The organism is Blautia glucerasea, from assembly GCF_013304385.1.
Classification (GTDB): Bacteria; Bacillota; Clostridia; order Lachnospirales; family Lachnospiraceae; genus Blautia_A; species Blautia_A ammoniilytica.
Genome location: NZ_JAAITU010000018.1, coordinates 1 through 57671 on the forward strand (window position 1 = coordinate 1; position 57671 = coordinate 57671).

Below are 57671 nucleotides of genomic sequence, written 5' to 3' on the forward strand. Positions count from 1 at the left end.
CTTGGTATGAGTCACACCCTCCCTCTCTTAGAACTGTCTATTTCCCGACAACCCCTTAGAATAAATAAAAAAGAATATATGTTTGTAAAAAACTCATTGTTTCGTGAGAAATTCTTGATAAGAACTAATAATAATGATATACTGAAATGAACTCATAGAAATAAATACTATTGGGAGATTGGAAATGTCAGTATGTTACGATAAACTTTGGAAAATGTTGATAGATAAACGAATGAATAAAACAGATTTAAAAGATAAGGCGGGAATTAGCTTTAATGTACTTGCTAAAATGGGTAAGGGAGAGTCTGTTTCTTTAGAAAGCCTTCATAAAATCTGTAAAGCATTAAAATGTGACATTGGAGATATTATAGAATTTTCTGATGAAAAAATTGATATTATGTAAGAATAGAGGAGGATATGTTTGTGCAAAAACCATTAACTTGTGTTGAAATATGTGCAGGAGCTGGTGGTCAGGCTTTAGGACTTGCTATGGCAGGTTTTGTTCATGTAGCACTTGTTGAGTATGAAGCTGATTATTGTAATACGTTAAAACAGAATCGTCCTGAATGGAATGTAATATGTGCAGACGTAAGAAATTTCGATGGAAAACCATATGAGGGAGTGGATCTATTGGCAGGAGGTGTTCCATGTCCGCCATTTTCAATTGCTGGAAAACAGTTGGGAAAAGATGATGAAAGAGATTTATTTCCTGAAGCACTTAGGTTAATTAAAGAAATAAAACCAAGGGCTGTTATGTTGGAAAATGTGAGAGGTTTTTTGGATAATGGCTTTTCAGAATATAGACAGTACATTTTAAAATCTATAGAAAAATTAGGTTATGATACACAGATTAAGTTATTGAATGCTTCAGACTTTGGAGTTCCACAACTTCGACCAAGAGTTGTTATTGTGGGAATAAGAAGGGAAGAAAATAGGAATTTTACGTATCCACAAGGAGATTCTCAAATAGCTCCAACAGTTGGAAATACCTTATATGATTTAATGGCAGAAAATAAATGGAAAGGCGCAAAAAAGTGGGCTCAAAATGCAAATAAAATTGCACCGACGCTGGTTGGTGGATCAAAGAAACATGGAGGACCGGATCTTGGACCGGTAAGAGCTAGAAATGCATGGGCTGAATTAGGTGTAGATGGTCGTGGTGTGGCTAATATGGCTCCAGAACCAGACTTTGAGGGAATGCCACGATTAACAAGCAGAATGTTGGCAAGAATCCAGGGATTCCCTGATACATGGACGTTTGGCAAAAAGAAAACAGCTGCGTGTCGTATGATTGGAAATGCGTTTCCTCCGCCAGTAGCAAAAGCTGTAGGAGAGAAGATAAAGGAGTGTTTAGAAGATGAATGCATTGATTGCGAAAGAGCGGTATCACTTTCACGAAAGATTGTTTGAGACTAATACATTAACATTGAATAAGGCTGGGGTGGCTTCGAATGCAGACACAAGCAGCCGGGGATCAAAAGCAATAGCAAAAAAAGTTGTAGACATTTTGGTTGAAGAACAGCAACATAAAATTAATATGGTGGAAAAAATCTCAGGGCAAACGATTGGAAAGCAATTTGAGATGCTCACAATGGAGTTTTTACAGGCTACATTTCCAAATTTACAAAATTTATATCCGGGAAAATGGTCAATATTGCAATTAGGCAATAATAACAAACTTAAGACAAGTGATTTTGAACAATATGAGCATTTAGCATATTTAAGTGCATTGACAGCAGAAAATGCACAATTGGCAGCTGCATTGGGAAATGATTATCTTGTAGCACCAGATGTGGTCGTATATCGTGAACTTTTTGAGGATGATGAAATAAATCAAAATCAATGTATTGTAGATAACGATGTGAGCAAAATGGCAGATATAAGAAAAGTCAATGGTGGAAAACCTTTGCTGCATGCTAGTGTATCGGCTAAATATACTATGAGAAGTGATAGAGCACAAAATAGTCGTACAGAGGCATTAAATCTGATTCGTAATAGAAAAGGACATCTGCCACATATAGTAGTTGTTACTGCTGAACCGATGCCAAATCGTTTAGCGTCTTTGGCTCTTGGAACGGGTGATATTGATTGTGTATATCATTTTGCTCTATATGAGCTGATCAGAGCTGTAAAAGAGGTTGGCTCGGAAGATGCAATCGAATTATTGGATACACTTGTAAGCGGGAAAAGACTGAAAGATATTTCGGACTTACCATTGGATTTGGCTGTTTAAACGTAAAATATATTATAGAACTTGGGAATGGGTCAGCCTGTTTGTAAAGTGGTACAACCACGATCATCATCACAGTGGTCTAAACTTTCTTACTCCATATCAGCGTCGCAGCGGATTGCCCGACAAGATACTGTCTAAACGTAAAGAAGTTTACGAAGCTGCTAAAGCAGAGCATCCGGAACGCTGGAATGGACGTGCAACCCGTGACTGGAGTCTTCCGGATACTGTATATCTGAACCCGGATAAGGTACATGAACACTCCGAAGAAACTGATGAACAGATGGCGGTTTCGTAAAAATTTATTCATTCAAAATGATGGTAATCAGACTGGATTCTGTGCCTGACGTGATTGCCAATAAATGTGGATAATTTATTGATACTCACGTCAGGTACAGAACAATATCTGATAACCTGGAAGAACAAAAAATATATATTTTTACTGACAACTGCCTTGACAATCAGCGATATATTGAAGAACAAAAATATAAAACGTCATAAAATCTGATAACATTTGATTGATAACAATTTGATAACACCGTTCAGTACAGCCTATGGATTTAGGACAGTTGAACACATATAAAACCAAATAGAACCATAATGCCAATACTAAAAAGTATAGTAATAAAATTTTATTTGCGACGATGTTTACAAGGAAGTTCTTGAGCAGGCAGAGAATTTTAAAAAGTATGCTGAATGAATAAGTTGTGATGCCGCATAGAAAGGAGCATGAAAAAATGACACAGGAATCACAGACACCGCATAAGAGGCGGGTTCGATATAAAGGAAAATACCCAAGGAAATTTGAGGAGAAATATAAGGAGCTGCAGCCGGAAAAATATCAGGATACGGTTCAGCGTGTGATCCAGAAAGGAAATACACCGGCAGGGATGCATATTTCTATTATGGTAAATGAGATTCTGGACTTTTTGCAGATTCAGCCCGGGCAGACTGGCTTTGATGCTACATTGGGATATGGAGGTCATACCAAGGCTATGCTTAAGTGTCTGAATGGACAAGGCCATATTTATGCTACAGATGTAGATCATGAAGAGGCTGCAAAAACAAAAAAGAGACTGGAAGAGCAGGGATTTGGAGAAGATCTGCTTACGATACGTTTGCAGAATTTCTGTACGATTGATCAGATTGCAAAGGAAGCAGGCGGTTTTGATTTTATTCTGGCTGACCTGGGTGTGTCTTCCATGCAGATCGATAATCCGAAAAGAGGTTTTTCTTTTAAAACAGATGGTCCGCTGGATCTGCGCCTGAACCAGGAAGCGGGGATCAGTGCAGCACAGCGACTGGATACAATTACAAAAGAAGAACTGGCTGGTATGCTTGAAGAAAATGCAGATGAACCATATTGTGAGGAAATCGCAAAGGCTATTACGGATGAGGTGAGAAAGGGAAATCATATAGATACTACTTTTAAGCTTCGACAGGTAATCGAGAAAACCTTGTCTTTTATTCCTGAGAAGGACAGAAAGGAAACAGTGAAGAAAACCTGTCAGAGGACGTTTCAGGCCTTAAGGATCGATGTTAATAATGAATTTGAAGTTTTATATGAGTTTATGGAAAAGCTTCCCGGTGCGTTAAAGCCAGGCGGAAGGGCTGCCATCCTTACATTCCATTCCGGAGAGGATAAGCTGGTGAAGAGGGCTTTGAAGGAGGGATACAAGGCTGGGATTTATGAGGATTATTCCAGGGATGTGGTGCGTCCATCTGCAAAAGAGTGTGCCGGGAATCCAAGAGCACATTCTACTAAAATGCGCTGGGCGGTGAAGCGGTAGTTTTGGCTTTGCCAAGAAAAAATCAGCCTGAGAAGATATCAGCCTGAGAAGATATAAGTCTGAGAAGATATAAGCCTAAGAAGAAATAAGTCAGGAAAGTAATTGGCCTTGTATGGAAGAAATGATTGTTGATTTTCCTGGATTATAGGGTATAATAGACACAGGGTCTTTTTGAAAAGACACAGTAACTGCCAGGAAGTAAGACAGTTACAAGACACCAACATATCCGTGTAAAACGGGCCAAAGGAGGATATTATGAAGAAACGTATTGCTGTACTGTTAGCACTTTCATTAACAGCTGCACTGCCGTGTACAGTTATGGCTGAGGACACAGCTGAGGAGGCAACAGAAGCACCGGAGACTGATGCAGAAGCACAGGATGAGGCTGCAGAGGAGAAATCTGAAGGCGTAATGACTTATCAGGAGTACATGGATGCTGACCTGGATTCAGAGGTTACTGTAGAGACTTATGTTCAGGCAAAGCAGAGCTGGTGGGAAGATAAGGCAACCGTTTATACACAGGACAAAGACGGTGCTTACTTTGTTTACAATATGGCCTGCTCTGAAGAAGATTATGATAAGCTGCTTCCTGGAACAAAGATCAAGGTTACAGGATATAAGGCTGAGTGGTCAGGAGAAGTGGAGATCACAGATGCGACCTTTGAGATCGAGGATGGAGAATATGTGGCAGAAGCTCTTGATGTTACAGATCTTCTTGGAAAAGATGAGCTGATCGACCATCAGAATGAGTATGTATCTTTTAAAGGCATGACAGTAGAGGCTTCTCAGCTTGATGGTGAGGATGTAGCTTTCCTTTACAACTATGATGGATCCGGAAGCCAGGGTGATGACCTGTATTTTAATGTTTCTTACAATGGAGAGACATATACATTTACTGTCGAGTCTTATCTTTGCGACAAGGATTCTGATGTATACAAGGCAGTTGAGGGTCTGAAGATCGGTGACAAGATCGATATGGAAGGCTTCCTGTACTGGTATGAGGGTGTGAATCCACACATCATCTCTGTTACACCTGCAGAATAATTGAGGCGGATGATCTCGCTGATCAGGTGATAGCAGAAGGATAAAAAGATATAGCCTCCGGCAGGATTGCAGAGGTGCGCAGGAGAAGTATGTCATGCAATTGCATGACGCGCACCTCGCAGCAAGAATGCCGAGGCATTCTTGAATTGTAAAAAGAATCTAACAAACAAGAATTAAGATAATAATAAGAATAGAAATCCCGTAGCTGTGGCAGTTATGTCAGGCTGCGGGATTTTTGTCATTCAGAAAAGGTGCAGGCAGGCTGCTAACGCTGCCTGGCATATGAAATCCCTGTAGGGATTACTTGCTTTTGCAAAAATGGCGGAGCAGCAGATATATAAGAATCAGGATCCAGGCGGCTGCCAGGGAACCAAGAAGCAGCATGGCGGTGCCAGGCAGTGGTCCCAGATCTTTTTTACCTCCGGAAGCGCTATCTGCCTGGTCCAGATGATACAGGGAAGAAACGTCACTGTACAGCTTCTTTATGAAATCATCATTGACTTCCTGCTTCCTGCGGACAGATTTGGTAACAGTTTCGATCAGCTGTCCTGCAGCATCTCTAAGAGAAGCAGAGCCGTTAAATACCGGGGTGATAAAGGTGTTAGCCATGTTGTTAAGAAGCAGCCTGGAGGCCTGGATCTTAATTTTATAGTGGGCGTTATTATCCTCACCAGCTCTGGACAGATAATCCTGGTACTGGTCACTGTTCTGGGCTTTGGATGTAACCGGAACATACCCTTCTGTTTCAGAATAGGCAGTCTGCACATCATTGGTTAGAAGATATTGGGTGAACAGCCAGGAAGCCAGTACCTCCTGGGGATCTTTTTTGTTAAAGATACATACCGAAGGCCCCTGGGAGATCATGGAAGGATGATCAGGGTCAAACTGTGGAATGGTCATCACTTCTGTGTCAAAGTCTACCAGTGCACTGTCGCTGATATCACACAATGGAGCATTGGTACCCATCCAGGTAGAGCCTGCAGTGGAATCCACAGCAAAAATACACTGGCCTGCATTCAGGAAATTGGCTGGGTAGCTGGAAATCTTAAATGTGGAGAAAGCACCTGTTTTGGCATGGGCTGCTATAGTATTTAACAGTTCTTTGGTTGTGTCGTTAAACAGATCGATCTCACCATCAGAAGTGGAATATCCTGCCCCTTTTTGCTTCAGCATCTGGATCATCATATTATCCGTAGACTTGTATATGAAAGGAATCATCACATCCTGTCCGTTGATCAGAAACTTTCCGTCTGAATCCTTTTTCATAGCTGCTTCGGACACTTCCCATACAAAATCCCAGGTCAGAGTTTCGGGAAGAGTATAGCCAAGGGCTTCCACATAGGTCTTATTTACATAGCAGGCTTCTGTGGAGCGCATAAAAGGCAGTGCATAATAATGGCCGTCAAAAGAGCATTCATCCAGGAATTTTGGGATGATCTCATCACTGGATGGAGAATCAAAGGCCAGTTTGCTGCCGCCCAGGCCGTAATTTTGATCTGCGATCAGGTCATCCAGAGGGACTACTGTACCTTGTCCGGTGAGATAAGTGGCAATATGGTCAGGGTAAGTGATACATACATCCGGGGTAGTGTCTGTGGCAATATTGGTGATCACATCATTGTAGATTTTGCCGTAATCTGTATACAGACGGATGTTTACAGTAATATTGGGATACAGATCCTGAAAATCAGAGATGGCTTTTTTATAAATATCGGTCTGGGTTTTGTTGGTATCATTTTTGGCCCAGAACGTGATCTCATAATCCTTGGAGGTATCAAAGGCTTCCGGTACAGAGAAGGAAGTTTGTTCTTTGGAGCCGTGGCAACCTGCAAAAAGAGACAGACAGGCTGTCAGTGTAAGAAGAAGCAGGGGCTTTGTATGTAATTTCATCCTTTGATTCCTCCTTTCGATACACCGGACATGATCTTTTTGCGGAATACAAGGAATAAAAGGATCAAGGGCAGGGAAATGACCACAACCGCTGCCATCATGGCAGGGATATTTTCCCGGCCAAAGCCGTTTTCGCGGATTTCCTGGATCCCGTTGGAAACAAGATAGTAATCCGGATTATCTGTGATCAGTCTGGGCCATACATAGGAATTCCAACACTCGATCACTTTCAGTACCCCAATGGTAACCATAGTAGGCTTGCAGATGGGGATCATGACTTTGCAAAGATATTTCAGATCTGATGTACCATCCACCTTGGCTGCTCTGTACAGCTCGTCCGGAACCTGCTGGAAATTTTCTTTCAGCAGATAAATATAGAATACCGATGTGATAGAGGGCAAGATCAGTCCGGCAAAGGTATTACGCATATCCAGGTTTGTGATCGTAACAAAGTTGGTGATGATCACAAGTTCATTGGGAATCATCATCAGGGAAAGAAACAGGGTGAACATCAGGTTTTTGCCTGGAAAGGACAGTCTGGCAAAAGCAAAGGCCGCCAATGTGATCACGATCATCATGATTCCTGTGGTTACAATTGTGAAAAACAGGGTGTTTCCCAGATACCGTGCCAGTGGAACTGAGGTAAATGCATCTTTATAGTTCTGAAGGGTAGGCGACAGAGTAAAGAAAGCGGGAATATGCTCACTGTTATAGGAATTATAATTTTTTACTGAAGTTAGAAGCATCCAGTAAAATGGAAAAAGTACGATCAGTCCCCAGATGCTAAGCAGTGTATACAGGCATATCTGGCTGAATCTACGTCTGCGCCTGGCAGAAGCTTTGATTTTTATGTAGTCAATCTGATTTTTCATGGTTATATCCTCTTTTTGCTGGAACTTACAAGCAGGTTGATGCAGGTGATGGTGAGCACGATCACAAAAAGGATGATGGCTGCGGCTGAAGCATAGGATGGATAACCGCCTCCATTGCCGTATAGCATGTCATAAACATATCCTACAATGGTATTCATACCTGCTGCGTTCAGATCCGTACCAAACAGGGCAACTGCATCGCTATAGGCCTTAAAAGCACCGATAAATCCGGTGATCACCAGATAAAACACCGTAGGTGAGATCATGGGAAGGGTGATCCTTATAAAAGTACGGAATCTGGAAGTGCCGTCTACCCGGGCTGCATTATAGTAGTTTTTGTCTACAGAAGCCAGGGCGCCTGTCAGGATCAGGACCTTAAAAGGCATAACAACCCAGATGGTGTAAAAGCATAGCACAAACATTTTTGCCCAATAAGGGCCGTCAATGAAATCCACAGGCCCTTTGCCAAACCAGGCCAGCATCAGGTTGATCAGGCCGTCTGTGTAGGCTGTTTTTTTGAAAAGGATCATAAATACAAGTCCCACTGCCAGAGTGTTGGTCACATAAGGCAGGAAATAAACGGTTTGGAACAGGTTTTTCAGTGCCTTGATACTGCTTACTGCCATGGAGATCAGCAGTGACAAAAGTGTGGACAAAGGTACGGTGATGATCACAAGGATAAAGGTGTTTTTCACTGCCTGCAAAAAATAGGTGTCGTGAAGCACGTAGGAATAATTATATAAGCCTGTGCCATAATAGGTCTGGGAGGCAGAGTTATAACCCTCTTCAAAGGAGTAAATAAATACATCGATGAGAGGATATACCATAAAAACGCCAAGGAATAATATGGCAGGCAGAAGGTACAGCCAGCCTTTATAATTTCTTTTTTTCATAGCTGCCTCCTGTCATGCCAGATCTGCAGGGATCCGCGCGTCGGTCGCCCGGTCAAACAGAAAGACCTTGCCTGGTTTTAATGCAAAATGAACCACAGAAGAAGAAAGATCCACCTTGTTTTCTGCACTGATAATGGATCGGATGGCCTGATTTTCGCAGGCCGGATGTGTGGATACCACACTGATATCCCTGCCCATCACTTCTATTCCCGAAAGCTGGCAGGAGAGAGGTCCATCCTCCCTGAGGATAAATCCTTCCGGCCGGATCCCTATATATAGCTCCTGATCCGGCAGATTCTTTGCAGAAAGGATTTTCTGATCATTCAGATAAATGCCTCCGTCTTTGCTGAAGCCTTTAAATACATTGATCTGAGGAGTTCCGAGAAATCTGGCAACAAAAAGATTGCAGGGGTCATCGTATACCTGCTGAGGCTTGCCGGTCTGCTGCACAAGGCCATCTTTCATTACTACGATACAGTCAGAAATACTCATGGCTTCTTCCTGATCATGGGTAACGAAAACAGTGGTGATCTTTGTAGCTTTCTGGATCTTGCGGATCTCTTCTCTTGTCTGGAGACGGAGACGGGCATCAAGGTTGGAAAGGGGCTCATCTAGAAGAAGGACATGAGGCATTTTTACAAGTGCCCGGGCAATGGCAACCCTTTGCTGCTGTCCACCGGACAGCTCTCCTGGCTTACGGTCCATCAATTCCTGGATCTGTACCAGACGTGCAGCTTCCTGGGCACGATTTAACATTTCCTGCTTGGACAGCTTGTTTTTTCCTTTCAGATTCTGAAGGGGAAAGAGAATATTCTGCAGTACGGTAAGATGTGGGTAAAGGGCATAGTTCTGAAAGACCATGCCTACACCACGGTTTTCAGGAGGTAGGCTGGTCACATCCTGATCTCCGAAAAAAATCTGTCCTTCTGTAGGTGTTTCCAGTCCGCAGATCATATTCAGGGTAGTGCTTTTGCCGCAGCCGGAAGGTCCTAAAAGTCCGATCAGCTGTCCGTCCGGAATCTCAAAGCTGAAATGATCCACAGCAGTAACCGGAGTATGGACGCGGCGTGATCTGGAAGGAAAGGTTTTGGTAATGTTTTTTAAGATAATTTTCATATGGGAACTCTCCTGTAGAAAAATGTGGGTAACTGTCTGGAAAATATTGTAAATGTACGGAACAGTTATAAATATGAAAAGAAAGGGAAGGTTGTGTGCATACAACATTCCCTTTTTTCAAATACCTGGTATATGGATCTTTGCTGATATGCAGATCACATTATCGGATAAAGTTGGTCATTATCTTCTTTTCTGTTTCCGGGTGGTGGATCCCTGCTTTTTTGCCTGCCTCAATACAATTTAAAAGCCAGGTCATATTCTGACCCAGATTACGCATGATCTGAAGACCTTCTGCATCTTTACGTACTTCATCCGGGGTATTGCCGTGAACCATAGGCCAATAATTGGAAGAAACCACTGGCATTTGGTGATAGGAGAAATATTTCAGCAGTACGTCCAGGGTAGCGGTGGTGCCGGCTCTTCTGGCAGATGCAACAGCTGCAGCAGGCTTGAACAGCAGATCTTTGCCTGCAAGGGAGCAAAGCTTATCCATAAACTGGATGATCTGGCCGCTTGGGGAAGCCCAGTATACCGGGGAGCCAACTACAAGCCCATCGGATTCTTTTAATTTCTGAGCAGCAGCTTTTACGTTTTCCTGGGAAGGATCTCCAGCCTGGAAAATCTCTGTTTCAATGCCATTTGCATTTAAAACGCCGGCTACTTCACAAAGTGCGGTGTAAGTACAGCCTTCTTTTCTTGGACTGCCATTTAAAAGTAAAACTTTCATTTGTGATACATCCTTTCTTATATATAGTAGCAAAATATTTATAGTCTCTGTTCTTAACTGAAAATAGCACCTGCAGCACCAAACAGACCGGCACTGGCAGCACCCATGATCACACTTGCAATCAATACACCCAGCATAACTGCCAGAACACTGGATTTAAAATCCATGTCAAGAAGACTGGCTGCAAGGGTACCGGTCCATGCACCTGTACCAGGAAGTGGGATGCCTACGAAAAGCATAAGCGCAATAAAAAGTCCTCTTCCAGCTTTTTCCTGAAGCTTTTTCCCGCCTTTTTCACCTTTTTCAAGGCAAAAAGTGAAAAACTTACCGATCACTGGTTTATCCTTTCCCCAGATCAGGATCTTACGGGCAAACAGATAAATAAATGGCACAGGAAGCATGTTCCCGATAATTGCAATGATGTAGGATGGCACAAGAGGAAGACCAAATCCAACAGCATAAGGAATGGCACCTCGAAGCTCGATCAGGGGAAGCATGGAAATCAGAAACACAATAAGATAATTTTTCATGGAAATCTCCTTTTCATAATATTTTCTGCCAAAGATCTGTGTGGCAGCAGTTTTTTCCTTTATGATTATCTGACCGCTATTATACGCCAGGGACAGTGAATTTTCAAGTGAAAAGGGGGCAGGATCAGCCTTATGTGTCTGCGAATACAAGGCGAAGTGCCTTTGCCATTTCTTCAGGAGATTCTCTGGCACCACCCAAAGACCAGTGGATGTAGGAATTATAAAGTGCACCGCTGAAAGCATGAAGTCTGTAAATATGGTCCAGGCTGTCATCCTCTTTCTTCCAGCGATACATCACATATTGATCAATGGCATTCAGGAAAAGGTGACCATATCCGCATTTGAAAAGATTGTCCAGAAATTCATGGTGTTTTTTAACGTAGGTAAAATAATGGGTCAGATTGGATACATCATAGTAATTTCCCTTAATGGGAAGGGCCTGGATATCTTTATCATAGAAGATCAGGGCATCCTCCAGGTAGGCTTCAAAAATATCTTCCTTGGAAGAGTAATTCCGGTAATAGGTCATTCTGGAAACACCAGCTTTCTTGGTAAGTTCGGAAACCGTGATGGAAGAAAAACTCTTTTCTTTCAGAAGCTGACTAAGGGCAGCTGCAATACACTTCCGCGCTAATAAGTTGGATGGGTTCTTTTTATGGATGTTCATGAACAAATCTCCTTACATTGTCACAGTTTGAAAAAAAGAATTGAATCTTTATTTGGAAAGTGTTACAATTCGTCACATGTGATTATTGTAATCAAAAGCCAGCACCGAAGGTGTTTTGAAATGCATTTTCCTGATAGGTAATTGCAAGGTACTGAACAGTTAGGATTATTTTGATTATATCGAAAGCAGGAAAATTTGCAAGATGTTAGATGAGAAGTTAAACCTATGATAACTTACTCCTTAGAGAAGAGTAATCTTCCTGGTGGAGAGAGCAGAAGGGTTTTGGAAGGGAGCTTAAGGTATGAAAACTGCCGTAATGACAGACAGTAACAGCGGTATCACTAAAGAAGAAGCAGACAGGCTGGGGATATTTTTACTTCCTATGCCGGTGATCATTGACGAACAAACATATTATGAAGGAATCAATCTGGAGCAACGCTTTTTTTATGAAAGTCTTATAGAAGGTCATGATGTATCTACATCCCAGCCTTCCCCTGGTGATGTGATGGATATGTGGAAGCAGATCCTGTCTAAGGGCTATGATGAGATCATCCATATTCCCATGTCCAGTGGTTTAAGCAGTTCCTGTGCTACTGCCATTGGACTTGCAGAGGATTTCCAGGGAAAGGTACAGGTAGCAGATAACCATCGTATTTCTGTTACTATGCGTATTGCTGTAATGGAAGCACTGCATATGGCAAACGAGGGCAGATCTGCCAGAGAGATCCGTGAGGATCTGGAAAAAAGAGCCTATGATTCCAGCATTTTTCTTGCAGTTGATGATCTGAAATATCTGAAAAAGGGAGGCAGGATCACGCCTGCAGCAGCCGCTCTTGGTACTGTGTTTCATATCAAGCCGGTACTTACGATCCAGGGAGAGAAGCTGGATGCCTTTGCCAAAACACGAGGCATGAAGAAGGCAAAAGCCATCATGCTGAAGGCACTGAAAGAGGATCTGGAAAAACGTTTTCCAGGGATCGATCCTAAATATGTAAGGATCGGGGCAGCAGGGTCAGGTCTGAGTCTGGAAGAGTCCAGAGAATGGCAGGCTATGCTCCAGGAGATGTTCCCTGAGGTACAGGTTTATTACGATCATTTGTCCTTCAGTGTAGGTAGCCACACCGGCCCGGGAGTATACGGTATGGGATTCAGCATTGTACAGGATCCATCCATTAGTTAAAATGTGCACAGTACGGAACAATCCGTGTAATTACTTACATTTTTAAATGACCGTAAATTTATATATAAAATTTGGTTTTATGACTTGATTTTTGGTTAGAAGTTGCTATCATATGAGATGAATATATATGTTTTCAGTGCCTACGCAGATTAACTGTGAAGGGTAAAAGAGAATCAGGTGGAAATCCTGAGCGATCCGGTCACTGTAAGCAGGGAGCAATGCCAGTAAATCCATTGGACGACAGTCTGAGAAGGGGGCAAAGCGATGAACTGCAAGCCAGGAAACCTGCTGGAAATATCCGATGAAAAGCTTCCGATGAAAGCACTTTCACCCAAATAATCAGATCAAAAGGTGGCAGGGGGATTTTTATGCGCCCTGGTACAAGTATTTTTGTATTGCAATAAATCCCCTATTGCAGCTTAAATACCACAGAGAAAGATTAAGGATTGAAGGAAGTCTGTTTTCAAATGAAAGCAGGCTTTTTTGTGTGTAAGAGGAGATTACTTTGTAATGTTCCTATTTCACTAAAATTCCACGCAAAGCACAGAAACGTGTATATCCGATGTAAGCGGACTCCTGCCTCTACAAGCAGCGAGTACCTAATTTTATCAAAGGAGGAAGTAGCAATGAGGAAAAAGTCAAATGCTCTTTTAGCACTTTTGCTAACAGGAGCAATGACCGTAACATCTGTATCTCCTGCATTTGCGGCAGAGGATTTTTCAGCAGATGCAGAGGTACAGGCTGTTCAGGATGTGACCGAGGAGGAATTTGACGCTGATGTTTCAGATGTGCAGGGTCAAGATGACCTGGGCGAAGTGGAGGATGTGGAAGATGTATTTACCAGTGGTGAAGAACCTTCTGATCCGGATACCGGGGATGCGTCTTTCGGGTTGACAGATGGTAATACAGAGGAATATGTACAGGATGACCTTCTGCTGGCTGCCAGTTCTGAAGAAAAATATCAGGACGGAACCTATACTCCAGAATCCTTTACTTTCCAAGGCGGTTCAGGAAAAGTTACGATTACCTGCCCGAAGGTGACCATTACAAGAGGAAAAGTAACTGCAACAGTGGTTTTTTCCAGCAGCAGCTATAATAAACTGGTTGTAGATGGAGATGAGTATCTGCCGGTTTCAGGTACAGAATATACAGGATCTGTTTTTCAGGTTCCTGCAGTTCTCAACCAGGATATGGAGATCACAGGAACTACTGTGGCAATGACAGCTGCTCATGATATTACTTATACCATTCATATTAAGCTGAATGTGCCTATGGTAACGCCAGCTCCGGACAGACTGGAGGATGGTACCTATCAGGCAGCTGTAAAGGCAGATAGCGGATTTCCGGCAGAAGCCTGCACCCTGCTTGTAAAGGATGGAGAGATTGATGCAGTTGTCACACTGAAAAACGGGGATTATGACAGACTGTATGTGGGGGATGCACTGGATGCAGTCAATGAAAAGGATGATAAGCTGATCGCTTACAGACCATCGGAGGATGGTACAAAGCATATTTTCTGGCCGTTGGCTGTAGATAAGCTGGATACCTTATTCCAGGTGGCAGCCCGAAAAACAGATAAAACCTGGACAGACCATTATGTGAAGATCCTTTCTTCTTCAGTAACCAAGGTAAGCGATGAAGTTCAGGCACCGGACCAGGCTGCTGAGGCTGCAAAATTCCTTTACAGGAATTATGTGGATGATGTGATTTCAACAACAGGCGGAGTTACAAAAGATGGAAGCACCTATCATGTTGCATATTACAATAGCTACAAGGGTGCTGTTTCTGGCATCAGCCTAAAAAGACCAAGTGCAAAAGAGTATAAGAGCGGATGGTTCTTCTCAGACTGGAGCATTTTTAAATCTACTGTTAAACAGCAGCCAGCAAAATCCCAGACGTATTCTCTGGATACATCAAAGAGAACCCAGGAGCAGCAGGTAACTGCCACGCTGAAGCTGTATGACCCTTCTGTGGAGGATGCAGCCATCAATGATGACAGTGCACAGCCTCTGGCTGAGTACACCTACAAGCTTGTGTTTGCAGCAAAACCGGATACCTGTCAGGTGACTTTCCGCGCAGTAAACAGTAAGACTGGTGAGGTGATTCCGGAAGCTCAGATCACAGTCACAAACAATACCACCAAGGAAGAAGTGACAGGTACAGAAGGCATCTATCAGCTGAAATCCGGACAGAAATATACTGTTCAGGCACAAAGCGAAGGCTATATTGCAGAAGGCACAAAGGGGGATGCTGTTGCAAAGCAGACTTCCTTTACTGCTGCCTTTGATGAAACTGTTGATCTTTCCCTGACTGCAGAGGCGGACAGCAAGCATAAGGTTACCTTTAAGATCGTAGATGCAGAAGGTAAGGAAGTTCCGGAGGCAGTGCTTACAATAACAAATGAAGCTCCTGCAGAGGATGGAAGCTATACCTTATGGGATAATTGCACTTATTTTTATAGAGTAACTGCAGAAGGCTATCAGGTAGTAAGATCAAAATTCATCAAACCTTTGGAGGATCAGGAGGTTGTTGTAACTCTTACAGCACTGAAAAACTACCAGGCTTCTATTAAGATCCGGGCAAAATCCGGACATCTTGCAGTTGTGAATCCAAAGGTTCTGTCTGTTACCTATAAGAAAAACGGAGCGACATTTACTGTGGAGCCATCAGAGGACGGTACCTACCCGATGGTGGAAACTGTGGCATATACTTATACATTTGCTGCTGACAACTATCAGAGTGCAACTGCAAACTGGACGGCAACTGGAACAGAAGGCCCAGTGGAACTGGAAGGTGTGTTAAGTAAGGAAACTGCAAAAGCCCTTCTTGAGGATGCCATTGCAGCTGCAAAGGAGCTTTCTGATGAAATGACAGAAGGGGATGGTGCCGGACAGTGGGCAGCAGGAAGCAAAGAAACACTGAATGCAGCCATTCAAGCGGCAGAAGAAATATATGCAAAGGAAAATGCAGCAGACGATGATTATAAAACTGCAAAGGATGCTCTTCAGTCTGTTGTATCAGGTCTTAGCCAGAATGAAAATGCGGAGAGCATAAATATTACAGTTTTTGTAAATAAGAATCCAGGGGAAGCACCTGTAAAAATGGCTATGAACGTAACAGCTGATGATGCTGCTAAGGTGACGCCTACCGACTCCAAAAAAAAAGACAATTACAACAAGTCAAGTGACATGGAAAAGCGTGCAACCGTGATTGACGCACTGGTAGATCTGCATAAGGAACTGTTCGGAGAGGAATATATTGCAAATCCAACCCAATATCTGATGTGCGGAAGCAGAGGCGCCGGTACAGGCTTCCTTCTTGGCCAGAAGAGCTTCATAAACTTTGTTGGATTCCGTGTAAATGGAAAATATGTGGCAAGTGATCCAAGAATGTGCAGGCTGAAAGAAGGAGATGTGCTTTCCGTTTTTTCAGCAACAACGGTGGCAAATCCGGCATACTTGCAGTTTGAACAGCAGGAGACCACGGTAAACCAGAATGAGGAATTTACTCTTACTCTTACCGGCGATTCCTATTACATGGATGAAGATATCAACAGAACAGTAGGTAAGAATGAATTTACACCTGCAGAAGGGTATGATATCACACTTGCAAATGCTGAAACAGGCGAAGAAGTAACAGGTGAAGCAAAAACAGATGCACAGGGTAAGGTAAGCTTTAAGATCGGTACACCTGGTACCTATGTGGTAAAAACAGTTACAAATGAAAATGTGGAAAGCATTGTACTGCCTTATGCACAGATCCAGGTTAAGGAAAAAGCACCGGTAATTCTGGAAAATGGTACCTACCTTGTAAAGGTGATCAATAACAACAAAATGTTTAATGTGATCAATAATAGCTGTGTCCTTAAAGTGGAAAACAGAAAGATGACAGCAGAGATTTCTCTTCACGGAAAAGGCTATGATTACATGTATGCAGGAATAAAAGAGGAGGCAGCGGCAGCTGGTGAGGCTGCATGGTCCCACTATTATGAAAAAGAAATTGCAGTGAATAACGGAGATAAGGTTGAAATGGGACCATGGTATACCTATTCTCTGGCTGTTTCAGCACTGGATCAGGAAATTGCTTTTTCTGTTCGTAATATCAGGGATGGTGTCTGGTTTGACCGTAGACTTACTTTCCTTACAGAAGGTATCCAGAAAATCAATACCCCACAGCCTACCCCAACTGTAACACCGACTCCAACGGTAGAGCCTACTGCTGCGCCACAGCCTACTGCAGTACCGCAGCCAACAGAGGCACCAAAGTCTGTAACTGTAGCGGCCAAGAAACTGACGGTCAATACATCCACCATGTATCTGAAAGTCAAGAAATCAGATACCATTGGCGTGATCGTTGCACCATCCAATACAACGGATAAGGTAACATATAAGTCCTCCAAAAAATCTGTTGCAACTGTTGATAAAAACGGAAAAGTAACCGCTAAAAAAGCAGGAAAAGCTGTGATCACAGTAAAAGCAGGAAAGCTTACCAAGAAGGTTACGGTTGTTGTTGGAAAATATGCAAAGAAAGTTACAAAGCTGAAATTTGCAAAGAAATCAATGACTTTGAAAAAGGGCAGTATGCAGTTCCTGAAGGTAACTGTGAAACCAAAGAAAGCCACTACAAATCTGAAATGGAAGTCTTCTAATACCAAGGTTGTTACTGTTGATAAGAATGGAAAAGTCACTGCTAAAAAAGCAGGAACTGCCTGGATCACAGTCCGTGGCGATGGGAAGAAAGCATCTATTAAGATTAAAGTAAAATCAAAATAAAATCAAAATAAAAGATCAAAGAAATCATTTGAAATAGTAAAACCCCTGGAGCCTGATATATCCTATCAGCTCCAGGGATTTTTCGTTCTAAAACATATTGCTGAGGAAGATCTCCACACCTATGGCGATCAGGATGATGCCGCCAAGTATCTCTGCTTTTCCGGCGAGCTTTGTACCGAATTTCTTACCAAGCTTCAGACCGCCCATACAGATCATGAATGTGACGGCAGCAATAATCAGGGAACAGACCAGTGCCATGACCCAGCCATAATCGGAAATGGTAAAGCCAACAGAAAGTGCATCAATGGAAGTAGCTACACCTTGAACCAGCAAAGCCTTAAGGCCAACGACCGTATGGGGATGCTCAGAATCATCTGGCCGTATACCACTGATCAGAAGCTGCCCTCCAATGATCACAAGAAGGATCAAAGCAATCCAGGGAATAAATTTACGGAAAGACTGGAAGTAATTGGCAATTGTGTGTACGCAGATCCATCCGGTCATAGGCATCAGGGCCTGAAAGCCTGCGAATACACCGGCTATGGTAAGCATTTTACCAGGCTTCATGTCCGGCTCTGCCAGACCATTGGCAAGGGAAACAGAAAAGGCATCCATGGCCAGTCCGACTCCCAGCAGTACGCTGTTAAAAACAAATAGTAAATTCCATTCCATATCAGTATCTCCTTTGTTTAATGATAGATTTACCCATAAAAAATCCCATATACAGTGCAAAAGTTGTATATGGGTAAAATAACACTCCCTCACAGGAATTAATTGTATCCATACAATAGCAAAAAAGAAGAGCGCTGTCAATTATTTTTATCAATAAGGAATATAAAAGCGGGGTGTTAATCCCGCAATATGCGAATAAAGGGAAGGATTGTGGGAGTGCAAAGCACGGAACAATCCGTGTAATCATGATTTTGGCAAAAGAAGAAATGGATGTAGTTGACAAATGGTTTGATGGGACTTACACTAAAAATTACAAATGATAAAAATTATCAACTATGAAAAGAGGAAATGCAATATGACATTAAAGGACTTACCTATTGGAAAAACAGCTACTGTACAGTCCGTAGGAGGAGACGGGGTTTTACGACAGCATTTTCTGGATATGGGACTGATACCACAGGCTGACGTTACCATGGTGAAATATGCTCCCATGGGAGACCCTGTAGAACTAAGGATACATAGCTATGAATTAACCTTGCGCCTGGCAGATGCACAGAAGATCATTGTGGAAAATGTACGGGATGCAAAAGCTGCACCGCCTAATAAAAGAAAGAAAGCGATTCCTCACCCCGGACTTGGGGAAGGTGGAAAGTTTCACAGCAAAAAAGAAGAAACACCGCTTCCTGAAGGGGAGAAGCTGACCTTCGCCCTTGTGGGAAACCAGAACTGCGGAAAAACAACTTTATTTAATCAGCTGACAGGTTCTAATCAGCATGTGGGCAATTTCCCAGGGGTGACAGTTGACCGTAAGGATGGCGTGATCCGGGGAAATGAGAATACGCTTGTGACGGATCTTCCGGGAATTTATTCTATGTCACCTTATTCCAGTGAGGAGATCGTAACAAGAAATTTTGTGTTGGATGAGCATCCAAAAGGAATCATCAATATTGTTGATGCAACCAACATAGAGCGAAATCTTTATCTTACCATGCAGCTGATGGAGTTAAATATTCCTATGGTGCTTGCACTGAATATGATGGATGAAGTAAGGGAAAATGGGGGTTCCATACTTGTGAACCAGATGGAGGAAATGCTGGGAATTCCGGTAGTGCCCATCTCAGCGGCCAAGAATGAAGGAATCAATGAATTGATCAGCCATGCTATCCATGTGGCAAAGTATCAGGAACGGCCAAGACGGATGGATTTTTGTGATGCAAATGAAGATGGCGGTGCTGTACACAGATGCCTGCATTCAGTCATGCATCTGATCGAAGATCATGCGGAACGGACACAAATTCCCCTTCGTTTTGCAGCAAGCAAGCTGGCTGAGGGAGACCCGATCATACTGGAAAGACTGCAGCTTGATGAAAATGAAAAAGATGCTCTTGAGCATATTGTTTCACAGATGGAAAGTGAAAGAGGGCTGGACAGGGCAGCAGCGATCGCACATATGCGCTTTGACTTTATAGAAAATGTATGTGATGAGACGGTTGTAAGACCCAGGGAGAGTAAAGAGCACTTAAGAAGTGAAAAAATAGACAGGATACTTACCGGAAAATATACTGCACTTCCCTGCTTTGCCGGTATCATGGGGCTGGTGTTCTGGCTCACCTTTGGTGTGATCGGCAAAGGACTGTCCGATCTTCTGGATATGGGTATTACCAGTTTAACAACTATGGTAGATCATGGACTTGAGGCATGGAATGTTAATAAGGTGCTTCATTCTTTGATCATTGACGGCATATTTAATGGTGTTGGAAGTGTTTTAAGCTTTCTTCCGATCATTGTCACTTTGTTTTTGTTTTTATCATTGCTTGAAGATAGCGGATATATGGCAAGGGTTGCTTTTGTTATGGATAAGCTTCTTCGTAAGATCGGGCTTTCCGGGCGAAGCATTGTGCCTATGCTGATCGGATTTGGATGTACGGTTCCAGGTGTAATGGCCAGCAGAACACTTCCCTCAGAACGAGACAGGAAGATGACCATATTGCTTACGCCTTTTATGAGTTGTTCTGCAAAGCTTCCGATTTATGCTTTTTTTGCAGCTGCTTTTTTCAAACAGTACGCCGCACTTGTAATGATCCTTTTGTATTTTGGGGGTATTTTTATAGGAATCATTATGGCGCTGCTTTTTGGGAAAACCATGTTCAAAGGAGAAGCGGTTCCTTTTGTAATGGAACTTCCTAACTACCGGATGCCAGGAGCTAAGAATGTAGGCCATCTTCTTTGGGACAAAGCCAAGGATTTTCTTCAGAGAGCTTTCACAGTTATTTTTGTTGCAACCATTGTGATCTGGTTTTTACAGACCTTTGATCTGCACCTGAACCTGGTAACAGACTCCAGGAACAGTATTCTGGCTGTGGTTTCTGGCTATATTGCACCATTGTTTGCACCTCTCGGATTTGGGGACTGGAGGATTTCAACCGCATTGATCACAGGCTTTATGGCAAAGGAAAGTGTGGTTTCTACGCTGTCTGTGCTGCTTGGTAAAACAGCATCCCTGGCCGAGATACTGAATCCGCTGGGAGCAGCCAGTCTGCTTGTTTTCTGCCTTTTGTATACGCCATGTGTGGCTGCCATAGCCTCTATTAAAAGGGAATTGGGAGCACGATGGGCATCAGGAGTTGTGGTTGGACAGTGTGTGATCGCATGGATTGTGGCTTTTGTTGTAAGAATGATTGGAATTGCCATTGGATTTTAAAAAAATGACTATTTTTCATTTTTTAAAAAAATAATATTGACTATTGGTCATTTTGCGTTATACTATTCAACGAAGAAAATCGTTAAGGAGATGACATAAATGGTCAAAGTAGGAAAGTGGATAGCCAAACATAAGGTACTTGTTCTGCTGATCGGGCTGTTGCTTGTATTCCCGTCTATGATCGGAATTGCGAAGACAAGGGTCAACTACGACCTGCTCAGTTATCTGCCGGAGACACTGGAGACAGTGAAGGGGCAGGATATCATGGTGGATGAATTCGGAATGGGTGCTTTTTCCATGGTAGTTGTGGAAAACATGGAGATGAAGGATATTCAGAAACTGGAAGATGAATTCAGCCAGGTAGAGCATGTGAAAGATGTTCTCTGGTATGATGATGTGGCAGATATCAGCCTGCCAGTGGAGATGATTCCCCAGGATCTTAGAGAAGCCTTTTTCAAGGGAGACGCAACCATGATGCTGGTGTTGTTTGATAATACCACATCATCGGATGAGGCCATGGATGCACTGACAGAGCTTCGGAAGCTTGCCAATAAGCAGTGCTTTATCAGTGGTATGACAGGTGTTGTTACGGATATTAAGAATATTGCCATGAAGGAACTGCCGATCTACGTGGTGATCGCAGCTGTGCTTAGTTTGGTGGTATTGGAGCTTACATCCGGATCCTTTGTGGTTCCGTTCCTGTTCCTGCTTAGTATCGGGCTTGCTATTTTGTATAACCTGGGAAGCAATATCATTTTTGGAGAAACTTCCTATATTACACAGGCACTGACAGCTGTCCTTCAGCTTGGTGTAACAATGGATTATTCTATTTTCCTTCTGAACAGTTATGAGGAAAATAAAAAGAGATTTCCGGAAGATAAGAATCGTGCCATGGGTCATGCCATTGCCAATACCTTCAAGTCTGTAGCCGGAAGCTCTGTAACTACAGTGGCAGGTTTTATAGCCCTATGTGTTATGACCTTTGCCCTGGGCCGTGATCTGGGTATTGTTATGGCAAAGGGCGTTGTGATCGGTGTTATCTGCTGTGTGACTATTCTTCCTGCCCTGGTGCTTTTCTTTGATAAGCCGATTGAGAAGACACAGCATAAGCTTTTGCTGGCAAAGATGGATAAGCCGTCTGCATTTATTACAAAGCATTATAAAGCATGGATCCTGGTATTTCTGGTGTTTTTATTACCTGCAATTTACGGAAACAATCATACAAAGATTTATTACAATATTGCTGAATCCCTTCCAGCTACATTGGACAGCAATGTGGCTAACGATGAGCTGAAGAATGTTTTTGACATGAGTAATATCCATATGATTATGATGGATAAGAACATGGATTCCAAAGAAAAACAGAAAATGCTGAATGAAATCGATCAAGTGGATGGTGTGAAGTGGAGCATCAGCATGAATTCCCTGATCGGTCCTACCATACCGGATTCTATGATCCCTGAAGATATTAAGAAAATCTTCAAGGGAAAAGATTATGAGCTTGCATTTATCTGCTCCGAATATGGTTCTGCTACAGATGAGGTAAATGCACAGATCAAAGCCATTGACAAGATCGTGAAAAGTTATGACAAGAGTGGTATGGTGATCGGAGAGGCACCTCTTATGAAAGACCTTCAGGATACTACAGATGCAGACCTGGTAAGGGTAAATGTAATCTCTATTGGAGCTATTTTCCTGATCATTATGTTCCTGTTTAAGTCCATTTCCCTGCCAATCATTTTGGTAGCAGTGATCGAATTTGCTATTATGATCAATATGGCGATTCCGTTCTACCAGGGCGTCAGCCTTCCGTTTGTGGCAAGTATTGTGATCGGTGCGATTCAGCTGGGAGCTACAGTTGACTATGCGATCCTGATGACCACCCGTTATCAGAGGGAACGTCAGCGTGGTAAGGACAAAATGGAATCCATCAGCATCGCTCATAAGACCAGCATGCCGTCTATCATCAGCAGTGGACTGAGCTTCTTTGCTGCCACCTTTGGAGTATCCTGTTATTCTCAGGTTGAGATGATCGGGTCTATCTGCACACTGCTTGCACGTGGAGCCATTATTAGTATGATCGTTGTTCTGTTTGTTCTGCCGGCTATGTTTATGATCTTTGATAAGCTGATCTGCAAAACATCTATCGGATTTCTTGGTGACAGAAAAGCAGCAGTAAAGTAACATCATAATATATACAATTTATATCAGCTGGGAGTCAATCCCCCAGCTGATATAGCCTCCGGCAGGATTGCAGAGGTGCGCAGGAGAAGTATGTCATGCAATTGCATGACGCGCACCTCGCAGCAAGAATGCCGAGGCATTCTTGAAAACCGGGAGCTGTCTGGTAAGATATACTGTGGCAGCTCCCATTTTTTTATTGAACAACAGACATGGAATATGTATAATGATTACTGTTCACAGGAATTTATAAACTGTTGTTCACAGGCTGATTTATGTGAATAGAAATACGTATCATATGGTTCGTAAGACAGGAAAGCATAAGACTTTGCCGGAACATGAAGGGATAGATAGAATGACATTAACAGAAATACTGAAGCAGGTTCAGGAGGGTACTCTTTCTCTGGAAGATGCCCAGCGGATCTTAAAACAGGATGGATATAAGGAAATGGATTATGCAAAGCTGGACACAGGGCGGAAGGCCCGTACAGGCTTTGCAGAGGTGGTATATTGCAGTAACAAGGCAGATGAACATCTGCTGAACATATACGAAAGACTGTATCAGGAAGAAGGGCAGGTGCTTGGCACACGAGCCAGTGAGAAACAGTATCTGCTGGTAAGGGAAAGACTTCCTCAGGTACAGTATGACCCGGTTTCCCGGATCCTGAAGATTGAAAAGCCGGATAAGCTTCACGAAGGCCGGGTAGCTGTGTGCACAGCAGGTACTGCTGATATTTCTGTAGCAGAAGAAGCTGCCCAGACCGCAGAGTTTTTCGGAACCTATGTGGATCGGATCTATGATGTAGGGGTCAGTGGGATGCACCGGCTTTTTTCAAAAATGGATATGATACAGAAGGCGAACTGTGTAGTAGCTGTGGCCGGGATGGAAGGGGCACTTGCAAGTGTGATGGGCGGTCTGGTATGCAGACCTGTGATCGCTGTGCCTACCTCTGTAGGATATGGAGCGAATTTCCATGGCCTGTCTGCACTTCTTACTATGATCAATTCCTGCGCTAACGGTATTGCTGTAGTGAATATTGATAATGGATACGGTGCAGGCTATCTGGCAACCCAGATGAACCGGCTTGCCCTGGGAAAGGACAGATAGCCGGCTTTTTACAACCGTTGCAACCAGTCTGATAATATGCTACAATACTATGACGGTTCAGGAAACCAAAAAAGACATAAGATGGAGCAAAGTAAAAATGAAGAAATACATCGACAATCTTATACAGTACAAATTTCTGTTAAGTGAGCTTGTAAAAAAAGGAATCAAACTGAAATACCGGCGTTCGTATCTTGGTATTGTGTGGTCTCTTCTGGAGCCGCTGCTTACCATGATCGTTCTGACCATTGTATTTGGTACTCTGTATGGCAATACAGACAAAACCTTCCCTGTTTATATTCTGACAGGGCGTCTGATCTACAGCTATTATTCCACAGCTACCAAGTCAGCACTGAAGTCCATACGTGCCAATTCAGCCATGATCAAGAAGGTATATGTGCCTAAGTACCTGTACCCCTTATCAACAGTTATTTTTAACTATATTATATTCTTGATCTCTTTGATCGTACTGGCTGCAGTAAGCATTGTTCTTGGGATCAAGCCTACTATCTATCTGCTTCAGGCACCTATCGCACTGATTCTGGTTCTGATCCTTTCCTATGGATGCGGCATGATCCTTGCTACCATTGGCGTATTCTTCAGGGATATGGAGTATTTATGGTCTGTTTTGCTGATGATCATCATGTATACCTGTGCCATTTTCTATTATCCTGAGAAGCTTCTGAAGAGCGGATGGTTCTGGATCCTGAAATACAATCCTCTTTACGGGATCATCAAGATCTTCAGGGATTCTGTGTTTGGAAAGCCTATCAATATGCATTATCTGATGTATACAACAGCATTCAGTCTTTTATGCCTGGTGATCGGCCTTGTATGCTTCAAGAAAAAGCAGGACGATTTTATTCTTCATATTTAAGAGGTAAGGAGTAAGAGAAGATGAGTGATAAACCGGCGATCATTGTAGATCACGTAAGCATGAAATTTAACCTTAGCAAAGAAAAAGTAGACAGCCTGAAGGATTATGTAATAAAGATGATAAAAGGCCAGATCCAGTACAATGAATTCTGGGCTTTGAAGGATGTTACCTTTACTGTGAATAAAGGAGACCGGGTAGGGATCCTTGGATTGAACGGAGCAGGGAAAAGTACCCTTTTAAAGGTGATTTCAGGAGTGTTTAAACCTACAGAAGGGACTGTGACAAAAAATGGGAAGATCGTTCCGCTTCTGGAACTGGGAGCAGGCTTTGATCCTCAGTATACAGGTCAGGAGAATATTTTCCTGTATGGTGCAATGCTTGGATATTCCAAAGCTTTTATCCAGGAAAAATATCAGGAGATCGTAGACTTCTCAGAGCTGAAAAACTTTATGGATGTACCTGTGAAGAATTATTCATCTGGTATGAAATCCAGGCTTGGTTTTGCTATTGCTACAGTGGTATCTCCTAAGATCCTGATCCTGGATGAGGTGCTTTCAGTAGGAGACGCCAAGTTCCGTAAGAAAAGCGAGAATAAGATATTAAGCATGTTTGATTCAGGAGTGACGGTGCTTTTTGTATCCCACTCCCTGGAGCAGGTAAAGCGCCTTTGCAATAAGGCCATTATCCTTGAAAAAGGAAAAGTAGTATCTTATGGAGATATTGATACGATTTCCGAACAGTATGAACAGATGATCGGAGGTTGATCAGAGGTCACTGTTTGATGGTCATAGTATGGAGGGAATATGGGAGAAGGGTTAAAAAAAGAAGATTCTGCTGCATTAAAGGGGATTGCTATTTTGATGATGGTATTCCATCATTGCTACCGCACAGAGAAGAAGTTTGCAGGATATGAGATCCTTTTTACACCGTTTACAGCAGAGAATGTGATTCATCTGGCCCTTTATATGAAAATCTGCGTCTGTATTTTTGCTTTTGTATCAGGATACGGACTAATGTATGGATATTTAAGAAACCAGAATCCTGATAACCGGATTTCTGACAGTGCCTTTGTAAAAAGGCATCTGTTCAGTACTTGTTCAGGCTACTGGTTTCTTGTTGTTCCTGCCTATCTTGTGTATGGAGTCAGAAATGGCTTTTCCTATGGCAAATGGGGAATTACCCTTTGGGAGAAGATTGCGGGGATCCTGACAGATGCGCTTGGGCTTTCTGAGATTCTTGGTACCAAAAGTGTAAATGGAGCCTGGTGGTATATGGGAGCAGCCATTACCTTTATCATTTTGGTGCCGGTTCTGGGACAAGTAATCCTGAAAATGGGCAGCTTGACCTGCATTGGTCTTGTTTTTCTTCTGCCAAGGCTTCTTAATATTGGCTTTCAGGGAGGCAGATCTCCTTTGTCTTTTTTAATGGCACTGGTTGTGGGAATGGTATGCTGCAAGAAGGACGTGTTTGCCAGGTTTCATAGCTGGGTTCCTTTTGGCAGCAGGTATGCAGGCGGCTTTCTGAAGTTTGTGCTGCTTGCAGCTCTGGTTTTGTGGGGATATCAAAGCTATCGGCTTCTGCCCTTTTCCTATTGCTGGGAATATCAGTTTGCATTGATCCCATTTATCCTGATCCTTTTCCTTAAGGAATATGTGTTTCGGATCCCCGGCCTTAAAAGGCTGCTTGGCTTCCTTGGCAAGCATTCTTTAAATATCTGGCTTGTACATACCTTTGTGAGAGATTACCTGAAGTCCTATCTGTGGTCTTTAAAGTATTTTGCACTTGTGCCGCTGGCAATCCTATTGATCTCTCTTGTACTTAGTGTGGTGATCAATGCATTGAAGAAATATACCGGCTATGATGGCCTGATCAGGAAAATAAGCAGGAGTTTTGTATGAAAGTATTACAGATCGGCATGGGGAATAACCCAGGCGGAGTGGAAGCCTTTGTAATGAATTATTACCGGCAGCTTTCCTTAAAGGGGATCCGGTTTGACTTCGTTTCCATGTATGGAGAGATCGCCTTTCATCAGGAGATACTATCTTTGGGTGGACAGGTTTTTCTGGTGCCAAATGTAAAAAAAGATTATTTCGGCTATGTAAAAGCCATGAAGGAAATCCTTGCAGAGGGCAGATATGACGTGGTGCATGTAAATATGCTTTCCGCAGCCAATATCCTTCCCCTTCGTCTGGCAAAAGAGGCAGGCGTGGGCAAGGTGATCGCACATTCCCATAATGCTTCTGCACCGGGGATGCTGCGCAGGATACTGGATCAGTGGAACAGACCTAAGATCAGCCGGTATGCGGATGTGCTGGCTGCTTGTGGTGAAAAGGCCGGAAGATGGCTGTTTGGAGATCAGGCTTATGAACAGGGGCAAGTGGTTTTGCTTTCCAATGCGATTGACGTAGACCGTTTTCTGTTCTCTGAAGAGAAACGAAAAGCAGCCAGGGCAAAACTGGGACTTACAGATGGTTTTGTAATCGGCCATGTAGGGAGATTTCAGCTTCAGAAGAATCATGAAAGGATTCTTGAGATTTTCAGACAGATCCAGGAAATGGAGCTAGATGTAAGGCTTTTACTGGTGGGAGAAGGAGAGCTTCTTCCAAGGATCCGTGAAAAAGCCAGAGAGTATCAGCTTGAGAAGCAGATTATCTTTGCAGGCGTGCGGTCAGATGTGGAAGACTGTCTTTGTGCTATGGATGTGTTCCTTTTTCCATCTCTGTTTGAGGGGCTTCCCTTTACTCTTGTGGAAGCACAGGCCAATGGACTGCCCTGTGTGATTTCAGACAGGATTACAAGAGAGGTGGTTCTGGATGAAGAAAGGGTATGCTGTCTTAGCCTTGAGAACAGTAATACAGCCTGGGCAGCAAAAGTGCTGTCTTACAAGGGGTGTGGCAGGGAAGAACCACAAATAACAAAAAAAAGACTGGTGGCAGCTCATTTTGATATACATAATGAGGCAGACAGGCTTTTAGAACTGTATAACCGTTGAAAACAGACTGTCTTTAATGATTTGTGAACAGGAAGTGAGAGTGCAGATGGATAAAATCGATTTTGTGATTCCATGGGTAGATGGCAATGATCCTGCCTGGATCGCACAGAGAAAGAAATATCAGCCGGATACCAGGGATGATGACGGAGAAAGCCGTTACAGAGACTGGGAGAATCTGCAGTACTGGTTCCGTGGCGTGGAAAAGTTTGCACCATGGGTAAATAAGGTTTATTTTCTTACCTGGGGGCATGTACCGGTCTGGCTGGATACTTCTAATCCCAAGCTGCAGATCGTCAGGCATGAAGATTATATTCCTAAAGATTATCTGCCTACCTTCAGCAGCCATCCGATTGAGATGAATATGCACAGGATCCAGGAATTAAGTGAACATTTTGTATATTTTAATGATGATATGTTTCTGATCCGTAAGGCAGCGCCTGAGGACTTTTTCAAAAATGGGCTGCCCAGGGACTGCTGTATTGAAACAGCACTGGCACAGGACAATATTGATGATCCCTTTGCCCATATTCTTATGAACAATACTGCTTTGATCAATATGCATTTCAACAAAAAAGAAGTGATCCGTAAAAACTGGAAAAAATGGTTCAGCCCTGCATATGGAAAAATGGTGCTTCGTAATGTACTGATGTATCCATATCAGGAGTTTTCCGGATTTAAGTATACCCACATGCCAAGCCCTTTTTTGAAAAGCTATTTTGAAAAGCTTTGGCAGGCAGAGGGAGACAGACTTGATAAGCTGTGCCATAATCGTTTTCGCACAGCTTTTGATGTGAACCAGTATGTGGTCAAGCACTGGCAGTGCATGGAAGGTATGTATGAGCCTCAGTCTCCGGGAATCGGCCGGTTCTGCGTGATGGGCAGAGATGACGAGATGCTTTTTGATACCATGGAGCACCAGTCAGCTAAAATGATCTGTATTAATGATGACGCAAGGCTGGAGGATTTTCCAGGAATGAAACAGAAGGTGATCCAGGCTTTTGACCGGATTCTGCCGGAGAAATCTTCATTTGAAAAATAAGGGGATAGAATGAATCTGAATGCCATAAAAAAGAAGATCAGGGATGAAGGCCTGATGAAAAGTGCAGGATATTATTCTAACCGGGTGATATCCAAGCTGTCTATGCATGTGGTGGGAAGACTTGCGGCCAGGCATGGACAGGCAAAAAAGAATAGGATCGTGTTTAAAAACAGGGAAATGCTGGATTTTACAGATAATCCAAGAGCATTGTTTGAATATTTGGAAGAAAAAGGGTATAATGAAAAATACCAGATTATATATATGGTTTCTGAAAAGAAGAATTTCAGGAGCCGGCATTATAAAAATGTAAAATTTGTTACAGCAGAAAGTCCGGGTGGATTTTCCAGCCCTGCTGCTTTCTATTATGGAGCAACTGCCGGTTATTTCTTTTATTCCCACAATTCCGCTGATCTGAACCGTTTCCACAGAAAAGGCCAGATCACAGTGAATCTGTGGCATGGCTGCGGATATAAAGGGGCGTCTCTGGATAATAAGAATATTCCACATAGTACTACCATGTCAGCCTTTGATTACTGTCTGGTTCCGGGACAGGTTTTTGCCAGGTCAAAGTCTGAGTGTTGGAACTGGCCAAAGGAAAAGATCCTGTGCATGGGATATCCAAGATATGACTGGATGCTGGATCCGGGAAATGACCGGAAGGAAATCCTGGAAAGACTGGGATTTCATGTGGAACCGGATACCAAGGTGGTGGTCTGGATGCCTACTTTCCGTAAAAGTGTGCTTACTGGTTATGGTGAGAATGAGATTTCTCTGCCTTACCAGCTTCCAGGAATAGAGGATCCTGCTCAGATGGCACAGCTGGATCGGCACTGTGGCAAAGAGAAGATTCTGCTGCTGATCAAGAAGCATCCTCTTCAGACGGGATGGGAGCAGGAGAATTGTTATAAGAATATTCGGTATGTAACAGATGAAATGTTTGCAACTGCAGATGTTGTGCTGTATCGTCTTCTTGGAGTATGTGATGGACTGATTTCAGATTATTCTTCAGTTGCAGTGGATTATATGCTGCTGGATCGTCCTATGGCATTTGTACTTACAGACCTGCCTGCTTATGGACAGCTGCGTGGTTTTGTATTTAAGGATCCACTTGCTTACATGCCAGGAGAAAAGGTGTATGATTTCGGGCAGCTTCTTACTTTCCTCACTCATGTAAGAGAAGGAAAGGATCTGTTCGCCAAGGAGCGGCAGCTGCTTCTTTTGGAGATGCATAATCCCTGTAAGGATTACAGGGGAAGGCTGCTGGACTTTTTAAATATCAGATGTATGTAAAATATAAGTTGGAGAGAAAAATGGGAAAATTAATCGGTTATACACAGGGCACCTATGATATGTTCCATATTGGGCACCTGAATCTGATCAAGAATGCTAAAAGACGGTGTGATTATCTGATCGTTGGGGTAAATACAGATGAATTGGTTGAAAGCTACAAGCATAAAAGACCTATCATCCCACTTGCTGAAAGGGCTGAGATCGTAAGGGCGATCCGGTATGTGGATGAAGTGCTGATCACAGATACCCTGGACAAAAAAGCAATATGGGATAAGATACGTTTTGATGAGATCTATATTGGTGATGACTGGAAGGGGAATGAACGTTGGGAGAAGACCGGTAAAGAGATGGAAGCCCTTGGGGCAAAGCTGGTATATCTGCCATATACGAAGGATACTTCCTCTACTATGCTTCGTGAAAAGCTGAAAGACTATTAAGTAAGAAACTAGGGAAGGAAAGGAGCCGTTCGTCGGCAAAACGGTTTTGATAAGATGAGTATTGTCACAAAGATAAAGAATGTAACAGGAAAATTTAATAAAATCCGGAAGGAACAGGGAACCAGGGCTGCTTTTGACGAAGTCTGGGCGCTGGGTACTTATGTGATTTATGACAGATGGAAGATCCACCGTCTGAAGAAATTTCCGCCGGCACTTCATCCAAACCGGATGCTGTTTGAAACAAATGATGATTTTACAGACAATGGACGTGCTTTATTCGATTATCTGGTAGAGAATGGATACAATCAGAAATATGAGCTGGTATGGCTTGTCCATGATCCGAAGAAATATGAAAAGTACCAGGCCCCCAATGTAAAGTTTGTTCAAAGCTTTAAGAAAGGATCCACGATCCGAAGGGCAATTGCCTATCGTTATGCCCTTACTTCAGGTTATATTTTTTATACCCAGGCATTTAACTGGATCGGCATGTCAAGAAAGAACCAGCTGTTTATCGATCTGTGGCATGGCTGCGGTTATAAGGCAAATAAGAATAACCGAAAAGTGTTTTTTGATTATTGTCTTGTTCCGGGAGACGTTTTTATTGAGACGAAGAAAGAGTTCTTTGCCTGCAGTTCCAAAAAAATCCTGCCCCTTGGGTATCCCAGGTATGATCTGATGCTGAAAGGAAGTGCCGGGGCAGACAGATTTAAAGAGAGACTTTTGAAGGACTCCGGAAGTGATAAACTGGTGCTGTGGATGCCTACCTATCGTCATGCCACCAGCGAGAGACTGAATGAAGAAACATTGAACAATGAATTTAATATTCCTATTATTGATGACAGAGAGAAGCTTCTGGATCTGAATAAGTTCTGTAAGGAGAACCATATCCTGGTGGTGATCAAGCGTCATTATCTTCAGATCCCTTATGATTTCGGGGAAAATGTGCTTACCAATATTGTATATCTGGAGAACAGTGACCTGGAAAAAGAAGGCCTTCAGCTTTATGAATTTATCCATTGTGCAGATGCATTGGTATCTGATTATTCATCGGTTGCCATTGATTATCTGCTCCTTGACCGGCCGCTTGGCTTTACACTGGATGATTATAAAGAATATACACAATCAAGAGGCTGGGTTTTTGAGGATCCTCTGGAGTATATGCCAGGAGAGCATATTTATGATGTAAAGCAGTTTGAGCAGTTCCTTCTGGATGTGAAGGATGGCAGAGATGAATATGCTGCAAAAAGAAAGGCAGTACGAGAGAAGACTCATAATGTGTGTGATAATTACTGTCAGCGTGTACTGGATTATTTCCACATCACAAAATAGGAGGGGTAAATGAAGATCTGTATCTGGGTGACGAAAATATTTGATCTGGGAGGCACCAAGCGTGTAGTTACGCTTCTTGCCAATGAGCTTGTAAAGGAACATGACGTGACGATTATGGTTTATCAGGACCGCTTCAGAGAAGACCGCACCATGTACCATATGAGCGAAGACATTAAAGTGGATTTTATTGACAATGATGCTTTTGTGGACAGACACTGGACCCCTGCATTTGGTGCCAGGTTTGTGATCAAGAAATTAAACGAGAATTACGGTATTTTTAATAAAAAATGCTTCAATCATATTCTGGGAGATGCACTTTTTCCCAAAAAAACAAGGGATAGATGGGTAGAATACTTAAACCAGCAGGATTATGACATCATTATTACCACTGCTGCATTAAGTCTTCGTCTGGGGATGATCGCACCAAGGCTGAACGCAAAGACCATTGGCTGGCAGCACAATTGCTACAGCGGATATGTGGATGTACCGAAGGTTGTTTTCTGGAAACAGGAGTGCTTGCTTCAGGAATATCTGCCACAGCTTGACCGTTATATTGTGCTTAGCGACTATGATAAACGGGATTACCAGAAATTCCTTGGGATCGATACAGAAGTTAAGATCAATCCAAGAAGCTTTGTCAGCGAAAAGAAATGTAATCCGGATGCCAAGCGTTTTCTGATGGCTACCCGTTTTGTATATGCAAAAGGGCTTGATCTGATGATGCAGTCTTTTGAAGAATTCTGTAAGCAGGATGATGAATGGGAGCTGGATATTATCGGAGATGGGGAGCTGTGGGATGAGATCCTGGCAGAGGCCAGGAAACGCCATGTAGATAAAAGGGTTCATTTTATCGGCTATACCAATGAGCCGGAGAAATACTATCTGAATTCTTCTGTATTTCTGCTTCCATCCAGATGGGAAGGCTGGCCTATGGTGATCATGGAAGCCTTTGAATTTGGTCTTCCTGTGATCGCTTATCATATGGGGGCAATGGATCTGATCATTGATGACCAGAAGACAGGCTTCCTTCCGGAAGCCTTTGATACCCACAAGTTTACAGAAGCAATGCTGAAGCTGGCTCATGATGATGAACTGCGCCATCAGATGCATAGGAATGCTATTGAAAAATCAGCAGATTTTAATATTGATAAAGCTGTGGTAGCATGGAACGATCTGTTTAACCGGTTGATGAAAGAGTAGGAGCGTAGCAGATGAAGGGGTTTGGACAATTAAAGAAACTGTTAGGCTTTGGGAAAAACAGTGTTAAAGAAGCAAAGAAAGAGGATAAAACATCAGGGCTTGAACAGGCAATCGAAGATGCAAGGGAAGAGGGCAGGCTGAACCTGAACGAGGAAATGCGTGCAGTTTATGTGGATTTTTGGCAAAACAGCCCGATCAAAGAAAAATGTATTTTATATGAGGCATTTGGGGGCAGGGGCATGACCTGCAGCCCTTATGCTTTGTTTCGGTATTTATTGACCCAGGCGGACTTATCAGAGTATGTCCATGTCTGGGTCATTGACGATTTTCAGGATAATCAGTACCAGATGGAGCTTTACAAAGAGTATGAAAATGTAAAATTCATTTCCCGCCAGTCTGTAGAATACAGAGAATATCTGGCAACTGCCAAATATCTGATCAATAATGTAAGCTTTCCTGGATTTTTTACAAAAAGAGAGGGGCAGATCTACCTTGATACCTGGCATGGGATCCCGTTAAAGACTCTTGGCTTTGACATACCTGCAGGTAAGGTAAGCGCAGGGAATACAGCCAGGAATCTGCTGGCAGCGGATTATCTGATCTCACCTAATCCATTTATGACTCAGATCTATCAGCAGGCTTTCAAGATGGAAGGGCTTTATCAGGGAAAGATCCTGGAAGAGGGACAGCCCAGAAATGACCGCTTTTTCCATACAGACCGTAAGATTATTATGGACAAATTGTCAAAAAGCGGTGTAAAGATCGATCCATCCAAGAAGCTGATCTTGTATGCACCTACTTGGAAAGGTAGCAAATACAGCAGTCCGGATACCAGTCTGGATGCTTATTTTGAACTGATCCATACAGTAGAGGCAAATATTGATACCAGTAAGTATCAGGTGCTTGTAAAGCCTCATCAGATCGTATATTACCATATTAAGAAAAACCAGGGGATCACCGGGCAGTTTATCCCGGCAACCATTGACACCAATGAACTGTTATCAGCAGTGGATATTCTGATCTCTGATTATTCCAGTATTTATTTTGATTTTCTTGTTTCCGGACGTCCTGTGCTTTTCTTTATCCCGGATCTGGATGAGTATTTGGGCTATCGGGGACTCTATTTTGGGATTGACAAGCTGCCGGGCCCGATTGCAAGGAATCACAGGCAGCTGGGGGAAATGATCCATGATGTGGACAAGGCGATGGAGACTTATATGGATAAGTACCAAAGGGAAGCTGCATGGGCATGTCCAAGGGATGACGGGGATGTGTGCAGCCGTATTGTGGATGTGGTATTTCGGGGAAAAAGCTCTGAGCATGCCATTTCCTGCGGGGAAATCAATAAAAAACGGCTGTTGCTTTACCCGGGAGAAATGGAAGAAAATCATGGCACATTTTCCTTTATGGAGCTATTGCAGCTTCTGGATTACAACAAATATGATGTAACCCTGCTTACCGGAGGTTCCGGAGATGAGCCGGAACAGCGGATCTGCAGTCTGGATCAAAGAGCCCGTGTGTTATATCGGGGACAGCCGGAAAACGGAACCTATGAAGAAAAAGGTCTTTATGCTTTTTCTAAAGGAAAGGATCCTTCTCTTGCTGCCTTTTATAAAAGGGAGGCAAAACGGCTTTTGGGAGATGCCAGGTTTGACTATGTGATCAATTTATCCAGTGAAAAAAATGTGATCACAGCAATGCTTCCGTTTGTAGAGCATGCAGTTTATGCAGAATATGGGACAAGCTTTGTGGACATTACCAGGATCAGCCAGGATCTTGGAAAACAACAGCAGATCCATTACCAGGGCCAGGACTTTTATATAGCAGAAAGACAAAAGACCGGGGAGGCAGGACCGGCTTTAAAATTGCTTCTGGTACCGGATCCTGGGAAAAAGAATTATGCTGCTATGGGGAGTCTGAAAAAAGAGCAGGATTTTCAGGGACTGATCCGTAATTTTAAAGCGTATGTCCATGAAAATGAAAATAGTCATCTTTATATCCTGGGTGATGGTAACGAAAGAAAGGATTTGGAAAAGCTGCTTCTGGAAGAGGGGCTTACCGAGTGTGTTACCATGACCGGCTATGTGGCGGAGCCATTCGGATTTCTGAAGTTGTGCACAGCTTTTGTGCATACACATACACAGGGGGCTGATTCACTTCCTGTCCTGGAGGCAAAGGCTTTAAAGCTTCCCATGCTGGATGGGAATTTCAGGGAAGAAGCTTATCCAGAGTTTGAGCCCCAGGCATATAATCAGAATGTTTACGCAGAGTTTGAGAGGGCAATCCTATGAGAGAGATGGATAGATATCTGAAAGAAAATATAGAGGATTATGAATCTGTAAAAAGGTCTGCCCTGAAATATATTAAGGAAAACGGGGAAGAACTGAAAAAACGTTATCCATACAGCAAAGAACTGGAAAAGGATATACAGGAAAACCGAATCCTTTTTGTGTGGGACAGTAAGACAGGCAAATCAGGAGAACTGCCTCATAAGATGTTTCAATATGTGGAGCACACATACGGAAAACAGTATGACTGCATTTGCTGTCAGAAAGGCTCCATGAAGCTTACTTCCGGGGGGAATAGTGTAAAACATGATTCTCCTGGATTCTGGGAAGCGGCAGCCAGTGCCGCATATATCGTAAGCAGCATTCCATTTCCTGTTGCTTTTGTAAAAAGAAAAGGACAGAAATATTTTTATACAGGCTCCCAGCTTTGGGAAAAGGATAACCGGATGGATGTGGAAGGGGTATCTATGCTTGCAAGGGAAATACTAAAAGCAGATTATATCCTTGCACAGGATGAAAAAACAGCTGTAAAAGGGCTGAAAGAGGATACCAGGCTTGCAGGTATTTATGAAGGAAAAGTTCTGGTATGCCAGGATCCGGAACATGCAGTAGGAGAATTGACAGAGCTTTTGCTTGGAAAAGAAGATGGCTCACAGAAAGTGTCTGTGCTGTCTCTTCGTGAAAGAGCGAGAAAAAAGCTTCTGGTGCTTACCAGCTGGAAGGATAGCAGAGAACATATATTTATAACCAGACAATTGCTTAATAGGCTTCAGGAAAAAGATATGGATACTGTGATCCTTTCTTCTTGGACAGCAGACGAAGAAGAATTCAGGGATTTTGTTTCCGGAGAAGATGCCCTTGTCCGGGTGATGTACAGAGGCCGTATGACCATGGACGAAGAGGATTTCCTTTTTTACCGATGTATGGAAAAGAATCCGGATGTGTACAAAAGCTGTGCTCCTGCGAAGGAACATATGGATCTGCTGATGGAACGGGAATGGCACAGGATCTGGGGAAGCCAGACCTTTGATACCTGCCTGGTACTGGGAAGTCAGGGATATCAGCAGTATTATATGGCAATGACCTGCCCTGCAAAAGAAAAGATCCTGGTGGATCTGGATTTTCTGCCTGTATTAAAAGAAAAGGATTCAGGCAAATGGATCAAAGGCCTGTCTTTATTTGACCAGATTTTTTATCCGGCTGTCATTCCAGGCACAGGCGGTTATGGAATGGAGAATCAGGGAAAGGTAAGGCCTCTTCCTGTAATGATCCAACAGCAGCAGACAAATGGAGAGCTGGTAGAACTGGATGGCAGGAAATATCTGGTATGTGACAGTGTGAAAGATAAGAATAACAGCATGGATGTTAAGCTTATGCTTTACCCGGAAGATGGAAGTATCTTGGTGAATGCAGATCTGGCTCCGGATGAAGTGGTAAAAGAGAAGCTTAACAAAGTTAAGGGCAGGATCTATCTTCTTGGTCCCTGTGCACAAAGCTATCGATTATTTTTGAAGGATGCAATTGTTCTGGATGAATATGTACGTAATATCCTGTATCTTCTGCCTGTAGCAGGATTTTACTGGAAGCAGTTCAAGGCATATGTGCCTGCAGCAGATACAAAGTCAGATCCGCTGGGGGAGATCTGCCGCCTGTTTGGGGTAGAAACCCTTTGAGCGGATGGTCTTATGTGCTTACGGAAGGGGATGCCGGGAAAAGTGCAGGTCAGCTTTTAAAAGAAGCAGGCTTTACAAAGAAGCAGATCAGCAGACAGAAGTTCCTGCCATCCGGGATCTGCCTGGATGGAGAAAAGTGCCGTGTTACGGATTCGGGTAAGCCGGGGCAGCTTCTGGAGGTAAATTTCAGGGAAGCACACAGTCCGGAACAGGCTTCAGCAGGAGAAGAAGCTGCAAGAGAAATTGTTGCAGCAGAACCCTTTGAGAAAGAAAAGAATAAGGAATTTACGGATTTTCCGGATTTGGAGATCCTTTATGAGGATGAATATCTGCTGGCAGTGAACAAACCGTCAGGGCTTGCCTGCCACAAGGGCAGGGGACATTATACGGATCATCTGGGAAATCAGGTGGTTCGGTATTTTCTTCAAAAAGGAAGAAATATTACTGTGCGTCAGATCGGTAGACTGGATCTGGATACTTCCGGGATCGTTCTTTTTGCCCTTGATCCTGTAACTGCCCAGAGACTTTGGAAGCAAAGGCAGGAAGGGCAGCTGGTAAAGACTTATTATGCTCTTGTGCACGGCAGGATGGAACAGGAATCAGGACAGATTACTTTGCCTTTAGGAAAGAAACCAGGCTGCAAAAATCAGATGTGTGTACTTCCAAAAGGGGAAGGGCTGTCAGCAGAAACCTTATATTCCCTGCTCTGGGAGAAAAAGCTTTCAGAAGAATATATCTCTTGTGTAAGCTGTCATCTGAAAACAGGACGCACCCACCAGATCCGTGTGCATTTTTCTGCAACAGCACATCCACTGCTTGGCGATAAAGTTTATGGTAAAGAAGATGGGGCAAAACGGCTAATGCTTCATGCAGGAGAGCTTTGCTTCATACATCCTTATACAAGACAGATCGTAAAACTGCAGGCTCGGATACCCTGGCAATGCATATCTTATCTTAAATAATTTTTCATTATTTTTAAGGCACTTTTTTCCAGGCGGCTGACCTGCGCCTGGGAAATGCCCACTTCTTCAGCTACCTCCATCTGGGTTTTTCCTTCAAAAAAGCGAAGATTGATAATATGCCGTTCTCTTGTTCCAAGGTGTTCCATGGCTTCCTGAAGAGCCAGATTTTCTACCCAGTGCTCTTCTTTATTTTTTTTATCACTGATCTGATCCATAACGTAAAGAGTATCTCCGCCTTCCGTATAAACAGGCTCAAACAGGCTTACCGGATTCTGGATGGCATCCAGCGCATAGACAATGGTTTCTTTATCTATTCCGATCTCTTTGGCGATTTCTGTAATGGTAGGCTCCTTCAAATTCTGTTTCACATAATTTTCTTTGGCATAGATAGCCTTGTAGGCAATATCACGAAGGGAACGGCTGACCCGGATGCTGTTGTTATCACGAAGATATCTGCGGATTTCCCCTACGATCATAGGCACTGCATAAGTGGAGAATTTTACCTGCAGGGAGGTGTCAAAGTTGTCAATGGCTTTGATCAGACCAATGCAGCCAATCTGAAAAAGGTCATCAGGATTTTCGTTGCTGTTCTGGAATCTGCGGATCACACTGAGTACAAGGCGCAGGTTGCCTTTGATGTAACGCTCTCTGGCAGCAGCATCCCCATCCTTGATCCGATGAAAAAGCTCTTCTTTTTCTTCTGACGTAAGTACCGGAAGCTTCGCTGTATTGACCCCGCAAATTTCTACTTTGTTAAGTGCCATTTATGCATCCTCCTTATTGTCTTTGGTTACTACAGATGATTCCACCAAGGAGGATAAATATACTTTTTCCGGAAAAATATAAAAAATATAAGACCTTGACAAAAGAGGGCAAGGCAGAGTAAGAATTACTGTTTACGCAGGCATTTGTCCTCCTGTATTTCCACCAGGATAATGTCTTCGCCAATCTGGCGGATACATTCCCAGGGGATCACATATTCGCTTTCATGACCAAAAAAACTACAGAATCTGCAGGGACCAGGCACTACAAGTGCAGTCAGACGACTGGAGCAGCAGTCAAATTCCACATCTGTGGCACAGCCCAGGCTTTTACAGGTACAGGTGTTGATGATCTCCTTTTGTTTTAATTCACAGATACGCATATAAAATCACTTTTTCTTACAATATATGCATAAATGAAAGGGTTATGAATCTAATCATCAACCTAATCATCAGGTACGGATATATATTGACAGAATTCTTGAAAATAAAGTATAATTCAGGAAAGAACAGAAAAAAGTGTTATTGTTTAATATGTACGTAATATATGTAAATAACGAAAGAAAACTACATATCAGAGGAGAGAGGGGGAGCACCTGTGAGATGTCCATATTGTAATCAGGATAATACCAGAGTAGTTGATTCCAGACCTGTAGAGGATATTAATGGCATTCGCCGCCGTCGTCTTTGTGATTCCTGCGGCAGAAGATTCACCACCTATGAAAAGGTGGAGAATATACCGCTGACTGTGATCAAGAAGGATCAGAACAGGGAGCAGTACAGCAGAGCCAAGATCCAGGGAGGGGTATTACGTGCCTGTTATAAGCGGCCCATCCCTATTGGCAAGATAGAAGCTATGATGGATTCCATTGAGGCTGCTATTTTTAATACAGAGGATAAGGAGATTTCCAGTACCAGGATCGGTGAGATCGTTATGGAGCATTTGAAGGATCTGGATGCAGTAGCATACGTGCGTTTTGCTTCTGTATACAGGGAATTTAAGGATGTAAGTACCTTCCTGGATGAACTTAAGAAGTTTATGAATTAATGTAGCTGTTTAGCAGGCAGTATGTGAGGAGAGCCTGAACAGTTATGGACTTAAAGGCGGTCGGCATAATTGAATGCTGGCCGCTTTTATGACGGGGCATTCTTGTGTAAATCTACAGGAATTTCCTCATGAAAAAAGGGGAAGACGATATTTATGAAGGATACAATTGAATTGCTTCAGGATCTGTTGGAACAGCATCAATTCGAGCTTCTGATTCCGGAAAATGAAAATACAGATCGGCTTCGGCTGGTTTACCTGATGAATGATGCAGTAGAAAGCTTTCTTGTTTTTGTGAATGCAGGAATTACAGGCTTATATCAGAAAGACTATGAAGGAGAACTGGATTATTCTCTGAGCAGGGAAGGCCAGGGATATGTATTGTCAGTATGGCAGGGAAAGAACGTAGTTACCCTGTTTTTCCGTAAGCTGGAACTGGAAGTACATTTGTATGATTACGGAGAGATTGGGCATTTCTGGGTGAAGGGATATGAATATCTCAGGCAGCTGGAGTACAGGATTGCCATTATCAGGGATAAGCTGGAGTATCTGGGAGAAGAATTCTGCACAGAGGAAGAAATCTGTCTGGCACATCTGGCCAACTTCCCTCCTTTGAATTATTGCTGCTATCCAGCTGTACCGGAGCAATACATTGTTCCGGGAGAAAATCCCTGGATGCCATCAGAGGCTGCATTTAAAGTGATGGATAACCTGTCAAAGGAAATACAGGATGCCTCCCTGCTCAGGCTTCTCAAGTTGTATAAACGCTTGCCTTATCCTTTTATGGCCAGGATGGTAGCTGGGGCGCTTCATAAAAGAAAGCATCAGGCAGTGGTACGTCTTCTTACAGAGAAAATAAAGCATGCAGCCGGTACTTATCCTGCCCGCTCTTTTGGGGCAGAGGCAGATAATAAACTAAAAAAATTGCTGGAAAAAGCTGAACAAATAAAAAGGAATATGAGCATCAGGGATCAGGATATCCAGGTGGATATATTGCGGGAAGAGCCATTTACTACTGCCCAGGATGATGTGGATTTCCATGTTTACCTGATGATCTGGGACACGAAAGGGATAAATTGCAGGGTTAAAATACTCAGGATACCGGGAGCAAAGAAATTTGTATTGTAAACAATGTAACTATTCAGAAGATAACTGTGAAAGTACGAAACAGCTGCTAAACAATTACATATTCACATGGAGAAGGAAGAGGATAAGTATATGGACAAATATGCACGATCCCTTGCAGGACAGGGGCAGAAAATCTCGCCGGAGGATAGCGATTACAAAGAGAAACTGATTCATGTTGTACAGTCCTTCAGAACTTTTGATGTGGCTTTGGATGATTTTATTTTACATCATGGTTATACAGGGGAACTTTCGGATATTAACACTTTTATTGAAACAATGGAAGAGTTCGGGGACATTTGGACAGTGGAACAGGTGAAGGACGTGTATAGCAAAAAGACCCTGGAAGAAGCTATTGCAGATCGGCAGTCTTCCCATGCAAAGTTTGCAGACATTATCAGAACTGTTATTAACCGATAATCTTACAGTAAGATATGGAATCATTTGAAATTACTACATATATATAGTTTTTTATTTGTTGCAGATACCTTTCGCCAAGAATTCACCGAAATTAATTGCACAGCTGGTACAATATCTAAGTATTTGCATTGCGTGGATAATATCGACAAAGTGTTTTTCATGTGTTATGATATTCAACGAATAAATGGTTCTTATAGCTGTGAAGATACGGAACAGTTAATTTTTTGATAATAACCGACGGTGGCTTGTAACAGAATTGACTGAAATCGAGGAGAAAATATTATGATTGGTATTATTGATTATGACGCTGGCAACATACGCAGCGTTGAAAAAGCACTGCATTATCTGGGACAGGAAACGGTGGTATCCAGAGATCCGGATACATTATTGAATGCTGATAAAGTGATACTGCCCGGAGTGGGCAGCTTTGGAGATGCAATGGAGAATCTTAACCGTTATGAACTGGTTCCTGTGATCCGACAGATTGTACAGGAGAAGACCCCTTTCCTTGGAATCTGTCTTGGACTGCAGCTTCTATTTGAAAGCAGTGAGGAGACACCGGGGGTGCCAGGTCTTGGGATCCTGAAAGGGAAGATTCTACGTATCCCGCCATGTCCGGGACTGAAGATCCCGCACATGGGATGGAATTCCCTTCATCTTCAGCATGAAGGACGGCTTTTTAAAGGAATCCCGGAGGATACATACGTATACTTTGTTCATTCCTATTATCTGCAGGCTGATGAGCCGGAGATTGTAAAGGCTGTAACGGATTACAGTACCTGTATCCATGCTTCTGTAGAGAAGGATAATGTATTTGCATGCCAGTTTCATCCGGAGAAAAGCAGCCGCTTTGGACTGGAGATCCTTAAGAATTTTGCACAGATTGGAAGGGAGGACTGACGTATGTTTACAAAAAGAATTATTCCCTGTCTGGATGTAAATAAAGGCCGTGTTGTAAAAGGAGTAAATTTTGTAGATCTTCGGGATGCAGGAGATCCGGTGGAGATTGCAAAAGCCTATGATGCGGCAGGAGCAGATGAATTGGTATTTCTTGATATTACAGCCTCCTGTGAGGACCGTGATACAGTGGTAGACATGGTACGTCAGGTAGCAGCAAGCGTATTTATTCCTTTTACTGTAGGAGGCGGTATTCGTACAGTTGAGGATTTTCGGAAGCTTCTTCGGGAAGGCGCAGATAAGATTTCAGTTAATTCCGCTGCCATTGACCGTCCGGAACTGATCCGGGAAGCAGCACAGAAGTTTGGCAGCCAGTGTGTAGTGCTTGCCATAGATGCAAAGCGCCGTCCGGATGGAGGATGGAATATTTATAAGCATGGCGGCAGGCTGGATACAGGGATCGATGCTGTATGGTGGGCAAAAAAAGCTCAGGAACTGGGAGCAGGGGAGATTCTTCTTACCAGCATGGATTGTGATGGTACAAAGGCAGGATACGATATAGAGCTTACAAAAGCTATATCACAGGTCGTATCTATCCCTGTGATTGCATCAGGTGGTGCAGGTACACTGGAGCATTTTTATGATGCTTTAACTGAAGGCGGTGCAGACGCAGCACTTGCTGCTTCGCTGTTCCATTATAAAGAACTGGAGATCCGTCAGGTAAAGGATTATCTGGCAGATCGTGGGATTTCTGTGAGACGGTAAACAGACAGAAGGAAAAAAGACGAATTAAATAAACAGTTAAATAAACGAATTAAATAAACATGAACAAACTTATAGAAAAAGATTTTTGTGAAAAACTATGAGAGAGAGGTAGGAAAATGGGGGCAATTTCAGGCGCATGGCTGGAAGCACTGAAAGATGAATTTCATCAGCCGTATTATGCTAAACTGTATAAGACTGTAATGAATGAATATCAGACAAGAAAAATATTTCCACCGCCGCAGGATATGTTTAATGCTTTTGACTTTACACCACTGGATCAGGTAAAGGTGGTGATCCTGGGACAGGATCCATATCATAATGATGGGCAGGCCAATGGCCTTTGTTTTTCTGTGCGTAAGGACGTAGATATCCCTCCGTCTCTGGTCAACATTTATAAAGAACTGCACAACGACTGCGGATGCTATATTCCGGATAATGGATGTTTGGAAAAGTGGGCCAGACAAGGGGTGTTGCTTTTGAACACAGTACTTACAGTACGCGCTCATCAGGCTAATTCCCACAGAGGGATCGGATGGGAGCAATTTACGGATGCGGTGATCCGTACACTGAATGAGCAGGACAGACCCATTGTGTACCTGTTATGGGGCAGACCTGCACAGACCAAGCAGTCTATGCTTGACAATCCAAAGCAGCTGGTTTTGACTGCTCCCCATCCCAGTCCTCTGTCTGCATCCAGAGGCTTTTTCGGGTGCGGCCATTTCAGCAAGACAAATGAATTTCTTGAGAAAAACGGACTTTCCCCCATTGACTGGCAGATCGAGAACGTTTCTGCCGGGGAATAAATTTAAAGGAATATAGATACTATGAGTAAAAAGAACGATAATACACTTGTAAAAAATGCATCTTTTCTTATGGTGGCAGCACTGATCTCCAAGATTATTGGAATGCTGTATAAAAGCCCTTTGTCCAGTACTCTGGGAAGCAACAGCTATGCAATGTTTTCCTATGCACAGAATATTTATTTTATTCTGCTGATGATTGCATCTTTTAGTATTCCGCAAGCTGTATCAAAGATCATGGCTGAAAAGATCGCGTTTAAACGATATAAGGACGCACAGAAGGTTTTTAAATGTGCTTTGATCTATGTATCTCTGGCAGGCGGAGCTGTTGCACTATTATGTTACTTTGGGGCTCCTATACTGGTACCTGATTCCATGTCCGGTGCAAGACTTCCTCTTCGCATGCTGGCACCTACTATTTTTCTGTCCGGTATTCTTGGCGTATTCAGAGGATATTTTCAGGCCTACCGAAATATGATGCCTACTTCCCTTTCACAGATCATTGAACAGATTTTTGTGGCTGTGATGGCGCTTGCGATGTCAAGAGTTATGATCAGCCATTTCAGCGGACAAAGTGATGTGGTTGTTCAGTCCTGGGGAGCTGCAGGTGCTACGATGGGTACAGGTGCAGGTGTGTTTTCAGCACTGATCTTTATGCTTCTTGTTTATCAGCTTAACCGGAGAACGATTAATAAAAGGATTCAGAATGATCATGCTTCCGAAAGCAGCAGCACAGGGGATGTGATGCGGAATATTATCCTTGTGGTAATGCCTATTGTGCTCAGTGCGTTTATTTACAATGTAAATGGAACCATTAACAGTTATATGTATTCTGGTATTGATGGACTGAAGGGATTGGATGACCATACTATTCAGACTATGTATGCAGAGTACAGCTTTTATATGACTTTGATCAATATTCCTCTTACTCTGGCAAGTACAGCACCGACTTCCATGATCCCTGAAGTATCCGCTCATTATGCAATGCGTGATATGAATGGAGCAAGAGAGAAGATTGATAAGGCCACCTGGCTGAGTATGTTTATTTCCATTCCCTGCTCTGTTGGGCTGGCAGTGCTTGCAGGACCTATCACAAGACTTTTGTTCCCAAGGACCAATGGTGTGGCAGGGGAGCTGATGATCCTTGGCGTGATCACCATTATCCTGAATGGCAATTCCAATATTTCCAATGGTGTGCTTCAGGGAATCGGAAAGCCGAATATTCCTATGTTCCATGCAGCTATTGCTCTTGTGGCAGATGTGATCGTGATGGCTGTGCTGATGTTTGTTACAAATCTTGGGGTATATACCATTGTGATCGCAATGATCGTGTATGCCATTGTAATGTGTATTTTAAATGAACGGGCGATGAAGCAGTACATGGGTTATAAGAATCCATGGAGAAAAGCCTATCTGTATCCGCTGCTGGCAAGCGTACCGATGGCAGTTGCAGCCGGTGGGGTTTACTATCTGGTATATGCAGTAGTTCATTCTAATGTGATCAGTCTTGGGCTGGGCGTGCTTGCAGGTATGGCAGTGTATTTTGTATTCTATCTGAAAGTAAGTCATCCTTCTGATGCAGAGTTTGCCATGATGCCGGGAGGACGTTATCTGAAAAAGATGGCTGTGAAATTCAGACTGGTATAAAAGAAACAAGATAAAGAAAGACAGGCAATAAAGAATAGCAGAAAAAACCAGGAATCACCTGCAGGGCGATTCCTGGTTTTTTGCTTCAGGCTTCTTTATCCTGTTGTTTTTTCAGGTTTTTCTGGGCTGTGGAAAGCATCAGCTTGATACGGTTCAGTTGGTTTACTTCGCTGGCTCCTGGATCATAGTCAATGGCAACAATATTTGCTTCCGGATGTTCCCTACGGATCTCTTTAATAACACCCTTTCCTACGATATGGTTAGGCAGACAGCCGAAAGGCTGGATGCAGACAATATTTGGAACATCACCGTGGATCAACTCCATCATCTCTCCTGTAAGGAACCAGCCTTCACCGGTCTGGTTACCGGCAGAAACGATAGGCTCTGCCATCCGGGCAAGATCACGGATATCTGCGGTAGGATGGAAGTGCCGGCTCTGGGCAAGGGCTTCATTAGCGGCTTTACGCATCCAGTCGATAGCCTTTATTCCTACATTGCCCCAGAAAGCTTTGGATTTCTTAAAGCCAAGGTTGTCTGCTTTGAAATTCTGGTTATAGAAGCAGTAGCTCATAAAGTCGATCAGATCCGGAACAACCGGCTCCGCACCTTCAGACTCCAGAAGGTCTGCCAGATGATTATTGGCAGCAGGAAGAAATTTGACCAGAATCTCGCCTACAATACCTACTCTTGGTTTCTTTTCATCACTGATAGGGATGGTATCAAAATCATGAACCATTTCCCTGCACATTTTCTTGAACTGACTGTGACTTAAAGAACTTCCGGATACAAAGGCAATCACTCTCTGCTCCCAGATTTTGTGCTTTCTGTTTACGATTCCCTTTTCAAGCTCATATGGACGCATCCTGTAAATACATTTCATCAGGATATCACCAAATACAGCTGCATAAACGACGGCTTTTACAAGGGGATATGTAAGCTTAAAGCCAGGATTGCTTTCCAGACCGCTTAAGTTCAGGGAAATAACCGGAATCTGTTCCATGCCGGCTTTTTTCAGTGCCCTGCGGATGAAGGCAATGTAATTGGAAGCACGGCAGCCACCACCGGTCTGAGTCATGACTACGGCTGTTTTATTCAGGTCATATTTACCGGAAAGAAGGGCATCCATGATCTGGCCTACTACGATCAGGGAAGGGTAGCAGGCATCATTATTTACATATTTCAGGCCTACATCTACAGCATGCTTATTGTCATTCGGAAGGATCTCCAGATGATAGCCGTTAGCATTAAAGGCAGCCTGAAGAAGTGAAAAATGTACCGGTGACATCTGCGGGCAAAGAATGGTGTAATCCTTGCGCATTTCTTTTGTAAATACTACCTTTTCGATAGAGGAAGGCTGAATCTGGCGAGGTTTTTTCTGTGCATCCTTTGCACGAAGTGCTGCCAGAAGAGAGCGGACACGGATCCTTGCTGCTCCCAGATTATTGACCTCATCGATCTTCAGACAGGTGTAGATCTTGTCATTCTTATCAAGAATCTCATATACTTCATCAGTGGTAACTGCATCCAGTCCGCACCCAAAGGAATTCAGCTGGATCAGATCCAGGTCATCTCTTGTCTTAACAAAGTTGGCAGCTGCATACAGACGTGAGTGATACATCCACTGGTCGTTCACACGGATAGGACGTTCTACAGGAACCAGGTGGGATACAGAGTCTTCTGTCAGTACAGCTACACCATAGCTGTTGATCAGATCCGGGATGCCATGGTGGATCTCCGGGTCGATATGGTATGGACGGCCTGCAAGAACGATGCCTCTGTGGCCTGTTTCTTCCATATATTTCAGTGTTTCTTCCCCTTTGCGGCGTACATCTTCACGGACAGCAGCCATTTCCGCCCAGGCTGCATGGGCTGCGGCTTTTATTTCATTTGCAGGAATATCCTTGAAGATTTCTGTCAGACGTTTGGTAACGATCTCTTCAGAAGTCAGGGAAAGGAACGGGTTCATGAACTTAATGGAAGGATCATGAAGCTCATCCACATTGTTTTTGATATTTTCTGCGTAAGAGGTAACGATGGGACAGTTGTAGTGGTTGACTGCATCTGGGAATTCGTTCCTCTCGTAGGGAATACATGGGTAGAAAATGAATTTTACGCCATTTTTCAGTAACCAGCTTACGTGACCATGAGCTAACTTGGCTGGATAGCATTCTGATTCACTAGGGATAGATTCGATACCAAGCTCATAAATCTTACGCGTGGAAGTTGGAGAAAGCACTACCTGGTACTTCAGCTGTGTAAAGAAGGTAAACCAGAAAGGATAATTCTCAAACATATTCAGCACACGGGGAATACCTACCTGGCCACGTTCTGCCTTGTCTGCAGATAATGGCGCATAGGAAAAGATCCGTTTGTATTTATATTCATAAAGGTTTGGAATGTGGTCCTTGTTCTTTTCTTTGCCGATACCACGTTCACAGCGGTTGCCGCTTACGAACTGACGGCCACCACTGAATTTGTTGATAGTAAGTCGGCAGTTGTTGGTACACCCATGGCAGTTAGCCATAGCTGTAGTATATTTTAATTCGTTGATCTTCTGGATGGAAAGCATGGTGGTTTCTTTGCCTTCCTGATAACGTTCCCTGGCAATAAGGGCAGCACCAAAGGCACCCATAATACCAGCGATATCCGGTCGGATAGCTTCACAGTCTGCAATACGTTCAAAGCTGCGAAGTACTGCATCGTTATAGAAGGTACCTCCCTGTACTACGATATGGCGTCCAAGCTCTGTTGCATCGGAAACTTTGATAACCTTATAAAGGGCGTTTTTGATAACAGAGTAGGCAAGACCTGCGGAAATATCAGCAACAGATGCCCCTTCCTTCTGAGCCTGTTTTACTTTTGAATTCATGAAAACAGTACATCTTGTACCAAGGTCAATGGGATGTTCTGCAAAAAGAGCGGCTTTTGCAAAATCCTGTACAGAATAGTTTAGGGATTTGGCAAAGGTTTCAATAAAAGAGCCGCAGCCTGAGGAGCATGCTTCATTCAACTGTACGCTGTCCACAGTATGGTTGCGGATCTTGATACATTTCATGTCCTGCCCGCCGATATCCAGGATACAGTCAACATCTGGATCAAAGAAAGCAGCTGCATAATAATGGGAAACAGTTTCTACTTCACCTTCATCCAGAATCAGGGCTGCCTTAATAAGTGCTTCACCATAACCGGTGGAGCAGGAGTAGGCAATGTGTGCATCCTTTGGCAAAAGAGAATAAATCTCCTGGATAGAGCGTATGGCTGTTTTTAACGGGCTGCCGTTATTATTACTGTAGAAAGAATAAAGAAGGGTGCCATCCTCGCCTACAAGTGCAGTCTTAGTGGTGGTAGATCCTGCATCAATGCCCAGGTAACAATTGCCTTTGTAAGAGGACAGATCGCTTTTTTTGACCTGATAAGCACTTTGACGCTGATTGAAGGTATCATAGTCATCCTGTGTGGCAAAAAGAGGCTCCATACGTTCTACCTCAAAGTCCATATGTATGGATCCGTGGAGCCGGTCCTTTAACTGGGTAAGGGATACGGAAGTCTCTTCCTTTGCATTCATGGCAGATCCCATGGCTGCGAAAAGGTGGGAGTTCTCAGGCAGGATGGCATGTTCATCATCCAGCTTCAGAGTACGGATAAAGGCCGCCCGCAGTTCGGAAAGAAAGTGGAGAGGGCCGCCAAGGAAAGCTACATGTCCACGGATCGGCTTTCCGCAGGCCAGGCCGGAAATGGTCTGGTTTACCACTGCCTGAAAAATGGAAGCAGAAAGGTCTTCTTTGGTAGCGCCTTCGTTGATCAGCGGCTGGATGTCTGTTTTTGCAAAAACTCCGCATCTGGCAGCGATAGGATAGAGGGCTTTGTAATTCTTAGCATATTCATTCAGACCTGTAGCATCTGTCTGCAGAAGGGAAGCCATTTGGTCAATAAAGGAGCCTGTACCTCCTGCACAGATCCCGTTCATACGCTGTTCAATATTGCCACCTTCAAAATAAATGATCTTGGCATCCTCGCCGCCAAGCTCAATGGCAACATCTGTCTGAGGCGCAATCTTCTGAAGAGCAGTGGAAACTGCAATGACCTCCTGGACAAATGGAATCTCCAGATGGTTGGCCAGTGTGAGACCGCCGGAACCAGTGATCACCGGATGGAGAGTCAGCTCTCCAAGTTTGTCATAAGCCTTCTGTAAAAGGTCTGCAAGTGTTTCCTGGATATTGGCAAAATGACGTTCATAATCTGCAAACAACAAGGTTTCGTTTTCATCAAGGATCGCAATCTTGACAGTGGTAGATCCAATGTCAATTCCCAAGGTGTATTTACTCATAAAATTAATATAAGCCTCCTCGTTTTTCGTAAAAAATATCAAAGGCTGATGAACGGGATATCCCTCATCAGCGGAATCTGTGTGATCATACGTTTGCTTTGTAAAAATGCGTTTCATATTATTATACGATATGGGTAAAAAATACGCAACGGACAACTTTCACAAAAACAGTGGCAGGGAAAGGTGGAAATATGGTAATGGAAATCATGGATCAGCAAAGAATTTTTAAAAGTTTTCCAAAGGAAAAAGCAGGGTGCTGGTCCAAAAGTTCTTCCATTTTGTTCAGGTTTGGGTCTGAATGCTCCAGTTCTCTGGAAAAAAGATAACAAATCCGGATCTGATCCTTAAGAGCAAGGGGCTGCCTGGATTTCTGGTACATACCTACACTTAAGTCCTGGATCATCAGAGTACACACAAGGGCAAGCTTTACTTTGGCAAAAATCTGGTCATCGTATACTGCACCACAAAAATAGGTATATAGCCAGTAAAGTACCAGCTGTTCAGCCTGAATCTGCCATTTTGGCATGGTTTTCTTAAAATCCTTATATAATTGCAGGATTTCCTGGTCATTGTATTTTGTATGAAAGATCAGGTTTTCTTTTAAAAAGCTGTGCCAGGAAGGAGAAAGTACTTCCATCTCAGGTATCAGAATGCTCCAGAAATCACGGATCAGTTCCGGGGGGGATTTGCTATCGTCTGACCACTGTTTAACTTTTTCCAGAAAATCCGGACCGGTTCCGGTTTGGATATGTTTTCTGCGTATGCCTTCCCAGCGGTACAATTCATTTCTGTCAAGGCATAGCTGAAAATCATGTCCCATGGCCAGAAGCTTCAGAAGGCGGGCATTCAAAGATATACTTCTGTCCTGCAAAATGGATAACATCTGCTCACGGGTATCCATCAGCTCAGTAAAGAGAAGATAATCAAAAGAATCATAAGTTTCTTCTGAAGATGGTTTTTCTTTTGTGATAAAGGCTATAGGCTCCTGCCTGGAAAGAAGCAGCCTGGCGGCCTCTGGACAGGAGAGGGAAAGAGATAATTCACGAAGCCCTTCAAATTCTTCGATATGTCTGGGATACTTGCGGCAGGTATCACACAGCATGTGCGGACCCGCTTCGGCGTAAATGTCACACAGGTTTTCTTCATTTAAAAAAGCACATCTGTGATGGTATTGGCGGAAGACCTGTTCGTTCCAGTTAATATCATTTTTCAACCGGTTTGCGAATGGACCTTTATGGTGAGAATACCGTTTCAGGCTTTTTTTATCAATCACAATCTGCCATCCGGCACAACAGGTAGCCGGACATTCTCCTGCGATACAGGAAAACTTCTTATAAAAATCAGGTGCTGTAATCTGCATATATCTGACCTCTTTTTTGGTAAATTTTCTGCAGGCTATTATACCTTTTTGAAAGGCCAGGTGCAAGCAATTACAGAACAGGCTGGAGGAAAATAAGTAATTCTTGTTTTTTTTATGTATTCAGGATATAATTGCCAGATAGGCGGGACTTTTGTCCCTAACAATATTAGAAAAAAGGGAGCAGCATATGGCTGAATACAAAATTTTAAAAACAGAAGGCCGGGCGAAGAGAGCAGAATTTAAAACTGTTCATGGTACCATCCAGACGCCGGTCTTTATGAATGTAGGTACGGTAGGGGCGATCAAAGGGGCTGTATCCACCATGGACCTGAAAGAGATCGGCACACAGGTAGAGCTGTCCAATACTTATCACCTTCATGTACGTACAGGAGACAAGCTGATCAAAGAATTTGGAGGCCTTCATAAGTTTATGGTCTGGGATCGGCCTATCCTTACAGACTCCGGTGGATTCCAGGTGTTTTCCCTGGCAGGACTGCGTAAGATCAAAGAAGAAGGGGTATATTTCCAGTCTCATATTGACGGACATAAGATTTTTATGGGACCTGAAGAAAGCATGCAGATCCAGTCCAATCTGGGGTCTACTATTGCCATGGCCTTTGACGAGTGTCCAAGCAGCGTAGCAGACAGAGGTTATGTACAGCGTTCTGTAGACCGGACCACCAGATGGCTTGCAAGATGCAAAGAAGAAATGCAGCGTTTGAACAGTCTTGAGGACACGATCAATAAAGAACAGCTGTTATTTGGTATCAACCAGGGTGCTATTTATGAAGATATCCGTAAGAATCATGCAGATGCCATTTCACAGATGGATCTGGACGGTTATGCAGTAGGTGGACTGGCAGTAGGAGAAACCCATGAGCAGATGTATCATATTCTGGACGAAGTGGTTCCCCATCTTCCACAGGATAAGCCTACTTATCTTATGGGCGTAGGAACGCCTGCCAATATCCTGGAGGGCGTGGAAAGGGGCATTGATTTCTTTGACTGTGTATATCCCAGCAGGAACGGCCGTCATGGTCATGTATATACCAACCATGGCAAGATGAATATGTTTAATTCAAAATACGAGATGGATCCACGGCCAATTGAAGAAGGATGTCAGTGTCCGGCCTGCCGTCATTACAGCAGAGCTTATATCCGCCATCTTCTGAAAGCAAAAGAGATGCTTGGTATGCGGCTTTGCGTACTGCACAATCTTTATTTTTATAACCATCTCATGGAAGAAATCAGGGACGCACTGGATGCAGGAAACTTTGCAGAATATAAGAAAATGCGTCTGGAAGGCTTTGAAGAGGGCAGGATCAACAGTAAAAGAGGATGATTTAGTTATTTTTAAAGGATGATTTAGTTATATTAAAAAAATAACTTGATGAAATTATGTATTTTGTGTATGATATACTTTAGGCTTCGGTATGAATAAAGAAGAAGCAGGGTGCCGGGGTTTGGGACCCGTTATAACAAACGCACAGGAGGTATTTTTAAATGGACCAGAGCAGTGGAATGGGACTTGGTTTTACTATCGTATGGCTGGTAGTCCTTTTCGGAATTATGTATTTTCTGATGGTAAGACCACAGAAAAAGGAGCAGAAGAGAATCCAGGCTATGCTCAATGACATGGCAGTAGGAGACAGTGTGGTAACAACTGGTGGCTTTTATGGCGTGATCATTGATATGACAGACGAGGATGTGATCGTAGAATTCGGTAATAACAAGAACTGTCGTATTCCAATGAGAAAGCAGGCTATTGCTGAGGTTGAAAAGGCCGAGCAGGCAGAATAAGTATGAAATTAGAAGGCGGCAGCTCCTGGTGAGTCTGTCGCCTTTTGTTTTGCAACACTCTGTTGTGTTTTAGATTTTTGAGTCTGTTGACTTTTACACTTTAACAGTCTGTTGTCTTTTATGCTTTAATAGGTTGAAATCTGTTGAAAAGTGCGTTATTATAATGACAATTACCTGTCCAAGGCAGGAGAGTAAGAGAGGAAATTATTATGAATTATAACATTTCGCTGATTCCGGGAGATGGGATAGGACCGGAAATCGTCTCTGAGGCAAGAAAAGTTCTGGACAAAGTATGCGAAGTTTACGGACATACTTTTTCGTATTCCAAGGTGCTTCTTGGGGGAGCATCTATTGATGTACATGGTGTGCCTCTTACAGAAGAAGCCATTGCAACAGCAAAAGCATCAGATGCAGTACTTATGGGTTCTATTGGCGGAGATGCAAAAACATCACCCTGGTACAAACTCGAACCATCCAAACGGCCGGAGGCCGGACTTCTGGCTATCCGTAAGGCACTGAATCTGTTTGCCAATTTAAGACCTGCATATCTTTACAATGAATTGAAAGATGCCTGCCCGCTTAAAGAGCAGATCATCGGGGACGGATTTGATATGATCATTGTAAGGGAACTGACAGGAGGCCTTTATTTCGGAGCAAGAAAAACTACCGAAGAAAATGGGGTAAAGACAGCAGTAGATACTCTTTCCTACAATGAAAATGAGATCCGCAGGATTGCTATCAAAGCTTTTGATATTGCTATGAAACGCCGCAAAAAAGTAACAAGCGTAGATAAGGCAAATGTACTGGATTCTTCCAGATTGTGGCGAAGTGTTGTGGAGGAGGTCGCCAGGGATTATCCGGAGGTAACGCTGGAGCATATGCTGGTAGACAACTGTGCAATGCAGCTGGTACGTGATCCTAAGCAGTTTGATGTGATCCTTACAGAGAATATGTTTGGAGATATCCTTTCAGATGAAGCCAGTATGGTGACAGGCTCGATCGGAATGCTTTCTTCAGCCAGCTTAAATGAGACAAAGTTTGGTCTTTATGAGCCCAGCCATGGTTCAGCACCTGACATTGCAGGCCAAAATAAAGCCAATCCTATTGCAACGATCCTGTCTGCAGCTATGATGCTGCGCTATTCCCTGGATCTGGACAAAGAAGCAGATGCAGTAGAGGCGGCAGTACAGAAGGTACTTACAGACGGATATCGTACAGGAGACATTATGTCAAAGGGCTGTACCCTTGTTGGAACAAAAGAAATGGGCAACCTGATCGCAAAAGAGATCCGGTGATCCGTTAAGATAAAGGAGAGAACAGATATGAGAAGCGATGCAGTAAAGAAGGGGTCCCAGCAGGCACCTCACCGTTCACTGTTTAATGCACTTGGAATGACTAAGGAAGAAATGGAAAGACCATTGGTAGGTATTGTTAGTTCCTACAATGAGATCGTTCCGGGACATATGAATCTTGATAAGATCGTAGCTGCTGTAAAGCAGGGAGTAGCAATGGCTGGCGGTACACCGGTTGTTTTCCCGGCAATTGCTGTCTGTGATGGGATTGCTATGGGACATATAGGGATGAAATATTCCCTTGTGACAAGGGACCTGATCGCAGATTCTACAGAGTCCATGGCCCTTGCACATCAGTTTGATGCACTGGTTATGGTGCCTAACTGTGATAAGAATGTACCGGGACTTCTCATGGCAGCAGCCAGGATCAATGTTCCTACTGTATTTGTCAGCGGAGGGCCTATGCTGGCCGGTCATATCAATGGACACAAAACAAGCCTTTCCAGCATGTTTGAGGCTGTAGGTGCATATGCAGCGGGCAAGCTGGACGAGGAAGGCCTTACAGAATATGAGAACAAAACATGTCCTACCTGTGGTTCCTGTTCCGGTATGTATACTGCCAACAGCATGAACTGCCTGACAGAGGTTCTTGGCATGGGACTTAAGGGCAACGGTACGATCCCTGCTGTATATTCTGAGCGTATCCGTCTTGCAAAGCATGCTGGTATGCAGGTTATGGAAATGTACAGGAAAAATATCCGCCCCAGAGATATTATGACAAAAGAGGCATTACTGAATGCTTTGACTGTAGATATGGCACTGGGATGCTCTACAAACAGCATGCTGCATCTGCCAGCTATTGCCCATGAGATTGGTTGGGATTTTGATATCAGTTTTGCAAATGAGATCAGTGAAAAAACACCAAACCTGTGCCATCTGGCTCCTGCAGGTCCCACCTATATGGAAGACCTGAATGAAGCTGGTGGCGTATATGCTGTGATGAACGAACTGAATAAAAAAGGACTTCTCCACACAGAATGTATGACTGTTACAGGAAAGACGGTAGGTGAAAATATTAAGGACTGCATCAATCTGAATCCGCAGGTGATCCGCCCAATTGACAATCCTTACAGTCAGACCGGAGGACTTGCTGTACTAAAGGGAAATCTTGCACCGGATGGCAGTGTTGTAAAGCGTTCTGCAGTTGCACCCGAGATGATGGTACACGAAGGTCCGGCAAGAGTATTTGACTGTGAAGAAGATGCTATTGCTGCTATCAAAGGCGGAAAGATCAATGCAGGTGATGTGGTTGTGATCCGTTATGAAGGACCAAAAGGCGGTCCGGGCATGCGTGAGATGCTGAATCCTACTTCTGCAATTGCAGGTATGGGACTTGGCTCATCTGTAGCACTTATTACAGACGGACGGTTCAGCGGTGCGTCAAGAGGTGCATCTATTGGACATGTATCACCGGAAGCAGCAGTAGGCGGACCGATTGCTCTTGTAGAAGAGGGTGATATGATCTCCATCAATATTCCGGAGCTTTCCCTGAGTCTGAAAGTATCAGAGGAGGAACTGGAAGCAAGAAAAGCAAAATGGCAGCCAAGAGAGCCAAAGGTTACAACCGGATATCTTGCAAGATATGCAGCAATGGTAACATCCGGCAACAGAGGAGCCATTCTGGAAGTGCCAAAGGCAAAATAAAAGAAATACGATAAGGCAGCAGGAGGAATAAACATGCAGCTTACAGGTGCTGAGATCATTATAGAATGTCTTTTGGAACAGGGTGTGGACACTGTGTTCGGTTATCCGGGCGGAGCCATCCTGAATGTATATGACGCCTTGTACAAATACAGCCATAGGATCAGACACGTACTTACCTCCCATGAGCAGGGAGCGTCCCATGCAGCAGATGGTTATGCCCGTGCTACCGGCAAGGTAGGTGTATGCCTGGCTACATCCGGACCAGGAGCTACCAATCTTGTGACAGGTATTGCAACTGCGCAGATGGATTCTGTGCCGGTGGTAGCCATTACATGCAACGTAGGTACAGCCCTCCTTGGGAAGGATTCTTTCCAGGAGGTGGATATAGCCGGGATTGTTATGCCGGTAACAAAACACAGCTACATTGTCAAAGATGTGACAAAACTTGCGGATACCATCCGTAAAGCTTTTGAGATTGCAGGCAGCGGGCGTCCGGGACCTGTTCTTGTGGACGTTCCAAAGGATGTAACAGCAGCATCCTGCGAATATATCCAGCATAAGATCACAAAACCGGAACCAGTGACAGGTACCATTCGCAAAGAGGATGTAGAGCAGGCCGTTCAGATGATCAGCCAGTCTAAGAAGCCATTTCTATTTGTTGGCGGCGGTGCTGTGATCTCTGATGCATGGCAGGAAGTAAGAGAGCTTGCCCACAGGATCCAGGCACCTGTATGCGACAGTCTGATGGGAAAGGGTGCTTTTTCAGGCGAGGACGATCTTTACACAGGACCAGTTGGAATGCATGGCACCAAAACATCCAATTATGCTATGTGTGAATGCGATCTTTTGATTGCTCTTGGCACAAGATTCAGTGATCGTGTAACCGGAAATACACAGACCTTTGCACCAAATGCAAAGATCCTTCAGATCGATATTGATGCAGCAGAGATCAACAAGAATGTTCAGGTGGATGCCTGTGTAACAGGAGACCTGAAAATGGTTCTTAAGCAGATCCTTGAAAAGCAGGAAAAAATGGATCATTCCCAGTGGGTGGCACATATCATGGAAATGAAAGAAAAGTATCCGTTGAATTATGATCATACCCAGCTGACAGGCCCTTATGTGATTCAGAAGCTTTATGAGCTGACTGGTGGAGATGCAATTATTTCTACTGATGTTGGACAGCATCAGATGTGGGCAGCACAATATTTCAAATTTAAAGAGCCAAGGACATTCCTTACATCCGGAGGCCTTGGGACTATGGGCTATGG

The 57671-nt window shown here is 43.4% G+C and carries 47 protein-coding genes and 1 riboswitch (1 of these 48 running past the window's edge); of the genes, 35 read left to right on the forward strand and 12 right to left on the reverse strand.

Annotated elements, in window-relative coordinates; translation table 11 throughout:
* The first annotated feature begins 184 nt into the window (after positions 1 to 184).
* The 6 genes from G5B11_RS08685 to G5B11_RS08710 all read left to right on the forward strand — a co-directional run bounded on the left by G5B11_RS08685 (position 185) and on the right by G5B11_RS08710 (position 5064).
* Positions 185 to 403 carry a helix-turn-helix domain-containing protein gene (locus tag G5B11_RS08685; protein WP_173727675.1) on the forward strand — a complete coding sequence of 73 codons (219 nt, stop codon included), beginning with the start codon at positions 185 to 187 and terminating at the stop codon, positions 401 to 403.
* A gap of 14 nt (positions 404 to 417) precedes the next feature.
* Positions 418 to 1410, forward strand: coding sequence for a DNA cytosine methyltransferase (locus G5B11_RS08690; protein ID WP_173727677.1), 993 nt, complete (start codon positions 418 to 420; stop codon positions 1408 to 1410).
* Entirely contained in the window at positions 1358 to 2233 is an 876-nt protein-coding gene (locus G5B11_RS08695) for an NgoMIV family type II restriction endonuclease (protein WP_173727679.1), read from the forward strand. The genes G5B11_RS08690 and G5B11_RS08695 overlap by 53 nt, the downstream gene beginning before the upstream one ends.
* A gap of 115 nt (positions 2234 to 2348) precedes the next feature.
* The gene (locus G5B11_RS08700) at positions 2349 to 2528 is read left to right on the forward strand and encodes a hypothetical protein (protein ID WP_173727681.1); all 180 of its coding nucleotides are present in this window, start codon (positions 2349 to 2351) and stop codon (positions 2526 to 2528) included.
* Positions 2529 to 2967: 439 nt separating this feature from the next.
* A complete protein-coding gene (gene rsmH / locus G5B11_RS08705; RefSeq protein WP_173727683.1) occupies positions 2968 to 4020 on the forward strand; it encodes a 16S rRNA (cytosine(1402)-N(4))-methyltransferase RsmH in 1053 nt (350 codons plus the stop codon).
* A 255-nt stretch (positions 4021 to 4275) separates the two neighbouring features.
* Entirely contained in the window at positions 4276 to 5064 is a 789-nt protein-coding gene (locus G5B11_RS08710) for a hypothetical protein (protein WP_173727685.1), read from the forward strand.
* A gap of 300 nt (positions 5065 to 5364) precedes the next feature.
* Here the strand turns inward: G5B11_RS08710 and G5B11_RS08715 are convergent, their stop codons facing one another.
* The 7 genes from G5B11_RS08715 to G5B11_RS08745 form a co-directional block, all read right to left on the reverse strand.
* A complete protein-coding gene (locus G5B11_RS08715) occupies positions 5365 to 6954 on the reverse strand; it encodes an ABC transporter substrate-binding protein (RefSeq protein WP_173727687.1) in 1590 nt (529 codons plus the stop codon).
* Positions 6951 to 7826, reverse strand: a complete 876-nt coding sequence (locus tag G5B11_RS08720; protein WP_158421953.1) for a carbohydrate ABC transporter permease — start codon at positions 7824 to 7826, stop codon at positions 6951 to 6953. Before G5B11_RS08720 ends, G5B11_RS08715 begins: the two co-directional genes overlap by 4 nt.
* A gap of 2 nt (positions 7827 to 7828) precedes the next feature.
* Positions 7829 to 8719 carry a carbohydrate ABC transporter permease gene (locus G5B11_RS08725; protein ID WP_158421954.1) on the reverse strand — a complete coding sequence of 297 codons (891 nt, stop codon included), beginning with the start codon at positions 8717 to 8719 and terminating at the stop codon, positions 7829 to 7831.
* Positions 8720 to 8731: 12 nt separating this feature from the next.
* Positions 8732 to 9835 (reverse strand): ABC transporter ATP-binding protein, encoded by a 1104-nt coding sequence (locus tag G5B11_RS08730; protein WP_158421955.1) that lies wholly within the window; start codon positions 9833 to 9835, stop codon positions 8732 to 8734.
* 160 nt (positions 9836 to 9995) lie between these two features.
* Positions 9996 to 10562: a flavodoxin family protein gene (locus tag G5B11_RS08735; protein WP_158421956.1), complete on the reverse strand. Its 567-nt coding sequence runs from the start codon at positions 10560 to 10562 to the stop codon at positions 9996 to 9998.
* Positions 10563 to 10615: 53 nt separating this feature from the next.
* Complete coding sequence (locus G5B11_RS08740; protein WP_158421957.1) at positions 10616 to 11092, reverse strand: COG2426 family protein; 477 nt, start codon at positions 11090 to 11092, stop codon at positions 10616 to 10618.
* Between the two features lie 130 nt (positions 11093 to 11222).
* Positions 11223 to 11759, reverse strand: coding sequence for a TetR/AcrR family transcriptional regulator (locus tag G5B11_RS08745; RefSeq protein ID WP_173727689.1), 537 nt, complete (start codon positions 11757 to 11759; stop codon positions 11223 to 11225).
* 301 nt (positions 11760 to 12060) lie between these two features.
* Between G5B11_RS08745 and G5B11_RS08750 the strand changes: the two genes are divergently transcribed.
* The gene (locus G5B11_RS08750) at positions 12061 to 12939 is read left to right on the forward strand and encodes a DegV family protein (RefSeq protein WP_173727691.1); all 879 of its coding nucleotides are present in this window, start codon (positions 12061 to 12063) and stop codon (positions 12937 to 12939) included.
* Positions 12940 to 13056: 117 nt separating this feature from the next.
* A riboswitch (cobalamin riboswitch) is annotated at positions 13057 to 13246 on the forward strand.
* A gap of 319 nt (positions 13247 to 13565) precedes the next feature.
* Positions 13566 to 17711, forward strand: a complete 4146-nt coding sequence (locus tag G5B11_RS08755) for an Ig-like domain-containing protein (protein ID WP_173727693.1) — start codon at positions 13566 to 13568, stop codon at positions 17709 to 17711.
* Between the two features lie 87 nt (positions 17712 to 17798).
* On the opposite strand, the gene G5B11_RS08760 is transcribed toward G5B11_RS08755, so the two are convergent.
* Positions 17799 to 18383, reverse strand: coding sequence for a manganese efflux pump MntP (locus tag G5B11_RS08760; protein WP_173727696.1), 585 nt, complete (start codon positions 18381 to 18383; stop codon positions 17799 to 17801).
* A gap of 355 nt (positions 18384 to 18738) precedes the next feature.
* On the opposite strand from G5B11_RS08760, the gene feoB reads away from it, so the two are divergent.
* From feoB to G5B11_RS08835, 15 genes are all read left to right on the forward strand, one after another.
* Entirely contained in the window at positions 18739 to 21084 is a 2346-nt protein-coding gene (gene feoB, locus G5B11_RS08765) for a ferrous iron transport protein B (RefSeq protein WP_173727698.1), read from the forward strand.
* Positions 21085 to 21183: 99 nt separating this feature from the next.
* The gene (locus G5B11_RS08770; RefSeq protein ID WP_173727700.1) at positions 21184 to 23268 is read left to right on the forward strand and encodes an efflux RND transporter permease subunit; all 2085 of its coding nucleotides are present in this window, start codon (positions 21184 to 21186) and stop codon (positions 23266 to 23268) included.
* Between the two features lie 352 nt (positions 23269 to 23620).
* Positions 23621 to 24373, forward strand: a complete 753-nt coding sequence (gene larB, locus G5B11_RS08775) for a nickel pincer cofactor biosynthesis protein LarB (protein ID WP_158421986.1) — start codon at positions 23621 to 23623, stop codon at positions 24371 to 24373.
* Between the two features lie 97 nt (positions 24374 to 24470).
* A complete protein-coding gene (locus G5B11_RS08780) occupies positions 24471 to 25247 on the forward strand; it encodes an ABC transporter permease (RefSeq protein ID WP_158421966.1) in 777 nt (258 codons plus the stop codon).
* Positions 25248 to 25267: 20 nt separating this feature from the next.
* The gene (locus G5B11_RS08785; RefSeq protein WP_158421967.1) at positions 25268 to 26011 is read left to right on the forward strand and encodes an ABC transporter ATP-binding protein; all 744 of its coding nucleotides are present in this window, start codon (positions 25268 to 25270) and stop codon (positions 26009 to 26011) included.
* 39 nt (positions 26012 to 26050) lie between these two features.
* A complete protein-coding gene (locus G5B11_RS08790; protein WP_173727702.1) occupies positions 26051 to 27145 on the forward strand; it encodes an acyltransferase family protein in 1095 nt (364 codons plus the stop codon).
* Positions 27142 to 28239, forward strand: a complete 1098-nt coding sequence (locus G5B11_RS08795) for a glycosyltransferase family 1 protein (protein ID WP_173727705.1) — start codon at positions 27142 to 27144, stop codon at positions 28237 to 28239. Before G5B11_RS08790 ends, G5B11_RS08795 begins: the two co-directional genes overlap by 4 nt.
* A 46-nt stretch (positions 28240 to 28285) precedes the next feature.
* Positions 28286 to 29278, forward strand: a complete 993-nt coding sequence (locus tag G5B11_RS08800) for a stealth family protein (protein ID WP_173727707.1) — start codon at positions 28286 to 28288, stop codon at positions 29276 to 29278.
* A 9-nt stretch (positions 29279 to 29287) separates the two neighbouring features.
* Complete coding sequence (locus G5B11_RS08805; protein WP_173727709.1) at positions 29288 to 30568, forward strand: CDP-glycerol glycerophosphotransferase family protein; 1281 nt, start codon at positions 29288 to 29290, stop codon at positions 30566 to 30568.
* Between the two features lie 20 nt (positions 30569 to 30588).
* Entirely contained in the window at positions 30589 to 31005 is a 417-nt protein-coding gene (locus tag G5B11_RS08810) for an adenylyltransferase/cytidyltransferase family protein (RefSeq protein WP_173727711.1), read from the forward strand.
* Between the two features lie 54 nt (positions 31006 to 31059).
* Entirely contained in the window at positions 31060 to 32334 is a 1275-nt protein-coding gene (locus G5B11_RS08815; protein WP_173727713.1) for a CDP-glycerol glycerophosphotransferase family protein, read from the forward strand.
* Between the two features lie 9 nt (positions 32335 to 32343).
* Entirely contained in the window at positions 32344 to 33534 is a 1191-nt protein-coding gene (locus G5B11_RS08820) for a glycosyltransferase (RefSeq protein ID WP_158421974.1), read from the forward strand.
* An 11-nt stretch (positions 33535 to 33545) separates the two neighbouring features.
* Positions 33546 to 35825: a CDP-glycerol glycerophosphotransferase family protein gene (locus G5B11_RS08825; RefSeq protein WP_173727715.1), complete on the forward strand. Its 2280-nt coding sequence runs from the start codon at positions 33546 to 33548 to the stop codon at positions 35823 to 35825.
* Positions 35822 to 37495: a hypothetical protein gene (locus G5B11_RS08830; RefSeq protein WP_173727718.1), complete on the forward strand. Its 1674-nt coding sequence runs from the start codon at positions 35822 to 35824 to the stop codon at positions 37493 to 37495. The genes G5B11_RS08825 and G5B11_RS08830 overlap by 4 nt, the downstream gene beginning before the upstream one ends.
* A complete protein-coding gene (locus tag G5B11_RS08835) occupies positions 37492 to 38457 on the forward strand; it encodes an RluA family pseudouridine synthase (RefSeq protein ID WP_173727720.1) in 966 nt (321 codons plus the stop codon). Before G5B11_RS08830 ends, G5B11_RS08835 begins: the two co-directional genes overlap by 4 nt.
* Here the strand turns inward: G5B11_RS08835 and sigG are convergent.
* Entirely contained in the window at positions 38445 to 39221 is a 777-nt protein-coding gene (gene sigG, locus G5B11_RS08840; protein WP_158421978.1) for an RNA polymerase sporulation sigma factor SigG, read from the reverse strand. The genes G5B11_RS08835 and sigG overlap by 13 nt on opposite strands.
* A 125-nt stretch (positions 39222 to 39346) precedes the next feature.
* Complete coding sequence (locus G5B11_RS08845) at positions 39347 to 39601, reverse strand: PRC-barrel domain-containing protein (RefSeq protein WP_173727722.1); 255 nt, start codon at positions 39599 to 39601, stop codon at positions 39347 to 39349.
* 215 nt (positions 39602 to 39816) lie between these two features.
* On the opposite strand from G5B11_RS08845, the gene nrdR reads away from it, so the two are divergent.
* The 7 genes from nrdR to G5B11_RS08880 all read left to right on the forward strand — a co-directional run bounded on the left by nrdR (position 39817) and on the right by G5B11_RS08880 (position 45917).
* Positions 39817 to 40266, forward strand: coding sequence for a transcriptional regulator NrdR (gene nrdR, locus G5B11_RS08850; RefSeq protein ID WP_158421980.1), 450 nt, complete (start codon positions 39817 to 39819; stop codon positions 40264 to 40266).
* Between the two features lie 153 nt (positions 40267 to 40419).
* Positions 40420 to 41391 carry a DUF3878 family protein gene (locus G5B11_RS08855; protein WP_173727724.1) on the forward strand — a complete coding sequence of 324 codons (972 nt, stop codon included), beginning with the start codon at positions 40420 to 40422 and terminating at the stop codon, positions 41389 to 41391.
* Between the two features lie 90 nt (positions 41392 to 41481).
* Positions 41482 to 41808: a hypothetical protein gene (locus G5B11_RS08860; protein ID WP_173727726.1), complete on the forward strand. Its 327-nt coding sequence runs from the start codon at positions 41482 to 41484 to the stop codon at positions 41806 to 41808.
* Positions 41809 to 42090: 282 nt separating this feature from the next.
* The gene (gene hisH / locus G5B11_RS08865) at positions 42091 to 42708 is read left to right on the forward strand and encodes an imidazole glycerol phosphate synthase subunit HisH (RefSeq protein ID WP_158420230.1); all 618 of its coding nucleotides are present in this window, start codon (positions 42091 to 42093) and stop codon (positions 42706 to 42708) included.
* 3 nt (positions 42709 to 42711) lie between these two features.
* The gene (gene hisF / locus G5B11_RS08870; RefSeq protein WP_173727728.1) at positions 42712 to 43470 is read left to right on the forward strand and encodes an imidazole glycerol phosphate synthase subunit HisF; all 759 of its coding nucleotides are present in this window, start codon (positions 42712 to 42714) and stop codon (positions 43468 to 43470) included.
* A gap of 116 nt (positions 43471 to 43586) precedes the next feature.
* On the forward strand, positions 43587 to 44273 hold the full coding sequence (gene ung, locus G5B11_RS08875) for a uracil-DNA glycosylase (RefSeq protein WP_173727731.1): 687 nt from the start codon (positions 43587 to 43589) through the stop codon (positions 44271 to 44273).
* Between the two features lie 21 nt (positions 44274 to 44294).
* Positions 44295 to 45917 (forward strand): putative polysaccharide biosynthesis protein, encoded by a 1623-nt coding sequence (locus G5B11_RS08880; RefSeq protein ID WP_173727732.1) that lies wholly within the window; start codon positions 44295 to 44297, stop codon positions 45915 to 45917.
* A gap of 85 nt (positions 45918 to 46002) precedes the next feature.
* Here the strand turns inward: G5B11_RS08880 and G5B11_RS08885 are convergent, their stop codons facing one another.
* On the reverse strand, positions 46003 to 50244 hold the full coding sequence (locus tag G5B11_RS08885; protein ID WP_173727734.1) for a 2-hydroxyacyl-CoA dehydratase: 4242 nt from the start codon (positions 50242 to 50244) through the stop codon (positions 46003 to 46005).
* 211 nt (positions 50245 to 50455) lie between these two features.
* The gene (fliB, locus tag G5B11_RS08890) at positions 50456 to 51604 is read right to left on the reverse strand and encodes a flagellin lysine-N-methylase (RefSeq protein WP_173727736.1); all 1149 of its coding nucleotides are present in this window, start codon (positions 51602 to 51604) and stop codon (positions 50456 to 50458) included.
* Positions 51605 to 51791: 187 nt separating this feature from the next.
* Between fliB and tgt the strand changes: the two genes are divergently transcribed.
* The 5 genes from tgt to ilvB form a co-directional block, all read left to right on the forward strand.
* Entirely contained in the window at positions 51792 to 52946 is a 1155-nt protein-coding gene (tgt, locus tag G5B11_RS08895) for a tRNA guanosine(34) transglycosylase Tgt (RefSeq protein WP_173727738.1), read from the forward strand.
* A 161-nt stretch (positions 52947 to 53107) separates the two neighbouring features.
* On the forward strand, positions 53108 to 53404 hold the full coding sequence (gene yajC, locus G5B11_RS08900; RefSeq protein ID WP_158420237.1) for a preprotein translocase subunit YajC: 297 nt from the start codon (positions 53108 to 53110) through the stop codon (positions 53402 to 53404).
* A gap of 209 nt (positions 53405 to 53613) precedes the next feature.
* Positions 53614 to 54699, forward strand: a complete 1086-nt coding sequence (leuB, locus tag G5B11_RS08905) for a 3-isopropylmalate dehydrogenase (RefSeq protein WP_173727740.1) — start codon at positions 53614 to 53616, stop codon at positions 54697 to 54699.
* 27 nt (positions 54700 to 54726) lie between these two features.
* Positions 54727 to 56400, forward strand: a complete 1674-nt coding sequence (gene ilvD / locus G5B11_RS08910) for a dihydroxy-acid dehydratase (protein ID WP_173727742.1) — start codon at positions 54727 to 54729, stop codon at positions 56398 to 56400.
* Between the two features lie 33 nt (positions 56401 to 56433).
* Positions 56434 to 57671, forward strand: partial view of a biosynthetic-type acetolactate synthase large subunit gene (gene ilvB / locus G5B11_RS08915; protein ID WP_173727744.1) — the 5' portion only. It continues 454 nt past the right edge of the window; only the first 1238 of its 1692 coding nucleotides appear in the window; it begins with the start codon at positions 56434 to 56436; its stop codon lies off the right edge, out of view.

What these genes read in the sequence shown, in the direction of transcription:
- G5B11_RS08810 (WP_173727711.1), top strand. Translation starts at nt 30,589, where the DNA reads ATGGGAAAATTAATCGGTTATACACAGGGCACCTATGATATGTTCCAT.
- tgt (WP_173727738.1), top strand. Translation starts at nt 51,792, where the DNA reads ATGGCTGAATACAAAATTTTAAAAACAGAAGGCCGGGCGAAGAGAGCA.
- G5B11_RS08685 (WP_173727675.1), top strand. Translation starts at nt 185, where the DNA reads ATGTCAGTATGTTACGATAAACTTTGGAAAATGTTGATAGATAAACGA.
- hisH (WP_158420230.1), top strand. Translation starts at nt 42,091, where the DNA reads ATGATTGGTATTATTGATTATGACGCTGGCAACATACGCAGCGTTGAA.
- G5B11_RS08740 (WP_158421957.1), bottom strand. Translation starts at nt 11,092, where the DNA reads ATGAAAAATTATCTTATTGTGTTTCTGATTTCCATGCTTCCCCTGATC.
- G5B11_RS08785 (WP_158421967.1), top strand. Translation starts at nt 25,268, where the DNA reads ATGAGTGATAAACCGGCGATCATTGTAGATCACGTAAGCATGAAATTT.
- G5B11_RS08730 (WP_158421955.1), bottom strand. Translation starts at nt 9,835, where the DNA reads ATGAAAATTATCTTAAAAAACATTACCAAAACCTTTCCTTCCAGATCA.
- G5B11_RS08755 (WP_173727693.1), top strand. Translation starts at nt 13,566, where the DNA reads ATGAGGAAAAAGTCAAATGCTCTTTTAGCACTTTTGCTAACAGGAGCA.
- G5B11_RS08710 (WP_173727685.1), top strand. Translation starts at nt 4,276, where the DNA reads ATGAAGAAACGTATTGCTGTACTGTTAGCACTTTCATTAACAGCTGCA.
- G5B11_RS08750 (WP_173727691.1), top strand. Translation starts at nt 12,061, where the DNA reads ATGAAAACTGCCGTAATGACAGACAGTAACAGCGGTATCACTAAAGAA.
- G5B11_RS08715 (WP_173727687.1), bottom strand. Translation starts at nt 6,954, where the DNA reads ATGAAATTACATACAAAGCCCCTGCTTCTTCTTACACTGACAGCCTGT.
- hisF (WP_173727728.1), top strand. Translation starts at nt 42,712, where the DNA reads ATGTTTACAAAAAGAATTATTCCCTGTCTGGATGTAAATAAAGGCCGT.
- sigG (WP_158421978.1), bottom strand. Translation starts at nt 39,221, where the DNA reads ATGGCACTTAACAAAGTAGAAATTTGCGGGGTCAATACAGCGAAGCTT.
- G5B11_RS08770 (WP_173727700.1), top strand. Translation starts at nt 21,184, where the DNA reads ATGGTCAAAGTAGGAAAGTGGATAGCCAAACATAAGGTACTTGTTCTG.
- fliB (WP_173727736.1), bottom strand. Translation starts at nt 51,604, where the DNA reads ATGCAGATTACAGCACCTGATTTTTATAAGAAGTTTTCCTGTATCGCA.
- G5B11_RS08800 (WP_173727707.1), top strand. Translation starts at nt 28,286, where the DNA reads ATGGATAAAATCGATTTTGTGATTCCATGGGTAGATGGCAATGATCCT.
- G5B11_RS08880 (WP_173727732.1), top strand. Translation starts at nt 44,295, where the DNA reads ATGAGTAAAAAGAACGATAATACACTTGTAAAAAATGCATCTTTTCTT.
- G5B11_RS08690 (WP_173727677.1), top strand. Translation starts at nt 418, where the DNA reads ATGTTTGTGCAAAAACCATTAACTTGTGTTGAAATATGTGCAGGAGCT.
- G5B11_RS08845 (WP_173727722.1), bottom strand. Translation starts at nt 39,601, where the DNA reads ATGCGTATCTGTGAATTAAAACAAAAGGAGATCATCAACACCTGTACC.
- ung (WP_173727731.1), top strand. Translation starts at nt 43,587, where the DNA reads ATGGGGGCAATTTCAGGCGCATGGCTGGAAGCACTGAAAGATGAATTT.
- G5B11_RS08860 (WP_173727726.1), top strand. Translation starts at nt 41,482, where the DNA reads ATGGACAAATATGCACGATCCCTTGCAGGACAGGGGCAGAAAATCTCG.
- G5B11_RS08830 (WP_173727718.1), top strand. Translation starts at nt 35,822, where the DNA reads ATGAGAGAGATGGATAGATATCTGAAAGAAAATATAGAGGATTATGAA.
- G5B11_RS08745 (WP_173727689.1), bottom strand. Translation starts at nt 11,759, where the DNA reads ATGAACATCCATAAAAAGAACCCATCCAACTTATTAGCGCGGAAGTGT.
- G5B11_RS08735 (WP_158421956.1), bottom strand. Translation starts at nt 10,562, where the DNA reads ATGAAAGTTTTACTTTTAAATGGCAGTCCAAGAAAAGAAGGCTGTACT.
- G5B11_RS08825 (WP_173727715.1), top strand. Translation starts at nt 33,546, where the DNA reads ATGAAGGGGTTTGGACAATTAAAGAAACTGTTAGGCTTTGGGAAAAAC.
- G5B11_RS08885 (WP_173727734.1), bottom strand. Translation starts at nt 50,244, where the DNA reads ATGAGTAAATACACCTTGGGAATTGACATTGGATCTACCACTGTCAAG.
- G5B11_RS08815 (WP_173727713.1), top strand. Translation starts at nt 31,060, where the DNA reads ATGAGTATTGTCACAAAGATAAAGAATGTAACAGGAAAATTTAATAAA.
- G5B11_RS08695 (WP_173727679.1), top strand. Translation starts at nt 1,358, where the DNA reads ATGAATGCATTGATTGCGAAAGAGCGGTATCACTTTCACGAAAGATTG.
- G5B11_RS08720 (WP_158421953.1), bottom strand. Translation starts at nt 7,826, where the DNA reads ATGAAAAATCAGATTGACTACATAAAAATCAAAGCTTCTGCCAGGCGC.
- G5B11_RS08780 (WP_158421966.1), top strand. Translation starts at nt 24,471, where the DNA reads ATGAAGAAATACATCGACAATCTTATACAGTACAAATTTCTGTTAAGT.
- feoB (WP_173727698.1), top strand. Translation starts at nt 18,739, where the DNA reads ATGACATTAAAGGACTTACCTATTGGAAAAACAGCTACTGTACAGTCC.
- leuB (WP_173727740.1), top strand. Translation starts at nt 53,614, where the DNA reads ATGAATTATAACATTTCGCTGATTCCGGGAGATGGGATAGGACCGGAA.
- G5B11_RS08795 (WP_173727705.1), top strand. Translation starts at nt 27,142, where the DNA reads ATGAAAGTATTACAGATCGGCATGGGGAATAACCCAGGCGGAGTGGAA.
- G5B11_RS08805 (WP_173727709.1), top strand. Translation starts at nt 29,288, where the DNA reads ATGAATCTGAATGCCATAAAAAAGAAGATCAGGGATGAAGGCCTGATG.
- G5B11_RS08855 (WP_173727724.1), top strand. Translation starts at nt 40,420, where the DNA reads ATGAAGGATACAATTGAATTGCTTCAGGATCTGTTGGAACAGCATCAA.
- larB (WP_158421986.1), top strand. Translation starts at nt 23,621, where the DNA reads ATGACATTAACAGAAATACTGAAGCAGGTTCAGGAGGGTACTCTTTCT.
- G5B11_RS08725 (WP_158421954.1), bottom strand. Translation starts at nt 8,719, where the DNA reads ATGAAAAAAAGAAATTATAAAGGCTGGCTGTACCTTCTGCCTGCCATA.
- G5B11_RS08820 (WP_158421974.1), top strand. Translation starts at nt 32,344, where the DNA reads ATGAAGATCTGTATCTGGGTGACGAAAATATTTGATCTGGGAGGCACC.
- G5B11_RS08790 (WP_173727702.1), top strand. Translation starts at nt 26,051, where the DNA reads ATGGGAGAAGGGTTAAAAAAAGAAGATTCTGCTGCATTAAAGGGGATT.
- rsmH (WP_173727683.1), top strand. Translation starts at nt 2,968, where the DNA reads ATGACACAGGAATCACAGACACCGCATAAGAGGCGGGTTCGATATAAA.
- ilvD (WP_173727742.1), top strand. Translation starts at nt 54,727, where the DNA reads ATGAGAAGCGATGCAGTAAAGAAGGGGTCCCAGCAGGCACCTCACCGT.
- yajC (WP_158420237.1), top strand. Translation starts at nt 53,108, where the DNA reads ATGGACCAGAGCAGTGGAATGGGACTTGGTTTTACTATCGTATGGCTG.
- G5B11_RS08760 (WP_173727696.1), bottom strand. Translation starts at nt 18,383, where the DNA reads ATGGAATGGAATTTACTATTTGTTTTTAACAGCGTACTGCTGGGAGTC.